Here is a 57,671-nt window from a genome sequence, read left to right on the forward strand (position 1 = left end):
GCTGCTGCTAAATACCGATCGGACGGCCCCTTTTGCACAAGTACACATGTTTATTCCGTTTGTCGGACCGGACGGTCGTGAAACAGCTACCATTCAGATTCAGTCTCGTCGTGGCAAACGAGGGGAGCTGGATTCATCCAACTGTCGTCTTTGGTTTGATTTGGACATGAAGGGGCTTGGACCGACGTTGGTGGACGTACAAGTCGTGGACCGAATTGTGAGTCTCAAGCTCCATAATGATCAGGAGTGGGCCGCTTCGCTGTTAACCAGCGGACGTGAATCCCTAAATATGGCTTTGGAGTCATTAGGATACCAGCTTCTATCGCTTCGTACCGAGTCTATGCCGATTAGGACTGAACCGGACAGCACCGTTTCTTCCGAGGTACAAAGCTATGTACCTCAGCCGTATAAAGGAGTCGATCTTAAAATATGAAAGAGCCGTTGGAAGCTCCCTCTCCTTCCAGGAAGAAGGCAGTCGCCCTCAAATATACGCCCGGTGAGAACGAAGCCCCGATTGTCGTTGCCAAGGGGAGCGGCCGCGTTGCGGAAAGCATTTTAGAAAAAGCCAAAGAGCATGGTGTTCCTGTACAGGAGGATGCCGCGCTGGTTGAGGTATTGTCCAAGCTGGATTTGGACGAGCAAATTCCTGCGGAGCTCTATCATTTGGTAGCAGAGGTGCTTACCTATATTTATCAAATGGATAGGCTTGCTCCGATGGATGACAGGTGATGGGGAATGAAATGAGGACCGGAGGCAAGGATCGACGGAAAGCTAAAGGGACGATGGGCGAACAGGCAGCGGCTTTATTTTTGGAGGAGCTGGGTTATCAAATCATAGCGCGTAATTGGCGTTGCCGCAGCGGTGAACTGGATTTGATTGCCAAGCAGGAGGACACACTTGTGTTTATTGAAGTACGTAGTCGAAGCAGCTCCAAGTATGGAACGCCAGCAGAATCGGTCACCGCGCGTAAAATAACCCAGGTTCGCCAAACAGCCTCCGTATATTTGCATATGAACGGGATTGGAGATGCTCCAATCCGTTTTGATATGCTTGCTGTACGATTAACCGACGAAGCGGCTGTTGTTACGGACCATTTCATCAATGCGTTTTAAAATGCGTTTTAAAAAGAGCGAGAACTTTTTTGAAGGGAAGCAAGCGAACTGAGTTTCTATATGTACAGGTTGACAGGAAGGAAAGCTAAAGGTATATTTTATTGATAATGGTTATCATTTTCATCATATAATGGGCATTTGGAAGCTGTACCTATGAAGGAGGATATACGTGACAAAGCAAACCTTTAGTGAACATGTCATAGATGTAATTCAGGAACGTCGCACCATTAAAAAATTCAAAGCTGATTCCATTCCGGTAGACACCATCAAAGAATTGCTGGACGTCGCTGTATGGGCCCCTAATCATAAAATGCGTGAACCGTGGCGTTTTTTGTTGTTTGCTGGTGAAGGACGGAAAAAGCTTGCAGAAGCCATCGCAGCCGATGTGGGCAAGGATAACAAGTTTGAGAGCGGTATTTTGCACAACCCCATTCAGCTTTTAGTTGTACTGGAAGAAGATCCGCGTCAGGCGGTTTGGGATGAAGATTTTGCAGCAGTCAGCGCTCTTGTGCAAAACTTTATGCTTGCTGCATGGAGTAAGGGAATCGGAACGTTTTGGGTGACAAAACCATTTTTGTACTCGCCTAAATTCCGTGAACCCCTGGGAATTCAACCGGGTGAAAAGGTAATTGGGATGATATATGCAGGCTATCCTGAGGTCATTCCTGAACCAAGGCCACGTACATCGGCAGCTGATAAGCTGACCTTGTTTGACAAATAATCTGTGGTCAGATAATCTTAATTAAGGCTTATGAAAATTTGGAAGCACCTTTTTTCATATATGCAATGATTCCCGTTGGGAGACATTTCAGTATGAGGAGAGGTGCTTTTTTGTTATGTATGGAAAATTACACGGAGCTTGTCTGTATGGAATAGATGGTGTCCTGATTGAGGTGGAGACGGATTTGTCCAATGGCCTGCCTCAGACTGCCATTATCGGATTGCCCGATTCGGCGATTCGGGAGGCCGTGGAGCGTGTGCGAGCAGCAATCAAGAACTGTGGCTTCAAATATCCGTCCCAGCGTGTAACGATAAATTTAGCCCCTGCTGATTTGCGTAAGGAGGGCTCATCTTTTGACCTTGCTATCGCTTTAGGGCTGCTGACAACCAGTGGACAGGTTGTTCTACCAGATGGGGAAAGGACGCTGTTTATTGGCGAACTGGCGCTGGATGGCAGCATTCGGCCTGTAAATGGAGTGCTGTCCATGGTGGATCTGGCAAAGCGAGAAGGGTTTCATTCGGTGCTGCTTCCTGAGGAAAATGCGAGGGAGGCCCGTCTGATCACGGATATACGTATTTACGCTATTCGTCATCTGACAGATCTCATTCCGGTTAAAGATCATGCACAATACACTGGTGGAGAGCAACCGACCGATCTAGGTTCTAATCCTGTACCTCTTCCAGCTTACGATCAGTCCATGAACGAAGTCGCAAATCAGATGATAGATTCTGTCTCCAATACAGCTATAAATCACACTTCAAAGCCTAGTCAAGAAAAGCATACAGCTAGACAACAGGTCATAATCCATTCCTATGACCATTTAACTCAGGCAGAGCATGTACCGCTGCGTGAGGAAAAAGAGATCATCAGCAGCATGGAGGATTATAGCGATGTGCTTGGTCAGCTGCACGCCAAACGTGCGTTGGTTATCGCTGCGGCTGGAATGCATAATATCCTTCTTATGGGACCACCAGGGGCCGGAAAAACGATGCTTATCCGCAGGCTGCCTTCCATCCTGCCGCCTTTGGCTGAAAAGGAGGCACTAGAAGTGACTAAAATATACAGTGCCGCCGGGAAGTGGAAGGAGACATCTCCCCATCTGATGAACATTCGACCATTTCGTTCTCCTCATCATACGATTTCTGCTGCTGGGTTGGTAGGAGGGGGAGGTATACCCAAGCCGGGAGAAATCAGCCTTGCCCACTGGGGAATTTTATTTCTGGATGAGCTGCCTGAGTTTAGCCGCCATGTGCTTGAGGTGCTGCGTCAGCCGCTGGAGGACCGCAATGTTACAATCAGCCGTTCACGTGCTGTTTTTAAATATCCGGCGCACTTTTTGCTTGCTGCTTCCTTAAATCCATGTCACTGTGGCTTTTTCGGCAGCGATATGGAACATCAGCGCTGTACCTGTTCACCTGCGGCTGTAGCCCGCTACCGTTCGCGTATTTCCGGTCCGCTGCTGGATCGGATTGATCTCCAACTTGAAGTATCGCAGCCGAAGGATTGGCGAGAGGAAAAAGAATCACTGTCGTCGGCTGAAATGCGAAGGCAGGTGCTGGCTGCACAAGCGATACAAATCCATAGATACGGCAAGCTTCCCTTTTCATGGAATAGTGAATTGTCTGGGCAGATGCTGCGTAAATATGCGGTATTGGAACAAAACGCGGCTAAGCTGCTCAATCAGACGATGGATGCACTTGGTTTAAGCATGCGCGCATATGATCGAATTCTCAAGCTGTCTCGCACGATTGCGGACTTAAATGAGTCAGAAAAAATCAAGGCTTCGCATGTTGCTGAAGCTATTCAATATCGTAATATGGACAGGACTAGCGCCAGTCTTCTCGATGGCTGATATGAAAAAAGGGCAAAAAAAAGCTCCAGACGCAAAGTTCTGGAGAAGAAAAAAAGATTATGACAATGTGATTATACTATGAGTATATCACTTTCGTATATACGATTATGCATCATCTACCATGTTACTTGTTGGAAGGTACAGTAGTTTTACAGGACGTTCAGCTTCACTTCAATATTTCCGCGGGTAGCGCGGGAGTATGGACATTGCTCATGTGCACCTTCCACCAGTTTTACTGCTGTCTCATGATCTACACCTTTTACCAGTACGTCCAGATTTACTCCAATTCCGAAGCCGCCGTCTTCCACTTTACCTAATTGGACTGTGGCTGTTACTTCAGTACCTTCGTGCTTAACGCGTTGCATACGGGCGACCATATTTAAAGCACTGTCAAAGCAGGCGGAATATCCTGCAGCGAACAATTGCTCAGGATTCGTTCCTGCACCGCCTGCGCCACCCATTTCTTTTGGCATATCAATATTTAAACGAAGCTCAGGGGAGGAAGACTCGATATAACCGTTACGTCCACCAACCGTTTTTACTGATGTTTCATACATTTTTTGTTGAATGGTCATCATAATTCAATCACTGCCTCTCGCTCGATTTATATTTTACACAATTTAATTTAACAAAATAATTATTGTTTGTAAAGTATTTTGTGCAATTAGCATGTATTTTGCTATATAATGTGCTAAAATAGTGACGAAAGTAGGTGATCTGACAACATGGACCATAGTCATAACGAAGGTGCAGCATTAAAACTTGATAACCAGTTATGTTTTGCCATATATGCGTGTTCGAGAGAGATTACGAAGCTGTACCAGCCTTATCTTGATAAGCTTGGTGTGACGTATTCACAGTACCTGGTGCTAATCGTGCTCTGGGAGCGTGAAGAATGTACGGTGAAGGAATTGGGTGAAGCGTTGTACCTGGATTCCGGTACACTGACTCCGCTATTAAAGAGATTGCAAAATGCCGGATTGATTGATCGCAAGCGTTCGACTCAGGATGAGCGCAAAGTGCTGATTTCTCTGACGACAGAGGGAAGTGCATTGCGAGAAAAAGCTCTATCTGTACCAGGATGTATTCAGGAAAAAACGAGTATGACCCAAGATCAATTTGGTTCGCTTCTGCTGCAGTTCAATGATCTGCTGGACCGTGTCCATCAAGCGAATGTGAAGATTGAAAAATCATAATAGGCACTTTCAGTTACGCTACAATCTGATTGCCCAAGTCGTTCTTAGCTGAAAAAAAGAATGCCTGATGACATAAAGTGCCTCTCGTGGTGGGTTGTAACTCCATTCTGAGAGGTGCTTTTTTGCGTACCATTGTATAAAAATGTATCAAAAGTAAATACCCATTAATATCCAAACATTCGATTTTGGGAATGATAATGATATCAAAATACTGTAATTCATGAGGTTAAATTATAAGGAAAGCGTTTTAAAAACATGTTACAATGATGTAGGTTTAGTATAGATTTCCTTGTGAACCGCCCTTGTTGCAGTCATGTTGATAGGAGGATTCCAGAATGAATATCCATGAATATCAGGGTAAAGAAGTATTAAAGCAGTACGGAGTGGCTGTACCGAACGGTAAGGTTGCCTATACGGTGGAGGAAGCCGTTGCTGCGGCAGAATCGCTTGGAAGCGCTGTTACGGTGGTAAAAGCACAAATTCATGCTGGTGGACGCGGTAAAGCGGGTGGCGTGAAGGTAGCCAAAGGCTTGGAAGAGGTGCGAACTTATGCCTCTGAAATCTTGGGAAAGGTGCTGGTGACGCATCAGACCGGACCTGAAGGTAAAGAAGTCAAACGCCTTTTGATAGAGGAAGGCTGCGACATTCGGAAAGAATATTACGTCGGCGTTGTTGTAGATCGTGCAACCGGACGTATCGTGATCATGGCCTCGGAAGAAGGCGGTACGGAAATCGAAGAGGTAGCTGCGGCTACTCCAGAGAAGATTTTTAAAGCGGTCGTTGATCCAGCGATTGGGCTTCAGGTGTATCAGGCTCGCAAGCTGGCTTATGACATTAACATTCCTAATGAGCAGGTAAACAAAGCGGTCAAATTTATGCTGGCGTTGTACGAGGCTTTTGTGGACAAGGACTGTTCGATTGCAGAAATTAATCCCCTAGTCGTTACAGGTGATGGAAATGTACTGGCACTGGATGCCAAACTGAATTTTGATTCTAATGCGTTGTTCCGCCACAAAGATATTTTGGAATTGCGCGATTTGGATGAAGAGGACGAGAAGGAAATTGAGGCATCCAAATACGATCTAAGCTATATTGCCCTCGACGGAAATATTGGCTGTATGGTCAATGGTGCAGGCTTGGCGATGGCAACAATGGATATTATCAAATATTACGGTGGCGATCCGGCCAACTTCCTGGACGTAGGGGGCGGTGCGACGACGGAAAAGGTGACCGAAGCGTTTAAAATCATTTTGGCCGATCCGAAGGTAAAAGGTATTTTTGTGAACATTTTCGGCGGAATTATGCAGTGTGACATCATTGCGAACGGCGTTGTGGAAGCTGCCAAGCAGTTGGGGCTGACTCGTCCGCTTGTTGTCCGTCTCGAGGGGACGAATGTCGAGTTGGGCAAGCAGATTTTAGCGGAATCCGGGTTAAATATCGTGGCTGCAGATTCCATGGCGGATGGCGCCCAAAAAATCGTTGAACTTGTTCAATAGCCTGTTTGCATTCCGATATGCCGAATAAACGATAGGGGATGTGAAGATCGTGAGTATTTTGGTCGATAAGCATACAAAGGTGATTACACAGGGGATTACGGGAAAAACGGCGTTGTTTCACGCCAAGGGTGCGCTTGATTATGGCACACAGATGGTAGGAGGCACCTCTCCGGGCAAAGGCGGCACAGAGGTGGAAATTACGCTGGAGAACGGACAACAGGTTAAGCTGCCGGTGTTTAACACGGTGAGTGAAGCAAAGGAAGCTACGGGTGCAACTGCAAGCGTGATTTACGTGCCGCCGGCTTTTGCAGCGGATTCCATTTTGGAAGCCGTGGATGCGGAGTTAGACCTCGTAATTTGTATTACTGAGGGTATTCCGGTGCTGGATATGATCAAGGTCAAACGTTTTATGGAAGGTAAAAAGACGGTTCTGATCGGTCCGAACTGTCCGGGTGTTATTACGCCGGGTGAGTGTAAAATCGGTATCATGCCTGGTTACATTCATCTGCCAGGTCATGTAGGTGTTGTGTCACGTAGTGGTACGTTGACCTATGAGGCGGTGCATCAGCTGACAACCCGGGGCATAGGACAATCTTCTGCGGTCGGTATTGGCGGTGATCCTGTTAAAGGCTCGGAATTCATTGATATTTTGCGGCGCTTCAATGAGGACCCCAAAACTCACGCTGTTATTATGATCGGGGAAATCGGTGGTACAGCCGAGGAGGAAGCTGCCGAGTGGATTCGGGATCATATGACCAAGCCGGTGGTTGGTTTTATCGGCGGTGTGACTGCACCTGCAGGCAAACGAATGGGGCACGCAGGCGCCATTATTTCCGGTGGAAAAGGGACAGCCAAGGAGAAAATTGCTACGCTTGAAGCCTGCGGGATCAAGGTAGCACCGACTCCTTCCGAAATGGGCTCGACGCTGGTGAGTGTGCTGGAGGAACGCGGTATTCTGAATTTGTGTACGACACATTAAGTCGTGTTTCTTCATTAATATACAGGCTGTAAATTAAATCGAAATTTGCTGCCTTCTAGTGTATAATGAAAGAAAGGTAAGCAACCTTTTTATCTTCTGTAACAGGGGATGAAAAGGTTGCTTTTTTTGCGTTGAGACAGGCTTGTCAGGGAAACGCTTGCAAAATAATGCAATGTGCCACAAAATAAGGGAGGGTTTACTCTTCCCGTGAATGGGGGAACCGCAGTTTGGAAGAAAGATGGCTTTTGTTAGGTTTACATGAATTAGAGGGAATCGGAAGGAAGACCATTCAGCGTATTTGGTCGAGTGATTATCGACTCCACGAGCTGCTGCATTTTAGTGAGCAGAAATGGATGGAGATTGGATTAAGTTCTGCTCAGGCTCGCCTAGCGGCACAGTGTTACAACGAAGAATGGGTTCATGAACGATATCAGCGAGCTCAATCCGGTGATATTGGAACGATAACTTATGTAGACGAGGATTATCCCCTATTAATGAAGGAAACAGTTGATCCTCCTTGGGTAATCTATACAAAAGGGGATAAATCACTTTTGCATACATGCGCTGTAGCTATGGTAGGAACTCGCGTTCCCACTGCGTATGGACGCAGAGCAGCGGAGATACTAACAGAGGGATTATGTCGTGCTGGGATTACGGTGGTTAGTGGATTGGCAAGAGGAATCGACAGTATTTGCCATGAAGCAGCGCTGCGCCAGGGAGGAAACACAATTGGTGTGCTCGGAACCGCGATTGATCAAATTTATCCACCTCAAAATGCGTCTTTATTTGCAGAGTTGGCAAGCAGAGGCTTGATCGTATCGGAGTATCCACCAGGCACGAGATCTCATCCGGGAATGTTTCCGCAGCGTAACCGAATTATTGCCGGCTTGACGAAGGGAACGCTTGTCGTCGAAGCAGATGCAAGAAGTGGCTCTCTCATTACAGCTGATGCTGCAATGGAGGCAAATCGAGATGTGTTTGCTGTTCCCGGACCAATTACGTCACCGAAGAGTAGAGGTACGCTCAGTCTGATTAAGCAAGGAGCCAAAACGGTCACTGAAGCTTCGGATATTATTGAAGAGTATGCAACTGATTTGCGTACAAGGGATGTTTCTTCATACAATAGAGAGCAGGGTCGCGATGTAAGGGAGGTCTTGAAAGCGCCAGAAAGTGAAACTTCCGAGGAGAATCGTATTGTGCTGTTACTGGAGCAGGGGACCATGACTCTGGATGAACTGCTTGAAGCCACTGCATGGGATTTTGGACTTTTACACGCAGTTCTGTTATCGTTAATCATAAAAAAAAGGATCGCCCAGCTGGCGGGCACAAAATACAAGCTTATTTAGCAGTTGTTTTTGCAAAGTCCTTAGGCAAAGTCTTTAGTTAGTAATTGTACAAATTCAATTTTAAACATCAGGTGAAGGGAAGTAGGACATTCATTCGCACTGCGGATTCCTATTCCCTCCCCACTTCCTGAAATGTGTTGACTTTATAGCTCGCAGTAGCGCAGCAAGGGATTTGAATTCGGAAAAGCGATAGCGTTCGCCTTTGTAATGGAATTCTAACCTTATCGAAGGTTTTATAAAATCTAAGAATTCCATTACAACAGCGATTGTAGAATCAAATCCATTGTGGAGCGTCTCGCGCTATAGCTCACCACATTTCAGGAAGACTATCATATTCATGTATGCAATCGAGAGGAGGAAGAGCCTATGGCGGATTCACTCGTCATCGTGGAATCGCCTTCCAAGGCGAAGACGATCGGCAAATACTTAGGCAGCAAATATATCGTCAAGGCTTCCATGGGTCATATCAGGGATTTACCGAAGAGTCAGATCGGCGTAGAGGTCGAAAATGATTTTAATCCCAAATACATTACCATTCGAGGTAAAGGCTCAATTCTAAAAGAATTAAAGGATGCCCGGAAAAAAGTAAAAAAAGTATATCTGGCGGCTGACCCGGATCGCGAAGGCGAGGCTATTGCTTGGCATCTGGCACATGCGCTGGAACTGGATGATACAGCAGATTGCCGTGTTGTATTTAATGAAATTACGAAGCAGGCTGTTAAGGATGCTTTTAAAACACCACGCAAAATCAATATGGATCTGGTCAATGCCCAACAGGCCAGACGCATACTTGATCGGCTTGTTGGCTACAAAATCAGTCCGCTTCTGTGGAAAAAGGTAAAAAAAGGTCTGTCCGCAGGTCGCGTGCAGTCCGTTGCGGTGAAAATTATTTTGGATCGGGAGACCGAGATCAGTGAGTTTGTACCGGAAGAATACTGGACGATTACAGCCAAGCTAGCTATTAAGGATAGCACCTTTGAAGCGAAATTCCACAAGCTGCGCGGCGAAAAGAAAGAGCTTTCTAGCGAAGCAGACGTGCAGGAAGTATTAAAGGCGATTGGCAAATCGTCTTACAAGGTACAAGATGTGAAGGAGAAAGAGCGTCTTCGCAATCCTTCTCCACCATTTACAACAAGTTCATTACAGCAAGAGGCAGCTCGGAAGCTCAACTTCCGTGCATCCAAAACGATGTCTGTAGCTCAGCAGTTATATGAGGGCGTGGATTTAGGTAAGGAAGGGACCGTGGGTCTGATTACGTATATGCGTACGGATTCCACACGGATCGCCGCTTCGGCTCAAGAGGAAGCAAAGGAAATCATCATTCAAAAATATGGCGAAGATTTTGTACCTGAAAGTCCTCGTCAGTATTCAAAAAAATCGGCCAACGCTCAGGATGCGCATGAAGCGATTCGTCCAACTTCTGCCTTGCGTGATCCAGAAACCGTTAAGCCGTTTATGAGCCGAGATCAGTTCCGGTTGTACAAACTGGTATGGGAACGTTTTATGGCGAGCCAGATGGCTTCCGCTATTATGGATACCCTGTCCGTTGATATTGAAGCAGGTGAGACGATTTTCCGCGCAGCCGGTTCTAAAGTTCGTTTTCCAGGCTTTATGAAAGTATATGTGGAGGGGAATGACGACGGTAAAACCGAAGAAGATAAGCTGCTGCCGCCACTTCAACCGGGCGATAAGCTGAAAAAAGAATCGGTTGAACCAAAGCAGCATTTTACACAACCGCCTCCTCGTTATACGGAAGCAAGACTGGTCAAAACGCTGGAAGAATTGGGTATAGGGCGCCCGAGTACGTATGCTCCTACGCTGGAGACCATTCAGAAGCGTGGTTATGTCGCCATTGAGGAAAAGAAGTTCTTCCCTACAGAGCTGGGAGAATTGGTCATTGAACAAATGGAGGAGTTCTTTCCTGAGATTCTGAATGTGGAGTTTACTGCCAATATGGAAGATGATCTTGACCATGTAGAAGATGGAGAAGGAAATTGGGTTCAAGTCTTGAGTGACTTTTACGAGTCATTTGAGAAGCGTCTGGAAGTGGCAGAGGAAGAAATGAAGGAAATTGAGATCAAGGATGAAGTGTCTGATGTCATCTGTGATAAATGTGGCAGCCCAATGGTGTATAAGCTAGGTCGCTTTGGTAAATTTCTGGCCTGCTCTGCCTTCCCGGATTGCCGCAACACTAAGCCAATTGTCAAGGATATTGGGATCACTTGTCCTACATGCGGTGAGGGCCATGTCGTCGAACGACGGAGTAAAAAAGGACGTGTCTTCTACGGTTGTGATCGCTATCCGGAATGCGATTTTGTATCTTGGGATAAACCGTCCATTAAGCCTTGTCCAAGCTGTAGCGGTCTAATGGTCGAAAAACGAACGAAGCAGGGAACGAAGCTCAATTGTACCGTCTGTGATCACAGCGAAATGCTGGAAGAGAGCGATGAGGGTGTAGAGACTTCTTAAGAACAACAATAGCAGGGGGATTTATACGTGAGTGAAATGCAAAAGGTAACGGTCATCGGAGCAGGTTTGGCGGGCAGCGAAGCTGCCTGGCAAATTGCAAGCCGTGGAGTACCTGTCAAGTTATATGAAATGAGGCCGGTAGTAAAAACACCGGCACATCATACAGATAAATTTGCTGAACTGGTGTGCAGTAATTCCTTGCGAGCAAACGGTCTAACAAATGCAGTGGGCGTGCTGAAGGAAGAAATGAGAATGCTGAATTCCTTGATTTTGAGCGCAGCGGACCGTCATGCTGTTCCAGCTGGCGGTGCGTTGGCAGTGGATCGTGACGGATTTTCCGGCCATATTACAGATACACTTCATCAGCATCCGCTGATTGAGGTCGTGAATGAAGAGCTTCAGGAAATTCCACAGGATGGCATTGTGGTCATTGCAACAGGGCCCTTAACTTCTCCGGCTTTGTCAGAACAGATTAAATCGCTGATGGGAGAGGAGTATTTTTACTTTTACGATGCTGCAGCCCCGATTGTTGAAAAGGACTCCATTGATATGAGTAAGGTTTACCTGGCCTCCCGTTATGATAAGGGAGAAGCGGCTTACTTGAATTGTCCGATGAATGAAGCGGAATTTGACGCTTTTTATGAGGCCTTGATTACGGCTGAGGTGGCACAAGTTAAGGAATTTGAAAAAGAAATCTATTTCGAGGGCTGTATGCCTATCGAAGTGATGATGCAGCGTGGGAAACAGACTGCATTGTTCGGACCCATGAAGCCAGTTGGGCTAGTAAATCCACATACAGGCGAACTGCCGTATGCAGTTGTTCAGCTTCGCCAGGATAATGCTGCAGGCACGCTGTATAATCTGGTTGGCTTCCAGACTCACCTCAAATGGGGGGAGCAAAAGCGTGTATTTTCTATGATACCGGGTCTCGAAAAGGCAGAGTTTGTACGTTATGGTGTGATGCATCGTAATACCTTTATTAATTCTCCTCAGCAGCTTCAACCAACCTATCAATTCAAGGGGAGAAGCAATTTGTTCTTTGCCGGGCAAATGACCGGCGTAGAGGGGTATGTGGAATCAGCAGCTTCAGGCTTGCTTGCGGGAATGAATGCGGCGCGTGCGGCGCAGGGACAGGAATTGTTTGTATTCCCAGCGGAAACGACACTAGGCAGTATGGCGCGGTATATTACGACCGCGGATTTCAAGCATTTTCAGCCGATGAATGCAAACTTCGGTCTGCTGCCAAAGCTGGAGAAGCGGATCCGCAATAAGAAGGAAAAGAACGAAGCGCTCGCGAATCGCGCACTGGAAAGCTTGCGTCGTTACATCGATGAAACAGGAGTTATGACAGCTGAAGTACAGGCATAAGGATGAAGGAAAAGGAGGAGCGCGTTATGGATATGTCCTTTCATGCTACCACCATCTGCGCTGTACGCCACAATGGCAAAGGAGCTATTGCGGGTGATGGACAGGTAACGTTCGGCAACAGTGTTGTTATGAAGCAAACTGCTAAAAAAGTACGTAGATTGTATCGTGGGCAAGTCGTTGCGGGATTTGCGGGTTCGGTGGCCGATGCCATCACATTATTTGAAAAGTTTGAAAGCAAGCTGGAGGAACATCACGGCAATCTGCAACGGGCTGCCGTAGAACTGGCTAAGGACTGGCGACAGGATCGTATTCTGCGCAAGCTGGAGGCGCTAATGATTGTGATGGATACCTCCGGCATGCTACTCATTTCCGGAGGCGGGGAAATTATCGAGCCAGACGATGATGTACTTGCGATCGGCTCAGGCGGTAATTTTGCATTGGCGGCTGCTCGAGCGTTCAAACGTCATGGAACTGATATGGATGCAAAGGATATGGCGCGGGAAGCTTTAGAGGTCGCTTCGGAAATATGCGTGTATACAAACAATCAGATTATCGTGGAAGAACTGTAAATCGGCTCTGAGTATTCAAGGGTGGAGGAATGCAAAATGAAGAATCAATCGTTGACGCCCAGACAAATTGTATCCGAGCTGGATAAGTATATTGTCGGACAAAAGCAGGCTAAAAAATCTGTTGCTGTTGCCTTGCGCAACCGTTATCGTCGCAGTAAGCTGCCGGATGATGTCCGGGATGAGATTGTGCCTAAAAATATTTTGATGATCGGGCCGACAGGTGTGGGTAAAACGGAAATTGCGCGTAGACTTGCACGGCTTGTGGGGGCTCCTTTTGTCAAGATTGAAGCGACCAAATTCACAGAAGTGGGCTACGTTGGTCGTGATGTGGAGTCCATGGTACGTGATCTGATGGAAACCTCCATACGCATCGTGAAAGCGGAGCGAACAGAGAATGTGAAGGACAAAGCGGAGGACATGGCCAATGAACGGATTGTCAACATTCTTGTACCTGCGGAGAAGTCGGGCAAATCGCAGCGTAATCCCTTTGAAATGCTGTTCGGTAACAACCCGGGTGCTGCGGTAGAAGAAGAACAACCACAACAGGACGCTTCCTTGGCGGAGAAAAGACGCAAGGTCAAATTTGATTTGCTGTCAGGTAAGCTTGAGGATGAGATCATAGAGATTGATGTGGAGGATACCGCGCCCAATATGCTCGATATGTTTGCCGGGCAAGGAAATGAACAAATGGGTATGAATATGCAGGAGATGTTCGGAAGTTTTCTGCCCAAGCGGACTAAAAAGCGCAAGTTATCCGTGAAGGAGGCCCGTAAGGTTCTGATTCAGGATGAGGCCGCTAAGCTGATCGACATGGATGATGTAATTCAGGAGTCTGTGAAACGTGCTGAACAGTCCGGTATTATTTTCATCGATGAAATAGATAAGATTGCCAGCCAGGGCAAGGGGAATGGTCCTGACGTTTCCAGAGAGGGCGTCCAGCGTGACATTTTGCCTATTGTCGAGGGCTCTACCATTATGACTAAATACGGTCCGGTAAGAACGGATTACATTCTGTTTATTGCTGCAGGGGCCTTTCATGTCGCCAAGCCGTCTGACCTTATCCCTGAACTTCAAGGCCGTTTTCCCATCCGTGTAGAGCTGAGCAGTTTGACCCTGGATGAGTTTGTATCGATATTGACGGAGCCTAAAAATGCGCTGACCAAGCAATATACGGATCTGCTCCGCACTGAAGAGATCGAAGTTGAATTTTCAGCGGATGCGATCCGTGAGATTGCCAGCATTGCCGAGTCCGTAAATCGAAACACGGAAAATATCGGCGCGCGCCGTTTGCATACTATTTTAGAAAAGCTGCTGGAGGATTTATCCTTCGAAGCTCCTGAGCTTACATTGGATCGTATGATCATTACGCCTGAATATGTTCGTGAGAAGCTGGGTGATATTGCCCAAAACAGGGACCTTAGTCAGTATATTTTATGAATAGGGTTTCTAAAAATAGGGTGTGTGGTCCAGAATAACACTATCTTGCACCGTTAAATAGACCTAGTTAAAAGTTAAGTTGATGATTTTTCTGTCTATTCCAAAAGTAGGACGTGTAATCTTTTACAGGTGTAAAGTGCTAAAAAAAAGCTCGTTTTCTCGAAAAAAACCTGAAAAATTTAACATTTTATGCATCTAAAGCCCTCTTTTTTAAAAAAGATAGGGCTTTTTTCTTATTGTAATTAGGTCCCAACTCTACGAAACTTAGAATATATGACAGAAAGCAATTATTTTCTACTTAAGACCTAAGAGAAATGTATAATTATGAAATTAAATTGTCGAAAAAAAGTGAAAAATCTTGTTTTATTGAATCTTACTTTGGAGTAGACGCTGGAAGGGAGGAGCTAAATGAATCTGCTGGGTGATATTAGCTTTCAAAAGCTTCAGGCAGGTGTTCAGGCGGCCAATACGAGACAACGTGTGATAGCCAACAACATTTCCAATGTGGATACCCCGTATTTTAAGCGTTCGGAGGTTTCATTTGAAGAATTGCTTCAGCAGCAAATGGACGGTGATGTAACACCACTGCGTGGAAAAGTTACCAATGCAAGACATTTTCAAATAGGACCTGTGAACTCTATTCCGGACGCTATGGTCACCAAAGATGGGTACTCAGTCATGAACAATAATATGAACAACGTCGATGTCGACAGAGAAATGAGTCTTATGGCTGAAAATCAACTAAGATATAATGCCTACATCCAAGAAATTAATGAACGTATCAAAATGATGAGAACAGCGGTAGAAGGGAGATAGGATTAGGTGAAGATTAACAACGGCTTTGATATTAGCGCATCTGCACTTACGGCCCAACGGTTGCGGATGGATGTTATATCAAGTAACATCGCGAACGCAGAGACAACTCGGGCCAAAGTGGAGAATGGACAAGCAATTCCATATCGGAGAAAAACGGTTGTTTTGGAGCCGAACCAATCTGGCTTTGCCGATGTTTTGAAGGCCCAAATGGAAGGAAATGGCACAGGTGCCGCTGGCGTCAAGGTTGCGCAAATTCAGGAAGATCAGTCACCTTTGAAGCCTGTGTACAATCCAGGCCACCCGGACGCTGATAAAGATGGCTATGTATATATGCCTAATGTAGACATTATGAAAGAAATGGTTGACATGATTTCTGCAACACGCTCGTACGAAGCCAATGTAACAGCTCTGAATGCATCAAAAGCGATGGTTTCCAAAGCGCTTGAAATCGGTCGCTAAGTTCCAGGACTACTAACTATTGAATAGGGAGAGTAAAGCATGATTCAAAACGCCATGTTTAATGTACAGACACCGGTAATACAGCAGATTCAATCGCCTAACAATGAGTTGACGAAAGCGACACCTTCCGAATCCTTAAAGGATTTTGGTTCTTTCCTGAAGGATGCTCTCAATGAAGTAGGGCAGCAGGAAGCCGCTACACACCAGATGTCCGACCAATTCATGGCAGGCAAAGTTGATGTGGATCAAGTCATGATCACTTCTCAGCAAGCACTGCTTTCCCTGCAGCTTACGACACAGGTCCGAAACAAAGCGATCGAAGCCTATCAGGAGATCATGCGCACACAGATGTAAAGAGGGTCTAGCAAAGTTTCGGATGGGGTGACGGAGTGAACGAGAGAATCGCCCAATATCGGGATAAAATTGCCGGGTATTGGAATAATTTCAGCAAAAAACAGAAGATACTACTTGTTTCGACATTAGCATTCATTATTATTGCAATTGTAGTGCTAACGATGCAGTTTACTAAAACCGAGTATGAAGTGGCTTTCCGGGACTTGAATGCAAACGATGCTGCCGGAGTCATTAAATATCTCGATTCAGCGGGTATACCGTATCAGCTCAACGCTGGTGGGACGCAAATCTCAGTCCCTACTGCAAGTGCGGATAAGGCAAAGGTAGACGTTGGGTCTCAAGGCCTGATTCAAAAGGGCTCAATCGGCATGAGTGCTTTTGACCAGTCTTCCTCGGCAATTGGTATGACGGAGAACGAGTTCAATGTAAAGTATAATAACGCATTGAATGGCGAAGTACAGCAGCTGTTGGAACGGATGGATGGTGTCCAAAGCTCTAAAGTTGTCATTAATATGCCGAAGGAAAACATTTTTGCCGGACTTGAAGAGAAGGACAAAGCTTCTGCTTCAGTGCAAATGGAATTTGAACCTGGCTTCACGCCAAATCAACAAGCCATTGATGGCTACTTTAATCTGGTGAAAACGGCTGTGCCGAATTTGCCAGTGGAGAACATTACAATCACCAATAAGGAATATGAGTTGATTCCAACAGCCAAGGGCGGCCAAGGAGGACTCACTAGTGGTGTGCAGGAAAACATGGCTCTACAGAAGAAGTTTGAGAGCGATGTAAGGAATAATGTTCAACAATTTTTGTCGAAAATTGTTGGGGATGACAAGGTGAATGTACTGGTCATGTCCCAGCTGAATTTTGACAAAGTAACATCTAAGGAACAAATGGTCACACCTGTTGACCAGGCGAAAATGAAGGGCATTGAAATCAGTGCTCAACAAATTCAGGAAAGCTATACGGGCAGCAGTGGACAAACCGGAGGAGTTGCAGGAACAGGAACGCAGGATATTCCAGGTTACCCTGGAGGAGCCAATTCCGGCAACACCAGCTCAGATAAGAGCTCGAGTACAATTAACTACGAAGTTAACCGAATTGCGAGAGATATTATCCAAAGTCCGTACGTTGTAAAAGATTTAACCATTAATGTGGCGGTTGAACCACCAACAGGACAACAAACGTTGGATACTGCAACTCAGACAGCAATTCAAAATATCTTGGTTAATATTGTAAGAGCTTCGTTGGCGAATTCCGGTACTACCTTTACAGACGCTGATTTGGCCAAAAAGGTTTCAGTTTTCTCTCAAACTGTCCCGGCGCCAGCGAACACCAACACATTCTTCTCGGCTTCCAATCCGTGGGTTTGGGGCATCGGAGCTGCAGTCCTGGCATTGTTGGCGGGTGCAATCTTCCTGATCGTGCGTCGTCGTCGTAAACAGGAAGAAGATCTAGAGGAAGATTTGGAACTCATGCCAACGCCGACGGAGTTCCCGTCTATTACCATGGAAAGTGTGACAAATGAAAGCCAAGTGCGTAAACAGCTTGAAAGTTTGGCGAAAAAGAAACCCGACGAATTCGTCAATCTGCTTCGTACATGGCTGGCTGACGAATAGAGGTGAGTTCATTGGCAAAGGCAAGCAGTCAAGGTTTAACGGGAAGACAGAAAGCGGCTATTCTTCTGATCACAATGGGGCCAGAAGTATCTGCTCAAATATTCAAACATTTGCGTGATGATGAGATCGAGCAACTTACATTGGAAATTGCCAATGTACGGAAGGTCGATGCCATTGAAAAAGACTCCATTATGGCCGAGTTTCATCAAATTTGTCTGGCTCAGGAGTACATTTCCCAAGGCGGTATCAATTACGCGAAAGAAATATTGGAAAAAGCGCTCGGATCACAAAAAGCGGTCGAAGTCATTAACCGCCTGACGGCAACGCTACAGGTGAGACCATTCGATTTTGCCCGCAAGGCTGATCCAAACCAGATTTTGAATTTTATACAAAATGAGAATCCACAGACGATTGCTCTCGTGCTTTCGTACTTGCAATTCGAGCAGGCGGCGGTTATTCTGTCGTCCCTGCCACAGGAGAAGCAGGCAGATGTGGCCCGGCGTGTTGCTGTCATGGATAGCACATCTCCGGAAGTTATTTCACAAGTGGAACGTGTGCTGGAACAAAAGCTGTCAGCAACCGTAACACAGGATTACACGAATGCAGGCGGTATCGAGTCCATTGTTCAAATTCTGAATGGCGTAGACCGCGGAACCGAGCGTACCATTCTCGACTCGCTTGAAATTCAGGACCCTGAACTGGCTGAGGAAATCAAGAAGAGAATGTTCGTATTCGAGGATATTGTCAATATCGACAATCGTTCCATTCAACGCATTATCCGCGATATCGACAACTCGGATTTGCAGTTGGCGCTTAAAGTATCCAGTGAAGAAGTACGCGATGTGATTTTCCGAAATATGTCGAAACGTATGGCAGAGACCTTCAAAGAGGAAATGGAGTACATGGGACCGGTGCGGCTGCGTGATGTGGAAGAAGCACAAACACGTATCGTATCCACGATCCGCAGATTGGAAGAGGCCGGTGAGATTATAATCGCACGCGGCGGAGGAGATGACATCATTGTCTAACTTGATCAAATCTTTCCAATATGTGCCTGTAGAGGCTTTGAAAACGATTGATGTGGCACATGCATATGCGCCAGAAACGACGGACGAGGAAGTCACAACTGAATATATGGAGCCGGAGCCCCAAAGAGATTATGAGGCTGAGCGGCTCCGGGATGAAATGCTGAATGATGCCAAGGATTTTGCCGAACGGCAGGTTCGTGAGGCGGCTGAAGAAGCGGAACGGATGCTTCAGGAAGCACAGCAGCAGATTGAAGACTGGTGGCAGGAACGACGTGAGAATGACGATCAATTAACCCAGTCGTTAAAAGCCGATGGCTTCCAGCAAGGCTATGAAGAAGGTCAGAAGCTGGCTGAGGCAGAGCTCCAGACAAAATCGGAGCAAATGATGGAAGAAGCACAGGAAATTCTGCGTCAGGCTTATGAGATTAAAGAGCAGCTGATTCAGGAAGCTGAGCCGTTTTTGGTCGAATTGAGTAGCGCTATTGCTGAGAAAGTCATTGAAAAGCAGCTTAGTCTTGAGCCGGAATATACGATCGAGCTCATTCGCAAAAATTTGGCTCGCAAGCGGGAAAAAGGAACTATCACGTTGTGTGTGTCGCCTCAGCATTTCGCATTTGTGCAAGGCGCGCGCGAAGAACTGTCATTAACTGTTGATTCACAGGCAGAACTGCAAATTATTCCTGATGGTACCGTGAAAGATCGCGGTTGTGTGATCCGTTCTTCCTTTGGAAGCGTGGATGCACGAGTTGATACGCAATTAGCGGAGATCAAAAAAGAACTGCTGCGTCTGGCACATGAGAATGAGGAGCGAAGACATGAAGGGGCTTAATGCACAGCGCTACATGGATCATTTGCGACAGCTGGACCCGGTTCGGGTAAACGGCAAGGTAACACAGGTTATCGGATTGATGGTGGAATCGGAAGGTCCGGATGCCAGCATTGGGGACGTTTGTTACATTTATCCGGGCAAAACGGCCAAACCGCTGCAGGCGGAGGTTGTGGGCTTCAGAGACAACAAGGTACTTCTGATGCCGCTGGGAGAATTACAATCCATAGGTCCCGGTTGTGATGTCGTAGGAACCGGGAAACCACTCAATGTGCAGGTAGGATCAGAGTTGTTAGGCAAAGTGCTGGACGGTCTGGGTCAGCCGCTGGATGGTTCGTTGATTCCCTCGAGAATGGCGAGATATTCGACCTTCAATATTCCTTCCAATCCGCTGAATCGTCCGCGTGTGCAGGAACCGATCAGTATCGGAGTGCGGGCTATCGATGGATTGCTAACCATTGGAAAAGGACAACGGGTTGGTATTTTTGCCGGATCTGGTGTAGGCAAGAGTACCCTGATGGGAATGATTGCACGTAATACGGAGGCCGATGTCAACGTAATTGCGCTGATCGGAGAACGTGGACGCGAGGTACTGGACTTTATCGAACGGGACTTGGGCCCGGAGGGGCTCGAACGTTCTGTGGTTATTGTGGCTACTTCCGACCAGCCTGCATTGATTCGCATTAAGGGTGCACTCATTGCGACGACGATCGCAGAGTATTTTCGGGATCGCGGGTTGAACGTCATGCTGATGATGGACTCCGTTACCCGGTATGCTATGGCTCAGCGTGAAGTAGGACTGGCCATAGGGGAGCCGCCAGCAATGAGAGGTTACACCCCTTCCGTGTTTGCCAGCTTACCGAAGCTGTTGGAGCGTGCAGGAACGGGGCCTACCGGCTCCATAACTGCCTTTTATACAGTGCTGGTCGATGGTGACGACATGAACGAGCCCATCGCGGATGCGGTGCGCGGAATTTTGGATGGACATATTGTATTGAACCGGGGGATTGCTCACAAAGGGCATTTTCCTGCAATTGATGTGTTAGCGAGCATAAGTCGGGTCATGAAGGACATTTCACCGCGTGATCAGATCGAAGCTGCCGAGAACATTAAGCGTTTGATGGCCATTTACAAAAATTCGGAGGACCTGATTAACATTGGGGCCTATCAGCAGGGTTCAAATGCAGAAATTGACGAATCCATAGAGCGCATACGGGATATATGGGATTTTACAAGACAAAGAACAGATGAAAAGACTGAGCTGGATGAGGTACGGGAACGTTTGATTTCTGAATTTACGAGGAGATGAAGGTTGAACGATGAGATTTCAGTATTCCTTTCAGAAAGTTGTAGACTTGAAAACGAACGAAAAGTCACAGGCCGAATGGTTGCTTTCCAGTGCTGTTGGACAATTGCAGGCTGAAGAGCAGACATTGTTACAGCTTGTAGGCGAAAGGAATCGGGTCATATCAGCCATTCAAAAGGCTGCCGAGGATTGCGCGCCACTCTCTACTATTCAGGAATTACAAGCTTATGTTAATCATCTGGACCAATGTATTACACGCAAGCATAAAGACGTTCAATATGCGCAGCAAAATGTGCAAAGCAAACAAACCGTTTTGACCGATAAAATGCTGGATGAACAGGTTTGGCTGAAAGCGAGAGAGAAGGCCAACGTGAAATTCCAACAGGAAATGCTCCTGCGCGAGCAGAACGAGCTGGATGAAATGGCTTCCGTGCGATTTGCCATGAAAGCCCGGTAAGCGGAAAGTCACAGGATAAGCATATCAGCTGCCTGAGGAGGAAGACGATGGCACAGAAGTTAGCAGATAATGAACTGGATATGGATTTAGAAAAAGAATCAGGCGGGGGATTTGAACGGTTTATGTTTTTCCTGATTCCGATTGTTTTCACAATCGTTCTGGTCGGGGTCCTGCTTACACTGTTCAATATGGATTTCAGAAGCGAAATGATTTCATTGGGGAACAAAATTCCAATTGTGAAAAATTGGCTTCCTGAATCAAAAGATAAGGCTGCTCAGACGAAAGAGGCAGATCAGAAGGCCCAGTCTGAAAGTTCTGAAGCAACCATACAGCAGTTAAAGACAGATTTGGCCAAACAGACGGAGGAGCTTAAAAAGGCTTCCGCTGCCAAAACGGCCCAGGATAAAAAGGTTACAGAACTGCAGAATCAAGTCAATTCGCTGCAAACGCAACAGACACAGGTCGGTCAGCAGGGACAGACAGGTACGCAAGCCGCAGGTGCTACTGCTAGCGGAACAGCGAATGAAGATCCATATGTAAAGCAGGCGAAGGATCTCGCTTCCATGTATGAAGGAATGACAGCAAGCAAGGCGGCACCGATTATGGAAAACCTGACTACGGAAGAAACTGTACAACTGTTAAGTTACATGGATCCTGCAAACAGTGCGAAAATCCTGCAAAAGATGGATGCCAAAAAGGCTGCCGATATTACCATGGCTCTGAAAAATATTACACCATCCACGGATTTGTCAGTAGCTGCGTTGCAGTCCCGTCTGAAAAAGGATCAAAGCAGTACAGCGGGAACGACGAGTAAAAGCTTGCAAAACACTCAAATCAGCAGCACATTTGCTTCCATGGACAAGAAAAGCGGTGCTGAACTTATTTTACAAACTTATAAAATCAGTCCGGACAAGGCGTTAAACATATTAAATACAGTAGATGATTCAACACGTGCTTCTTTACTGCAAAATATGTCTGCCAAGGATGCAGGACAGACCGCAAAAATTTTGAACAAGCTGATGGGCAGCAAGTAATGTACATGAAAGGAGGTGAAAAATAAATGACCCTTATTTCTCAAAGTGTATCTCTTGGTTCCAGTCAGACAGCGGGTAGCACGACGTCAGCATCAACAACGAATACAGCAGCAGCTGGAGCAGCAAACGGTGCGTTTAATCAAACACTTACGCAAATGATGACAGGCGGGCAAACGGGCTCAGCCGGGGCAGATGCTAACGGTTCTCCATTAGTTATGGTACTTCCACTTATTGCAGCTGGAGAATCTGTGGAAGCTCCATCCGAGCCGCTTGTCGAAACATTGGCTCCTTTGCTGCAAAATCTTGAGCAGCTGGATGATCAGGTAGCTTCTGATCCTGCTCTGCTTGCAGCTCTGCAATCATGGATTCAGCAAGTTCAACAGTTTTTGCAAGGCGGCGGAGCTAACCAACAGACAGATGGTGGAGAAACGACAGAGGCAACAGGCTTAACAGCTTTGGCAGCTAATCCGGCTACTCTTCGATTTGCATTGCAGGACGCTTTGTCACAACTTGCTAATGTAGCAGAGCAGGCTTCAGGAGAACAAAAATCCCAGGTGACACAGCTGCTACAATCGCTTCAAAGCGTGACAGCTGGTACGGGAACTATTTCCGATGAGCAGTGGAATGGTGTGATGAAAGCTGTGGAACTCGCTGATGCTGGAGATTCACAAGCTGCTCAGCCTTCTGCAAATCGTGCTAATGGTACTCAGACATTGACTGTAGCTTCTACAGACAAACAGGTTGTTGCTCCTGAGCAGCAAGCGAGTCAAGGTGGAACGAGTCAACAAGGCTCAGAAGGACAACGTTCATCCACTAATCTGCATGTTCAATCTGCAGTTAAAGCGACTGCAACGGATGAAGCTAGTACATTCGTAGATGCAACTGAGCAAGCGGACCCGGCAGCTACTGACAATCAGACTCCAGTGATCACGACTGCAGGACAGCTTTCGGTACAGACGCAAGGAACAGCACCTTCGGCTCCGGCCCAACCTGTCGTGCATGTACGACAATTTGCCAAGGAAATGACTGAATTTGTAGTGCAGAAGCTTGATATTGTAAAGCATTCCGGTTTAACGGAAGCTACGATCATGCTTCGTCCGGAACATCTGGGCCAGCTGGAAGTTAAGCTGACGATGCAGAATGGTCATCTGGTCGCCCAGTTCATGACAGAGCATAGCGGAGCGAAAGATTTGCTGGAGCAGCAAATGTCGCAGCTGCGTACCAGCCTGCAAAGCCAGGGCATTCAGGTTGATAAGGTGGAAGTAACACATAATGAATCACTTTCCTCCCATATGTATCAGGATGGCCGCGGCTCCGGTGCTAATCAACAACAGCAATCCAACCAGCGTTCCAAAGCTCAAAGTAGAGAAGAGAACGAGGATGCTTTGAAGGTAGCCGAAATGGCAGAAGAGCTGCGCAACTGGACAGCAGAACAACGCGCAGATGATGTGAATCGGACAGGTTCCTTTACAGCACAAGCGTAATGATGGAGGTGAGAACACTATGACGACTACAGACAACAATGTATCCACCAGTAACGTCTGGCCGAATTACAATGTGAATAATGTCAAAACAGCAAGTGCCAAGGATACCAAAACGATGGGTAAGGATCAATTTTTGAAAATTTTGATCACCCAGCTGCAAAATCAGGATCCGATGCAGCCTTTGGAGGATAAAGAATTTATCGCTCAAATGGCCCAGTTTTCTTCGGTGGAGCAACTGATGAACATTTCTACGCAGTTGACTGCATTGGGACAGTCTTTGGGCACAGCCTCCGGATTGATAGGGAAGGAAGTTAGCTGGATTGAGGCAGGTAAAAAAGATCCCCTGACGGGTGAAACAGCCGCAGGTACGACGAAAAGCGGAATCGTAGATTCTATCGTTATTCGCGACGGTGTGCAGTATGCCAAAATGGGATCGTCCGAGGTAGCATTAAAAGATGTTACATCGGTAGGCCAGCCTAACTCAACAGCTCCTGCAACAGCAACGTCAGATACTACACCTTCTTCCTCTACTGGAAGCGGTGAGAACTCATGAATGACAGAATGACGGTTGGACGCCTTTTTCCCGCCAATGTTCCTCCGGCAGCGATTCCGCAAAACCGGACTAATCCAGTGCCGAAGAATGCCAAACCATTCGATCAGGTGCTGCAGGAACAGGTTGTCAAGCTGAGCAATCATGCGGCCAAGCGGCTGGAGCAGCGAGGAATAGAGTTGAGAAGCGATCAGATGGAAAAGATTAACTCCGCTGTCGATAAGGCGGCTGCCAAAGGTGCCAAGGAATCATTGATTTTGATGCAGGATATGGCTTTGATTGTAAGTGTGCCTAATCGGACAGTAGTTACAGCAATGGACAAGCAGTCCATGGAGGATAACGTATTTACGCAAATAGACAGTGCCGTAATTATTTCATAAAAATGGTATACGAAGTGGCTGGCCCGAACAGGAAAGCCATGAAAAAGCCGCGGATCGACTGATGCGGTTAACGAAGCAACCAAACAGAGGAGGATTTACACTCAATGTTGAGATCAATGTATTCAGGTGTATCGGGCATGAAGGGCTTTCAAACAAAGCTGGACGTTATCGGTAACAACATTGCCAACGTAAACACAACAGGTTTCAAATCCAGCCGGGTCATGTTCAAGGATATTTTGAGCCAAACAAGTTCGGGGGCAAGCGCACCGGACGGTACGACAACTGCAGGTCTAAATGCCAAGCAGGTTGGTCTAGGGGTATCCGTCAGCTCGATTGACACACTGCATCTTCCAGGTAGCGCAATGACCACCAATAATCCGACAGATTTGCGTATTAACGGCGACGGATTTTTCTTGGTGAAAATGAATGACGCACAAGAGGTCCCTTATCTGACCCGTGCGGGTGATTTTCACGTAGACGCGAACCGAAATCTGGTTACCTCTGATGGATTTTTCGTAGTAGATACAGGCGGAACTCCAATCACACTTGCAGACAACGTTACTGCGTTCTCTGTCTCGCAGGACGGTACGATTGTACAGCAATTGGATGATGGTACGACTGATAACGGTACTCAAATTGGTGTGGCTAGAGTTACTAACCCGGAAGGCTTGGAGAAAATCGGCGGGAGCTTGTACCGTACTACAGTAAACTCCAACATTGATGCAATTGAGCCGGGTGCAGCAAATGCTAATGGTCTGGGAGCTATCATTGCGGGCCAACTGGAAATGTCCAACGTTGATCTGACTGGTGAGTTTACCGAAATGATCGTGGCTCAGCGTGGGTTCCAAGCGAACTCGCGTATCATTACGACCTCGGATGAAGTGCTTCAGGAAGTTGTAAACTTGAAACGATAATCTCATTTAAACGCGGAGGAGTAGAGTCTCCTCCGCACCTATCAGGAGGTTGGTGTTACGATGATCCCGTTGACGCGGCTGAACGGCTCGCCTATGTGGCTTAATGCGCTGCTCATTGAGACTGTGGAGGAAACACCGGATACATACGTCACTTTGGTGACGGGGAAACGGTTGATTGTATTGGAAAAAGCGGCAGATGTCGTCTCCTTGATCAAGGATTACAGCCGTGAAATCGGCATCCATGCCGCCACGATAAAAGTGCAACAAATGGAGGAAGACGAATGAAGAAGATGCTGCCATGGCTCATTACAATTTTACTCGCGATTACTTTGATTGCAGGCGCGGCCTTTGTACTTATACCAGCGCTTAGCGGGAAGAAGTCGGAAGTCACTCCGAATGTGCAAGCCACCCAAACAGAACAGCTTCCAAGATTGTCAGCAGATGAACTGGTGGAAGTGAGTTCTGAAATTACCGGTATCAAAACGAATTTAGCGGACGCCGATTACATTGTACAGATGAATCTTTCTTTCCAATTGAACGATGCCAAAGCAAAAGAAGCTTTTGAAAAAATCAAAGACATTAGTATTAAGCCTATTGTTATTCAATTACTTGCAGACACCAAGCCTGATGAGCTCAGAACGGCTAAAGGCCGTAGCCAATTCAGTGACAAGCTGACGGATCTCATCAACAAGTCGCTCCCTGAAGGTCACCTGGGGAACGCCAAAATTACAGACTTTTTACTGGCAGCCATATGATTCCAGGTGAACTTGTCAGGAACACGTAAGGGGGTGAATAACATTGGTGGATGTACTGTCACAAGGGGAAATTGATGCCCTTTTAGCAGCTCTTTCGTCCGGTGAAATGGATGCGGAAGAACTTAAAAAGGAAGATACCCAAAAGAAAGTTCGCGCTTATGATTTCAAAAGGGCGCTTCGTTTTTCCAAGGATCATATTCGGAGTCTGACGCGGATACACGAAAATTTTGCTCGGTATCTGACCACTTATTTTTCAGCTCAGCTTCGTACATTTGTCCAAATTAATGTCGTTCAGGTGGAGCAGCTTCCTTATGATGAATTCATTCGCTCCATTCCGAAAATGACCATTCTGAACATTTTTGAAGCTGAACCGTTGGAAGGCCGAATGGTGCTTGAGGTTCACCCGAATGTAGCTTATGCCATGCTGGACAGGCTTCTCGGAGGAACAGGCTCAGCGCCGCCCAAGGTTAGCGCGTTGACGGAAATCGAGACGACAATCATGGAGCGGATTTTCAGTCGTACCTTTGACAGCCTGCAAGAGGCTTGGAAAACGGTATTGGACATTGAACCGCGTCTGGAGGCGATGGAAACCAATCCGCAGTTTATGCAGATTGTTTCGCCGAATGAAACGATTGCTCTGATTTCGCTCAGTACCAAAATTGGTGATACCACGGGGATGATTAACCTCTGTATCCCGCACGTGGTATTAGAGCCCATTATGGCTAGACTGTCCACGCACCAGTGGTTTACATCCCAAAAGAAATCAAGGGCGCCTGAAGAGATTGACGCCTTGAGATTACGGGTCACCAAGGCAGAGCTTCCTATTGTTGCCGAGCTAGGTGAGTCCCGGATAAATGTGGCTGAGTTTCTAGGCCTTTCGGTTGGGGATGTCATTTCATTGAACAAACCTGTCAAGGAAGGACTGTCCATCCGGATAGGCGAGAAATTGAAGTTTATGGGAAGTCCCGGCATGGTGAGAGATCGTGTTGCCGTACAAATTGATGAAGTTGTCAACGAAGGAGTTGAAGAAATTGACGAGTAAAGACTATTTGTCCCAGGAGGAAATTGATGCCTTGCTGAAACAGTCTGAAGCGGGGACGGATTCTACTCCCGCAGGCAAGACCGTTGACGATTTTCTGACTTCTCTGGAGCAGGATGCTCTCGGGGAAATCGGTAATATAACGTTCGGCAGCGCAGCGACGGCTCTTTCCACACTGCTGGGTCAGAAGGTGGACATTACGACACCAAAGGTTTCAATTATTACCCGTTCTGAATTTGAAACGGCATTTCCAAAGCCGCACGTAGCAGTACATGTGAATTACGTCGATGGATTTGAAGGTATTAACTCGCTCGTAATCAAAAAGCGCGATGCGCAGGTTATTGCGGACTTAATGCTTGGTGGTGAAGGAAATCCGGCAGATGAAGAATTAAATGAAATTCATATCAGCGCCGTGCAGGAAGCGATGAACCAGATGATGGGCTCGTCGGCAACCTCAATGTCTACCATGTTTAACCGTTTTGTGAATATCTCTCCGCCGGGGATTGATATTTTAGACCCGATGCACGGAGATGGAGTATCCAGCTTGCCAGATGAAGAGACGCTTGTCACAGTATCCTTCCGTTTATTGATCGGTGAACTCATTGACTCTACATTGATGCAGCTGTTACCTGTAAACTTCGCCAAAAGGATGGTAAGCATCCTGATGAATGGCGGAGAGGACGAAGAGCAGCCGCAAACCTCAGCACAGCAGACAGCTGCAACAGCAGCTCCGGAAGTGCCGCAACAAGCCAAGGCTCCGCAGCAGCCGCCTGTAGCCGCTCAGGCGCCACAGAATGCAGGCTACGGACAGCAGCCGCCAGCATATCCTCAAGACCCGGGATATGGACAGCCAGCGGCTTCAGGCTATGGATCACCGGGTTATGGAATGTCGGCTGGTGTACCGCCGCAAGCTCCTTATGGGACACCTCATCACTACGGTGCAGTACCGGGACGTAATGTAAATGTGCAGCCTGTACAATTTTCTAACCTGCAGTCTGGTGCATTTGCGCAAGTCGATGAAAACAATTTAAATTTATTGATGGACATTCCCCTTAGAGTCACCGTAGAATTAGGAAGGACCCAAAAGCAAATTAAAGATATTCTGGAGCTCTCACAAGGTTCAATTATTGAACTGGACAAACTTGCCGGGGAGCCGGTCGACATCCTAGTTAACAACAAACTGATTGCTAAGGGCGAGGTTGTCGTGATCGACGAGAACTTTGGCGTGCGTGTAACAGATATTGTAAGCCAATGGGACCGTATTCAAAAATTACAATAATAGCATAATTTAGGGAGGATTTATTTCAGATGGCAAACCGTATTTTGATCGTGGACGATGCTGCATTTATGAGAATGATGATTCGGGACATCCTGTCCAAAAATGGATTTGAAGTAGTAGGAGAGGCCCAGGACGGATCACAGGCGATTGAAAAATTCAAGGAGCTTCGTCCGGACCTGATTACGATGGATATTACGATGCCCGAAATGGACGGCATTGCCGCTCTGAAGGAAATCAAACAAATTGACGCCAACGCAAAGGTTATTATGTGTTCTGCGATGGGACAGCAAGCCATGGTTATTGATGCCATTCAAGCTGGTGCAAAAGATTTTATCGTTAAGCCTTTCCAATCGGATCGGGTTATCGAAGCCATTAACAAAACACTGGGTATCTAAGGCGCACCCGGTATGGATACAAAACAGGGTGCCTCTGACGCATTGAGTACATCCAGCAATATAGGCAACATCGCCTGGGTCCTTTTCGTGCTAATCTTGATCATCGTACTGATCGTGTACTTGATACGGTTTTTGAGTAAAAGAAATCAGAGCTGGTTCAGCAACCGCTCCGTTCGCATACTGGGAGGCGTGGGGCTGGGCCCCAATAAATCCCTTCAGCTTGTTGAAGTTGGTAGCAGTGTGTACCTCATTGGTGTAGGAGAAGATATCCGGCTTGTTGACAAAGTATCCGATCCTGAAGAAGTGGAGCAAATTTTGGCCGCACTGGAGCAGGAAGCTTCTCTGCAGCGCGGCCCAATTGCCCCGCTGTTCGCTAAAATCGTGGACAAGCTTCGTCGGAACAACGCGGTACAGCAGCAGCCTGAAGAAGAAACGTCGTTTCACGAGATGTTTGAAGCCAAGCTTCGGCAGATGCCAAATCGCAAGGATAAACTTGAAAAGCTGCGCAATGAGGAGAATACTACAGATCGGTCGGGAGATTCATGAGAAAAAAGATTATACTAGCATGTTTGCTGCTTGTCTTGTTCAGCTTCATTTCGGTGACGGCGGCCTCTGCAGAACCGATTCCGAACATTGATATTCAAGTCGGCAATTCGGACAAAGGACAGCCCGGTGCCACCTCGCTGTCTATTATTTTACTTATAACGGTCATTAGTGTAGCGCCGGCGTTGCTCATGCTTATGACAAGTTTTACGCGAATTGTGATTGTGCTCGGCTTTGTGCGAACCTCGCTGGGGACACAGCAGATGCCGCCCAATCAGGTGCTTGTCGGACTGGCTTTGTTTCTCACTTTATTCATTATGGCCCCGACGTTCTCGGCTATGAACGAAACTGCGCTTCAGCCATATCTGAAGGGGGATATAACACAGTCCCAGGCGCTGGACAAGGCATCGGTACCGATCAAGACGTTTATGTTCTCTCATACGCGTGAGAAGGATCTACTGCTCTTTATGAAGTACACCAAGATGGAAAAACCAAAAAATTATCAGGAAATTCCATTAACAGTGATGGTCCCGGCTTATGCAATCAGTGAGTTGAAAACGGCATTTCAGATGGGTTTTATGATTTTCATACCATTTTTAGTCATAGACATTGTGGTGTCGAGTACACTCATGGCTATGGGGATGATGATGCTGCCGCCTGTAATGATTTCACTTCCTTTTAAGATACTGCTTTTTGTGCTTGTAGATGGCTGGTATTTGGTCGTCAAATCATTGCTTCTGAGTTTTAATACATGAATATTTCCTGCAAGGACAGCAATCAAGGAGGACGGCAATGACTTCGGAGTTTATTATTTCCCTGGCTGGACAAGCGGTGTACATTGTACTCAAGGTGAGCGCTCCGATGCTGATTTTGGGGCTAGTCGTGGGTTTGATTATCAGCATTTTTCAGGCGACAACCCAAATTCAGGAGCAGACACTGGCCTTTGTTCCGAAGATTGTCGCCGTATTGCTGGCGTTGCTTTTGTTCGGACCTTGGATATTGACCACTTTAGTGGACTTTACGTATAACATTCTGGACAATTTGTACAAATATATAGGTTAGGCTGAAAGCTATGAACATGGTGTTACAGAGTTTTCCTGTTTTTCTGCTGATTTTTTGTCGGATTGCCTCGTTTTTTGTAGTAGCACCTATCTTTTCAACCCGAGGAGTACCTAATATCTATAAGGTTGGAATTTCAGGATTTCTGGCTTTGGTCGTGTATCTTACCTACGGTACACATCAACAGGTACCAACCGATGTTGTATATGTGCTGTTAGTAGGTCGCGAAGTGCTGATTGGGTTGCTGTTGGGGTTTACTGCATATCTGTTCATGACAGCGATCCAGACCGCCGGTTCATTTATTGATTTACAGGTAGGCTTCGGGATGGCCAGCGTGTTTGATCCCATGACAGGGGCTTCAACGCCTTTAACAGGGAATTTCAAGTTTGCCATAGCTGTGTTGTTCTTTTTAAGTATCAATGGGCACCATCACCTGCTGAATGCAATCTTATATAGCTATGATTGGGTACCGCTGACAAATGATTTTTTTGTAAAACTGTATGGCGGCAGTGTAACTGAATTCCTGGTACGCACCTTTGCGGAATCATTTTTGCTGGCCTTCCAAATTGCTGCTCCCATTGTAGTGGCTACTTTTCTGACGGATGTGGGCCTTGGCTTTTTAGCAAAAACAGCGCCTCAGTTTAACATTTTTGTCATTGGTGTACCGCTTAAAATTATTGTGGGATTGTTCATGTTGCTGCTTCTCATGCCAAGTTTTGCTTTTATATTCGAAAAATTGTTTTCTGTGATGTTCGAATCCATGCGCAACTTATTGGATATTATGGGCACCCGCCCTTAATGTCTGGTCTGGAGGAACGTAGTTTGTCATTTAAATATGCTATGAACCTGCAGTTGTTCTCAGGGGAAAAAACGGAAAAAGCTACACCCAAAAAGAAACAGGATGCAAGACAAAAAGGGCAGGTTGCCAAAAGCATGGAGTTGCCCGCCTCCGGTGTCCTGCTGGCTACGTTTTTTTGCCTTATGATGTTCGGCGGGTATTTTAAGGATCATGCGGTTCGCTTGTTTCGGGATATATTTATGAATCGCCTCAATATGGAGGTAACACCAAACACAACGCTGCTGATGATGGGTGAGTATGGCGTGCAAATCATCATTATGCTGGCTCCTATTTTTATTGGGGCTATTGTCATCGGGATAGCGGCGAATTACATGCAGATCGGTTTTTTATTAACCGGAGAGGGCATCACGCCCAAGTTTAGCAAGATTGATCCGATTAAAGGATTCAAAAATATTTTTTCTATGAGGTCATTGGTCGAATTCCTGAAATCAGTTTTAAAGATGACCGTGATTGGTTATCTGGTGTACAGCGTACTTTGGAAAACAAAGGCTGACCTACCCAAGCTAGCAGAAATGTCCGGTGATCAAATGTTAAGCTTCACGGCTTCATTAACGATGGAACTGGGGCTTAAAATTGGCGTGGTGCTGTTCATTTTAGCGGTATTGGATTATATGTACCAACGCTATGAACATGAGAAAAACCTGAGAATGTCCAAACAGGACATCAAGGATGAGTACAAGAAAATGGAGGGTGACCCGCTGATCAAAGGGAAAATCCGCGAACGGCAGCGCCGTATGGCCATGCAGCGTATGATGCAGGAAGTTCCTAATGCAGATGTCATCATCACCAACCCTACGCACTTTGCTGTGGCTTTGAAATATGACGGTTCGGAGATGGAAGCCCCTCAGATTATTGCGAAAGGGCAAGATTACGTAGCACTCCGAATTAAGGAAATTGCCAAGCAAAACGGCGTTATAACGATGGAAAACAAGCCGCTGGCGCGGGCGCTGTTTCAAAGAGCCGAAATCGGGGATGCGATACCAGCTGACCTGTTTCAGGCTGTTGCCGAAGTGCTGGCGTATGTATATAAATTAAAAGGTAAAGTGAAATAAAGGGATCGGAGGCCTAGAGACCCATGAAAATGAAAGAAATAACTGTCCTTGCAGGCGTCATCGGCATCGTTCTAATGATGATTCTCCCGATCCCTTCATGGCTGCTTGATATTTTACTCGTCATCAATATATCTATTGCTTTGATGATTCTACTTGTTTCTATGAACACGAAGGAAGCTTTACAATTCTCTATTTTTCCTTCATTGCTGCTTATCACCACATTGTTCCGTTTGGCGCTTAACATTTCCACGACCAAACTCATTTTAGGGGAGGGACATGCAGGGGAAGTCGTGGCTACATTTGGTAGCTGGATTGCAGGCGGACAAATTGCGGTCGGTTTTGTGGTCTTCCTGATTCTCGTGGTCGTACAGTTTATCGTTATCACCAAGGGCTCTGAACGGGTTGCTGAGGTAGGCGCACGCTTTACATTGGATGCGATGCCGGGTAAACAAATGAGCATTGATGCTGACCTCAATGCGGGTCTGATCAACGAGCAGCAAGCCCGTGAGCGGCGCAGCAAAATCGAACGTGAAGCGGATTTTTACGGAGCGATGGATGGTGCGAGTAAATTCGTTAAAGGTGATGCCATCGCCAGTATTATCATTTTGATTATTAACCTGGTTGGCGGTTTTATCATTGGTATGGCCGTTCAAGGAAAGGGATTTGCAGAGGCACTGTCGACTTATTCTGTTCTCACCATCGGTGATGGACTGGTTAGCCAGATTCCCGCACTGCTCATATCCACAGCGTCAGGTTTGATTGTTACGCGAGCTACATCGGATGGAAACCTGGCAGAGGACTTGACAGGACAGCTTTTCTCTTATCCAAAATTGATCTACATTGTGGCTGTCACGATTGCATTATTGGGCTTTTTCACACCAATCCATATCATTACAACTCTTCCGCTGGCCGTTCTGCTATTTTTCGCGGCCCGCAGGATGCAGGGCAATATGGAACGCAAGCAGATAGCCGAAGAACAGCTGGAAGAGGAACAACAAATTGAAGAGGTACGTAGTCCGGAAAGTGTCATTAATTTGCTTCAGGTTGATCCGATTGAGTTTGAGTTCGGGTACGGGCTGATTCCACTGGCCGATACACAGCAGGGTGGGGATTTGCTGGATCGGATTATCATGATTCGCCGTCAATGCGCCTTGGAGCTGGGTTTGGTTGTACCGGTCATTCGTATACGGGATAACATTCAGCTCAAGCCTAACGAATATGTAATTAAAATTAAAGGAAATACGGTAGGTGGCGGAGAACTGCTGTTGAATCATTATCTGGCTATGAGCCCGGGATACGACGACGATTCCATTACAGGGATCGAAACGACAGAACCGGCCTTCGGATTGCCTGCGCTCTGGATTGATGAGAACACCAAGGATGTTGCGGAACTATCAGGCTATACCGTAGTTGATCCACCTTCAGTCGTAGCTACTCACTTGACGGAAACGATCAAGAAACATGCTCATGAGCTGCTTGGCAGACAGGAAACACGTTCGTTGGTCGACAATCTCAAAGAAAATTATCCAGTGCTGGTGGACGACCTTATTCCTTCCGTGCTGGCAATTGGAGATGTACAAAAAGTATTGGCCAAGCTGTTGAAGGAAAAAATTTCAATACGAGATATGGTTACTATTTTCGAGACACTGGCTGATTACGGTACTTACACAAAAGATCCCGATGTGCTGACTGAATATGTACGTCAGGCGTTGTCCCGTCAGATTACCCAGCAGTTTGCTCAGCAAGGCGAGACGTTGCGTGTCATTACCGTAGGACCGGGACTGGAGAAGAAAATTGCTGAAAGTGTGCAACAGTCGGAGCAAGGAAGCTATTTGGCCCTTGATCCAGTGTCAACGCAAACCGTGTACCAGAAGATGATGGAGCAAATCAATCGTCTCATTCAATCCGGACAGCAGCCGATCGTATTAACGTCACCGACGATTCGTATGTATTTGCGGCAAGTGATGGAACGGACAATGCAGGATGTCCCGGTGCTGTCGTATAGTGAACTGGAGCCGAACGTTGAAATTCAAAGTGTCGGGGTGGTGAACTTATGAGAGTGAAACGATATGTGGTGGATACCATGCCGGAAGCCATGCTGCAAATCAGGGGCGACTTAGGAACGGATGCCGTCATTTTAAGCACGAAGGAAATCAAGGCCGGCGGTTTTATGGGGATGTTCAGTAAAAAGAAAATCGAAGTGGTCGCTGCGGTAGAGGAGAAGCAACCTCAAAAGCCTCAGCGGATTGGAACACCACGACAACAGTCTTTTCCTATAGCGAAGGAACCTGAGCAGCTGGAGGTGCCATCGGCGCCTGTAGTTCCCAGACAAGCCGCTCCAGAAGCTTACCGGCGTGTAACGCAGATGACGGGCGGTTCCAGAGAGGGAATGGCTGATTTAACAGCCGGCTCGGAACAAACGGCATCAGCCTCGGAGCATTCATCAGCCGGGTCTGATCATAGTCCGGAAACAATAGCTCAACTCCTGACGAATGAAGCCTTATTTTCGAACATGGAAACGTCCAGTGAACTATTGAAGCAACCAATGGAATCAAGGGTTCCAGACAAGAGCGGCGCAGCGGAAAATAAGGCTCTGCTCAATGAATTACGGGAAATGAAAGCTATGATGACTCGCTTTTCCCGCAACTCCTCGCTGGAAAGTACTTGGCCGGAGCCATTGCAAGAGATTTGTGAACGATTGTTGGAACAGGAAGTGGAGCGTGATCTGCTAGAGTATTGGCTCGAACGAGTATATGAGCGACGTAGTGAGCACCCTTTTGCTCCAGAGTCTTTTGATTGGGAACAAGCCCTTCGTGAAGAAGTAGCCGAATTTATTCGGACAAGACTGGACAAAGGCATCTCAAAAGATACCAAAATTGTGTATGTGGCAGGCCCAACGGGGGTAGGGAAAACGACGACCATTGCCAAGCTGGCAGCAGAGCAGTTGTTTAAGCATCAACGCAAGGTTGGATTTATTACTTCTGATACGTATCGTATTTCGGCCGTTGAGCAACTGCGTACATATGCTACGATTTTGAATGTACCGCTTGAGGTTGTGCAATCTCCCGGGGATGTTCACAGAGCCATTCAGCGTCTGGAGCATTGTGACCTGATCCTCATGGATACTGCGGGACGAAACTATCGGAATGAGCTGCTGGTTTCCGAATTGCAAAGCCTGCTTTCACCTATTAAGGAAAGTGAGACATATCTGGTGCTCAGCATGACGTCCAAAAGCAAGGATATGCTCAATATCACCGGCCATTTCAGTAAGTTCGGCCTTGGCAAGGTTGTATTTACGAAGATGGATGAGACAGGAAGCTGCGGAGGAATGTTTAATCTATTGCATCATTTTCCGATGCAGCTGGCTTATATCACTAACGGACAAAATGTTCCTGATGATCTTCTTCATCCAGATACAGAAATGGTGACAAGCATGCTGCTCGGAGCCAAAGCATTATCAGGAGATAGCGGAGATTTGATATGAGCGACCAAGCCCAATCACTTAGACAGATGGCTTCAGCCTTGGATAAATTCCGATTGCCCCCACGTGATCGCCAGGCGAAAATTGTAACGGTCACCAGTGGTAAAGGCGGGGTAGGCAAATCCAATTTCACGCTCAACTTTGCTTTGGCCCTGCAATCCCTTGGTCGAAGGGTACTTGTATTTGACGCTGATATTGGTATGGCCAACATTGATGTGTTGATGGGGGCCAACTCACAATACAATCTTCTTCACCTGCTAAAACGTGAAAAATCAATGGATGAAATTATTCAAACGGGTGTAGGTGGTCTGCCTTATATTGCCGGAGGATCGGGCTTGAGCGAGCTGTTTTCGCTATCAGATGATGATCTGAATTATTTTGCCGATGAAGTGGAGAAAATGGCAGCAAATATGGATTATATTTTGTTTGACACCGGTGCGGGTTTGTCCAAGGAAAACCTTAAATTCATCACTTCAGCTGACGAATGTATAGTTGTAACCACACCGGAACCGACGTCCTTAACAGATGCTTATGCGCTAATCAAGGTCGTGAGCGGCTTGCAAAAGGATACGGTATTCAAAATTATAGTCAATCGTGCCGATAACGATAATGAGGCCCGTCAAGTTGCCGATAAGATTGCACTTGTTGCAAGACGTTTTTTGGAGATCGATATCCCGTTGCTTGGACATATCAGTGATGATACACATGTCATACAGGCAGTCAAAAGGCAAGTACCTTTCTGGGTTGCCTTTCCGGGATGTGCGGCCTCCAGAGATGTATTGAATCTGGCTCACCGTTTTGCAGCAATGCCGCAGGCTCCGCAATCTAGCACATTGAGCGGAATTAAAGGTTTTATGCAAAAATGGCTGCGACGTTCTGTACATTGATTTTGATGAGAGGAAACAGAGGTGTTTAACATGTGTGCTTACCGGGTGCTGGTTGTAGATGATTCGGCCTTTATGCGCAAAATTATTTCAGATTTAATTGTAAGGGATGAGTCGTTCACCATCGTAGGTACAGCTGCCAACGGCAAAGAGGCTGTAGAGAAAGTGAAGGAGTTACAGCCGGATCTGGTTACTCTGGATGTCGAAATGCCTGAAATGAATGGGCTTGAAGCATTGCCACTGATTATGGCAGCCCATCCGTTGCCTGTCATTATGTTGTCTGGCATTAATGAGCAAGGCATGAAGGAGACCATCATGGCTCTGGAGGCAGGAGCTTTCGATTTTATAAGAAAGCCATCCATATCTCATGCGCAAGACATTGGACAGGTAAGCAAGGCGCTGCTGGAGCAGATGCATACCGCTATGCAAGCAGTGCGCAGCCGTATGGAACGGAAGGAAGCGAATGAGCGCAAAGCAGCACTGGAGCAAGAAAATAAAACGCCACTGGAAAACCCTCCAGAGGGACAGGCTGTGACAGAGAAACGAGTGGAAGCACCAACAGAGAAGACCCGTATTACTCCTCCAGTTTCTCCACCTGCTACATCGGCGCAGCCGAAGCGAGATGCCGGCAAACCCGTCCAGGCTGCTGCCAAGCCAGAAACAAAACGGAAGCAGTCAGAAACATCTGTGACTGGTGAGCGCAAAGGTCAATCCTCGGCTCAGCCGAGCAAGCCAGCGAAAGCACCTGCTGCGCAGCCGAAGCAGGAACCGTCCAATGGTACGGAACGAAAGAATAGGAAACTGGATATTTCCGGTACGGCTGCTGCCAAATCGCTGCAGCGTACGGACAAGGCAGGACTGGTTAAGCCGGAGCAGCGGAAGACCGTAACTTCATCGGCTTCTTCCACTCCTTCAACGCCTACGCCTTCGGTAACGGCACCTGCAATTCCGACTCCACCTAAGGGGCTGTCTTTTAAAAAAGGTGTGCATACATCCAACTTTCGCAAGCTGGTAGCGGTCGGATGCTCTACAGGTGGCCCGCGGGCGCTGAAGACGTTGCTGGAGCGCATTCCTGGGGATTTTCCTGCCCCCATCGTCATCGTTCAACATATGCCTCCTAACTTTACTCGCTCGCTGGCACAACGTCTGAACACGTTGAGCCCTCTCCGAGTAGTGGAGGCAGAGCAGGGAATGACGCTGGAGACCGGTACCGCCTACATCGCTCCAGGAGGATATCAGTTAAGAATTGTGCCAGGAGCGGGCGGTAAATACACCGTTTCACTGAAGACGGAAGAAGCTCGTAATGGTCACCGTCCTTCTGTAGATACGATGTTCGAATCCTTGCTCCCGTTAACCTCACTGGAACGGCATCTAGTGTTGTTGACTGGCATGGGAAGCGATGGAGCTAAAATGATGAAAAAGCTTTATGATGCTGGGGTACAGTCCACATTTGCTGAAAATGAAGAAACTTGTGTCGTGTACGGAATGCCCCGCTCAGCAGTAGAGTTAAAATGTGTGCGTCACCTTCTGCCTATGCAGGAGATCGCCCCCAAGCTTGTACAAGTTGTGAAATAATCGGAGTGTAACTCATGGAGGAGGTGTCTCACAATGGACATGAACCAATATTTAAACATGTTTATTGATGAGTCGAATGATCATCTGCAATCTCTTAACGAAAATATGCTTCAACTGGAAAGCAACCCTACAGATCTAGGCATCGTTCAGGTGATTTTCCGTTCTGCCCATACCCTCAAAGGAATGGCCGCTACGATGGGGTTTGAAGATCTGGCATCGCTCACTCACCAAATGGAAAACGTTCTTGATCTGGTACGCAACAACAAGCTGGCGATGCATGAATTTATATTCGATACCTTGTTCAAGGGATTGGATGCTCTGGAGTCCATGGTGCAGAACATTACAGAGGGCGGCGATGGAAAAGCGGATGTTTCCTCCATTGTAGCTTCACTGCAATCCATTGTGAGCGGTGATTTCCAAAAGTCCGGTACGGGTGCTGTTTCTGTGGATTCTCCAGCCCAAAAAGTGGAACGTAGCGATAGTGCTGGGCTTGTTCTGGATCAATTTCAGTATTCTGTACTGGAGCAATCTATTTCCGAGGGGCATCGTGTTCACTATATTCAAGTGACAATCAGCTCAGATAGCCAGCTGAAGGCGGCACGTGCTTTTATGGTATTCAACACGCTGGAAAACTCCGGTGAAATCGTGAAAGCTTATCCGTCCGTACAGGATATTGAGCAGGAGAAATTTGAACAAAGCTTCTCGTTATATTACATAACGCAGAAAGAAGTCGGGGAGCTGGAAAAGGAAATCGCGAGTATTTCCGAAATCGAAACTGTCTCCGTAGTACAGCTGGATCAGGAATCTCTTAAACAAATGAGCGAAGTTACTGCCGGAGTGGCAGAGGCTGCTGCGGTGCAGGAGGCTGTTGCCGTACAACAATCCGCTCCATCCCAGCCGCAGTCTCCAGCTGCGGCCTCTGTTGCTAAGCCAGCTGCAGCTAAAGCACCAGCAGCCAAGGCAGCTGCACCTACACATAACCGTACTATTCGTGTAGATATTGAACGTCTGGACGTACTGATGAATTTATTCAGCGAGCTGCTCATTGATCGGGTACGGTTGGAGCAGCTGGCAAGTGAAGCTTCCAATCCGGCACTGACAGAAACGGTAGAGCACATGAGCCGTGTGAGCAGCGATTTGCAAAACGTTGTGCTTAAATTGCGGATGGTTCCGGTCGATACTGTTTTCAACCGTTTTCCACGCATGGTGCGCGATCTGGCCAAATCACTTGATAAAAAACTGGATCTGGTTATTACTGGTGCAGAAACTGAAATGGACCGCACTGTTATCGACGAAATTGGCGATCCTCTGGTGCATTTGCTCCGTAACTCCGTGGATCATGGAATTGAGTCAGTAGCCGACCGTATTGCCGCTGGTAAACCAGAGACAGGAACGGTGCAATTGCGTGCCTTCCATAGCGGAAACAACGTATTTATCGAGATTGAGGATGACGGGAACGGCATTAATCGTGAGAAGGTACTGAACAGCGCTATTTCCAAAGGGATTTTGACAGAAGAGCAGGCAGCCGTCATGACCGACGAGGAAGCCTATCAGGTACTGTTTGCTCCAGGCTTTAGTACAGCGGCGGTTATTTCCGACGTCTCAGGACGCGGTGTTGGTCTGGATGTTGTTAAATCCAAAATTACGGCTTTGGGTGGCAATGTTACCGTTCACTCTACCTTGGGGAAAGGAACCAACTTCTCTGTACAATTGCCACTGACCCTGTCCATTATTGCAGCGATGATGATACAGATTGGCTCTGAAAAATATGCAATTCCTTTGTCATCCATTGTGGAGACCGCGATCGTCAAACGGACACAAATTCGTTCGGTACATGGCAATAAAATGATCGCTTTCCGCGATTCCCATATCCCGCTTATCTCCTTGAGTCAGCTGTTTGAGGTACCGGACTTCAATGAAGATGAGGAAGAAGAGACTGAGGTCGTGGTAATCCGCAAGGGAGACCGTCTGGCAGCACTTTCTGTGCAGGACTTTTTGGGGCAAAGTGAAATTGTCCTTAAAAATTTGGGCAAGTACCTTCCAAACATTCAAGGAATTTCAGGCGCCACGATTTTGGGTGACGGTCAGGTTGCTTTGATCATTGACCCGAATGTTTTCATTAAATAATGTCTTCATTAAAAATGAAAGAAATGTGAGATTGCTGACATCAATAAGGAGGGTTTTTAGACATGGGAGAAGAAATTAAAGTTATCGTATTTAAGCTTGGTGAAGAGGAATACGGTGTCGAAGTAGAAAAAGTCCAATCTATTGAACGCATGGTGCCGATTACACGGGTTCCGAGAACATACGATTTTGTTAAAGGCGTATTCAACATGAGAGGCGTAGTCATCCCAGTTATTGATCTTCGTGGCCGCTTTGGATTGCCTGAAGCTGAGTATACGGATCAAACCCGTATCATTATCGTTGCAGTAGGTGAGATGCAAGTCGGCTTTATCGTTGATTCGGCGAATGACGTTATTGACCTGAATACCGACAACATCGAGACACCACCGGAAGTGATTGGCGGAGTCAAGGCTAAATACCTGCGTGGAGTTGCTAAAATCGGTGAAGAGCGCCTGTTGATCATGCTGAACTTGTCCGAAGTCCTGAATCGAAGTGAAATGAACCAACTGGAAGGTTTAGAGGACTAATATATGGAGAATCTTAGGAACCTCGAAGACTTCAAGTTGGATGTTTTGAAAGAGGTTGGCAACATTGGTTCGGGGAACGCTGCTACAGCGCTCTCCCGGCTTCTCAATAAACCGATTGATATGGGTGTGCCCAAAGTACAGATGCTGCCCTTTGAGGAAATTGCCGATAAAGTCGGTGGAGATGAGCAACTTGTTGTTGCCGTGTTTTTTAGGGTCGAAGGGGAAGCGCCAGGTAATCTATTTTTTATATTGCAGCCTCAGGCGGCCAAAAGTCTGCTGTCCCGTCTGGCGAACATTCCTTCAGATGACGAAGACAGCTTTAACGAAATGGAGCATTCAGCCCTCTCCGAGATTGGAAATATTTTAGCGGGCTCATACCTGTCCTCGCTGGCGGATTTCACACGTTTGTCTATGTATCCGACAGTCCCTGCGCTGGCATTGGATATGGCGGGAGCAATTCTCAGCTACGGGCTGCTCCAATTTGGGCAAATGGGGGATGCGGCTTTATTGATTGACACATCGTTTCTGGAAGGTCAGAATCAGATTGAGGGTCAATTTTTCCTTATTCCTGATCCAGAATCGTTCGGGAAAATTTTTAGGTCGTTAGGAGTCCCGATGAACGATGATTGAGGAGAAAAGCATCATTAAAGTCGGCATGGCAGACTTAAATGTAACCAGCAATCCGAATTCGATTCGCACGACAGGACTTGGCTCCTGCGTCGGATTGACCCTCTACGACCCTCATTTGAAACTGGCAGGCATGGCACACGTGATGCTACCGTCCTCGGATATTGCACGTGAAGGGCAATTGAACATTGCCAAATACGCGGATACAGCACTGCCGGAGCTGTTTGAGCGGATGCTGAAATTGGGAGCCGAACGCCGCAGACTGATTGCCAAAATGGCAGGCGGAGCGCAGATGTTCGCCTTTGCCGGTAGTGGAGATACCATGCGGATTGGTCCGCGCAACGTAGAATCATGTAAGGAAATGCTCGTAGATCTTGGTATTCCTTTGATTGCGGAGGATACTGGCGGTAATTATGGACGAACGATTGAGTTGGACTGTGAAACCGGCGTTTTGAACATTCGAAGCGTACAAAAAGGTGTAAAGGAATTATAATTATGTTATTTGGCAGCTTACGCATTAATCTTTGGTCTGGAGTAGTCGGATTTTGTCTGACTTTTGTGTTGTCCGTTGGCAGCAATCTGCTGACCACGAGCTTAATTCGTGGCTTGATCGCCTTCGTTTTTTGGTTCCTACTTGCATTTGTGCTGCGCTGGACACTTGGTGTTGTAGCGCGGCCAGATCTGGGGAATGCCCAAAGCCGGGCAAGCTCTCAGGTAGATGGCGTAGGTGAGAATCTGGACCTGACGACACCAGACGAAAATGAAAATCTGAATGAATTGCTGAAGCCGAAGCCAGAGCAGACGGACGGGGGAGATCATGGTTTCGCACCTTTAAACCCGCCTAAGCTGGTTTCCAACAAGAACCCTGAAGAATTGGCCAAGGCCGTTCGTCACCTGACAGACAAATAAGGAGGGTGAAGCCGATGAACGAGCGAAAAGCCGCTCATTTAAACCATTCCGAGCTGTGGGAGCAATGGAAAGAACACGGTGACAAGGAAGCAAAAAAGCAGTTAATTGAAAAGTATCTTCATATTGTGGAGTATGTGTCGGGTCGGCTTGCAGTAGGCTTACCTAAAAATGTATCCAAAGACGACTTGGCGAGTAACGGGGTCATGGGCTTGATTGATGCTTTGGAGAAATTTGACTATGGACGTGGTTTACAGTTTGAGACTTATGCTTCTTGGCGTGTTCGTGGAGCGATTTTGGATGGTCTTCGTCAAGGGGATTGGGTTCCTCGTTCAGTTAGGGAAAAAGCGAAAAAAATTGAAGATGCCTACCAGCATTTGGAGCAGAGATATTTGCGTACAGTTAGCGATGAAGAGATGAGCCATTATTTGGACGTCTCCGAGAAAGAGTTTCAAAATATGATTCAGGAAGTTGCTGTTATGTCGATCGTCTCACTGGAGGACCCGATCCGCGAAGAAGAGTCGGAAACACGGCTTTCCCTTTTGGTGGACGAGAAGGCGAAAAATCCAGATCATAAAGTCAATGAATTTACACTTCGTGATGCCCTTGCACAAGGCATTGACAAATTGACTGAAAAAGAGCGTATCGTTGTTTCTTTATTGTATTACGAGGATTTGTCGCTCAGTGAAATTGCTGAGGTCATGTCGCTCTCTCCTTCGAGAATTTCACAGTTGCATTCCAAGGCAATATTACGCCTGAGAGCGACATTGGACAAACAACGGGATTTGTTAATGCGTAAAGATTAACGTACGGGAGGTTACAGTAACAGTTAAACGGAAGGAGCACCCTTGTGGAGAAGCAATATGCTTTGGACCAGTTTTTAAAAGTGGTTGTCTCACCTGACAAACAAACCGCCTATTTGGAGTTTGCCAAACGTGAAGAAGGCTTTAACTGTTCTGTCGAGGAACTAGAGCGTTTTCTGAGCAGCCAGAAAATATCTTATGGTTTAATTACTGATGCGATTCATACATTTGTGGCACGTCCAGAAGATCATTTCTTCACCAAATTATTGATTGCTCAGGGAAAGCAGCCGATCCATGGCAAAGACGGAAAAATTAATCTGGCCGAAATCGTGACCGGAGATTATTCACATAAGCCGCTCGAAACCGCTGACGGCCGGGTGGACTATAAAGAATTAACTCGTTTGCGAAATGTAAAGCGTGGACAGCTGATTGCCGAACGAGTTGAGCCTATGCCGGGTGTACCGGGTATTGCTGTAACTGGGGAGGAGATTCCTTTTCTTCCAGGTAGAGAGGCCCGCTTTAAGATTGGAAAAAATGTAGTGGTTCATCCGGAAGGCATTGCGATGTATGCGGCTATTGATGGATTGGTGACTACAACTGAAAAGGGCAAGCTTAATGTATTCCCTGTATATGAAGTAAACGGAGACGTGGATTATAGTGTTGGTAACATTGATTTTGTTGGAACCGTCGTCATTCGTGGAAATGTATTGACAGGTTTTCGTATTCGGGCTGCTGGCGACATCCGTGTTATCGGTGGTGTGGAAGGTGCTGAACTGGAAGCGGAAGGTTCGGTGGAAATCAGTGGCGGCATTATTGGATACCATAAGGGCTATGTGAAAGCAGCACAAAATGTGAAATGCTCCTTTATACAGGATGGTAACGTCATTGCGGGAGGCGATATTCTCGTATCCCAAAGCATTATGCATTCCCAGATTAAAGCGAGCAAAAATGTGATCTGCGAGGGGACAAAAGGACTCATCGTGGGTGGCAATGTACAAGCAGGTGAAAAGGTAGTGGCGCGTACTATCGGTAACACGATGTCCACAGCTACCATTATCGAAGTGGGCGTGCTTCCAGAACTGCGTAATGAGCTGACAGAGCTGCGCGCACGTTTGAAGCAACAGACAGACAGTCAGGATAAAACCAATAAGGCTCTCACTATATTGGATCAGCTAGCTGCCACTGGACAGCTTGCACCGGAAAGAATGGCCATGCGAATCAAGCTGACATCTACTAAAAAATCTAATGAGCATGAGCTTTTGGAAACCAAGTCCAGGATGCTGGAAATTGAACGAACATTGGAAGATACGAGCCGTGCACGGGTAGAAGTAAAAAATATAATTTACGGCGGCTCTAAAATAGTTATCGGCAGATATACGAAATTTATTAAAGATTCAGTGGAAAGAATGGCGTTTTATTATCATGAGGGAGACATCAGCATGTCCTCTTATGTATAATTTGGTATACGGATTCTAACTTGACATTGTATTCCTCGGAAGACATACACGGATGCTCAATCGGAAAGGGCGTGGTCCAATGAGCTTGAAAGCTGTTGAATTGCAAATTGCCGTACCTCGTACCAGTGAAGCAGGTAGATACCAAAGTGATTTCCAGCAGCGGCCGATGAATGACCAGGCACTGCTAGGACAAAAGAACGCGCTGGAGACGGAGAACTTGCGTCAGCGAAGCAGTGCGGTAGATGAGTCTGCAGAAGCATTTGTCGATGAACGGCAAACAGGAGCTCAGGGCAGGGAATCTTCGCAGCAGGGCCGTTCCCAATCTGGTGAGAACGAGCTGCCTAAAGAGCATCCAGCAGAGCATCCGTATAAGGGACACCATATTGATTTTTCGCTCTGATTACAACAGGTGGAGGAGCATAATTAAAGGAGACGATGGGCAGTGGACCAACCATGGATTTATATTGTTCTGCTGGGCGTTGCAGCTGTTGTCTACGCCCGGCTGCTGCCTAAGCGTCAGCCGGATCGGGGAGCAGAAGAGGCCGTCGTCCAAAAGGTCGAGGCCACACTGGAGCAATACATGGCCGATATTGAAAGCGATAATGACGAGCTGATTGAACTCGTATCTGGTATGAAGCAGGAACACGCAGTTAAGCAGGCGGCATTACAGGAGCAGGTGGCTGAGCTGCGAAACCGTATCGTCGAGCTTGAGCGACAGGCTGTGCTTGCTGCGGCCTCTGCACAAGTGGAGACTACATCTGGGGGAATACGCTATACAGGTATTTCTCAACAGGCAGCGGCTGCTTATGACCAGTTTCACAGACCGCAGTCTGCAATGCCCTTACAAGAAGGGCATCCTGTTTCGGACGATCTCAACGTAGCTGGGGATGAGCAGCCAGCATTGCAAGAGCCTGAAACCAAACAGTTGACAGAATCCATCCGTGATCGTTATCAAGAGCTGTTCACGCTCTATGAGCAGGGGAAGTCGGTGGATTATATAGCCAAGCAATCAGGTATCCAGCGGGGCGAGGTACAGCTCATATTGCAACTGGCAGAACGGGAGGATCTAAATTGATCAAAAATCGTTCATTTATGCTAGGTATGGGTACCGGACTTGTAACAGGCGCATTGCTGCTGCAACTGGCGATTGTCGGTCAAGGACAATCCCAGCCATCCTCAATAGACCCGAAAAACATGACCCGTGAGCAATTGGAGAAGGCAGCAGCTGGATTAAATCTTCAGATCAGTGACCCTTCTGATCCGAAGATGACAGAAGAGGAATGGCGGAATAAGGTGATTAAGGAAGGCAGCAAAACACCGACTGCACCTCAAAAGGCAAAACCAGCCCAAACGCCATCAACACCAAAGGCACCCGCGAACAGCACACCTTCGACTGCTTCCAAGCCTGCGGCCAGCACGTCTATACCGAAAAAACCGGATAAACCGCAAGTGAAAGAATCTGGTACTGAGACTACTCCAGCTATCCCTAAGCAGCCTGCTGCTCCGCAAGTGCAATATAGCATTGCATCGGGAAGTAATTTGAGAAGTGTGGCATCCGGCTTGGAGAAGGCGGGCGTTGTTTCAGATGCCAATGCGTTTGAGGCAGCGGCTAATGCTCAAAAAATCAATACTAAAATTCGTACCGGCACCTATCAGTTTGTCAAAGGTGAGGATTTCGGTTCTATCATTACTAAAATTACAAAGAAGCCGTCCAACTGACCAGTACGGGAAGTGGACGGCTCTTATCTTTTCTTAAAAGCTCGACAGACGAAAGCACCCAGTTACTTTGGGCACGGATTCAATGATTGTCGAAAAGTTGGTTGCAACGATACAAGTGTTATGGTATATTAATTGACGGTGTTAAAAACGCACGTCGGTTAATTTCGTGAAGGGTGCTTTCAACAGAAAGTCTTTATGAAAAATGATGTCGGCGGAGGACACACAAAAAACCAAACTTAGGAGGTGTGTGAAGATGGCAGTAATCTCCATGAAACAGCTTTTGGAAGCTGGGGTTCACTTTGGTCACCAAACACGTCGCTGGAACCCGAAAATGGATCGTTATATCTTCACTGAAAGAAACGGTATTTACATCATTGACTTGCAAAAGACAGTGAAAAAGGTTGAGGAAGCTTACAACTTCGTAAAAAGCATTGCAGCTGAGAATGGTACAATCCTGTTCGTAGGCACAAAGAAACAAGCGCAAGATTCCGTTAAGGAAGAAGCAGAACGCGCTGGTCAATTCTACATTAACCAACGTTGGTTGGGTGGAACACTGACTAACTTCCAAACTATTCAAAAACGTATTGATCGTTTGAAACAGTTGGAATCTTGGGAAGAGGACGGCACATTCGCAGTTCTTCCTAAAAAAGAAGTTATCATTCTTCGCAAAGAAAAAGATCGTCTTGAAAAATTCTTGGGCGGTATCAAAAACATGAAGGGCCTTCCAAGCGCTCTGTTCATCATTGATCCACGCAAAGAACGTATCGCGGTTGCTGAAGCTCGTAAATTGGGTATCCCAATCGTTGGTATCGTTGATACTAACTGCGATCCAGACGAAATCGACTATGTTATCCCAGGTAATGACGATGCGATTCGCGCTGTTAAATTGCTGACTGGTAAAATGGCTGATGCAGTTATGGAAGCAAACCAAGGCGAAGAAACTACAGCATAATATTTCCGATAGGAAATACCTATACGAATTAAATGAAAAGGGTGGTTGGCAGGTGGATAACCTCTCACTACCCTTTTTTTAAGGAATAAAGCTCGTGTATACCACTTAAAATCAAATTTGGAGGGAAATAATATGGCAGTTAATGCTAGCGCAGTAAAAGAGCTTCGTGAAAAAACAGGCGCAGGAATGCTGGATTGTAAAAAAGCGCTTGAAGAAGCAAATGGTGATTTGACAAAAGCGGTTGAAGTTCTGCGTGAAAAAGGACTTGCAGCTGCAGCCAACAAAGCAGGTCGTATTGCTACTGAAGGCGTTGTTGAATCCTACATTCATGCTGGCGGCCGTATCGGCGTACTGGTAGAAGTAAACTGCGAAACAGACTTCGTAGCGAAAACAGACCAGTTCAAAGATTTTGTACGTGACATTGCAATGCATATCGCTGCATCGAACCCTCGTTATGTTCGTCGCGAAGAAGTGCCACAGGAAGAGATTGAAAAAGAAAAAGAAATCCTGAAAGCACAAGCTTTGAACGAAGGCAAACCAGAAAAAATCGTTGAAAAAATGGTTGAAGGCCGCATCGGTAAATATTACGAAGAATTCTGCTTGCTGGAGCAATCTTTCATCAAAGATCCAGACAAAACAATCTCCACACTGATCAACGAGAAAATCAGTACGATTGGTGAAAACATCTCCGTACGTCGCTTTGTTCGTTTTGAGCTGGGTGAAGGTCTGGAGAAAAAAGAAGACAACTTCTACGAAGAAGTTATGTCTCAAGTGAAACAATAATTACCAACGAGCGGTAATTGAATATGGAAAAGCGGAAATGGAACACATCGGTGTTCCTTTTCTTGCAACAGGACACTTATCCTGTTACATAAAATATAAATGATATTGGAGGGTGATCATTTGGAAAAACCTGTGTTTAAGCGTGTAGTCCTGAAGGTTAGTGGAGAGTCGCTGTCAGGATCGAACGGTTATGGTATTGATGCAGATACGATTGCTTCGATTGCTCAGCAAGTCAAAGACGTTGTGGAACTGGGTGTGGAAGTTGCCATCGTATGTGGAGGCGGCAATATCTGGCGTGGTATCGCTGGAAGCGCCAATGGGATTGACCGAGCGACGGCGGATTACATGGGTATGCTGGCAACGGTGATGAACTCACTGGCTTTGCAGGATGCTTTGGAGCAAATTGAAGTACCTACACGTGTGCAGACATCCATCGCGATGCAACAAATTGCAGAACCTTATATCCGTCGTAGAGCTATCCGCCATCTGGAAAAAGGCCGGGTCGTTATCTTTGCGGCAGGTACAGGGAATCCGTTCTTCTCGACTGACACTACTGCTGCTTTGCGAGCTGCTGAGATTGAAGCCGAAGTGATTCTGATGGCTAAAAATAAAGTGGATGGTGTATATTCAGCCGATCCGTTTAAAGACAGCACTGCTGAGAAATATGAGCAGCTCACGTATTTGGATGTGCTCAATAAAAACCTCGGTGTCATGGATTCTACAGCTTCCTCGCTGTGCATGGATAACAATATTCCGTTAATTGTCTTTGCTATTACAGAGCAAGGTAACATTAAACGTGTCGTGCTGGGTGAGAAAATTGGTACGATCGTCAAAGGGAGTGTAAATTAATGCCACAATCCGTGAAAAAAAGCGCTGAAGAGCGCATGCAAAAAGCAATTCAGGCCTTGCAACGTGATCTTTCATCTTTGCGTGCAGGGCGGGCAACACCAGCTTTACTGGACCGTGTGCAGGTTGAGTATTACGGCGCAATGACTCCGGTCAACCAACTGGCAAACGTAAACACACCTGACAGTCGAACCTTGATGATTCAGCCTTGGGATAAATCCTCCTTGGCCGACATCGAGCGCGCTATCCAAAAATCGGATCTCGGTTTGACACCTTCGAATGATGGAAACACCATCCGTCTGAGCATTCCTGCTTTGACAGAGGAACGCAGAACTGAACTGGTGAAGATGACGAAAAAGAACGGTGAAGAAGCGAAGATCGCTATTCGTAACATCCGCCGTGATGCAAATGATGATATCAAAAAAATGGAGAAAAGTGATATTTCCGAGGACGAATCTCGTAAACATCAGGAAGATATCCAGAAAACAACCGATAAATTTATCGCTGAAGTGGATAGAGTTCTAGCTGCAAAAGAAAAAGAAATTATGGAAGTCTAAAAGAATGGCAGCCCCTCCCTTACGGTGGGGTTTGTCTCTTTTCAAGCCTGAGGCACATTTTCAGAGAATGCTGGAGGAACTGGAATGATCAAACGGGTTCGGTCTTGGTGGAACAGGGAACAAAATCAGCAAACACCGGCCATTTCAAAAGACAATATTCCGCAGCATGTTGCTGTCATCATGGATGGAAACGGCAGATGGGCCAAACGGATTGGAATGCCGCGGATTGTAGGGCATCAAAATGGAATGAAGGCAGTGAAACGCACGGCAATTGCGGCGGACGAACTGGGCATTAAGTATTTGACTATGTTTGCTTTTTCGACTGAAAATTGGACGCGTCCAAAGGACGAGGTTGATTTTCTAATGCGATTGCCACAGGAATTTCTGGCTATTGAGCTGGATGAGCTGATTGAAAAAAATGTACAGGTACGTATGATGGGAAACAAGGAGCTTTTACCTTCTCATACCGTTGAAGCGTTGACTGAAGCGATTCGGCGAACCGAACATAATACCGGACTTGTTCTTAATTTTGCATTAAATTATGGAAGTCGGCTGGAAATCACAGAATGCATGCAAACGTTGGGGCGTCAAATTGAGAGCGGGAAGCTCAAATCAGAAGATATAACACCTGATATGATCGGAAACACGTTGCTTTCCAGTGATATGCCAGACCCTGATTTATTGATTCGGACAAGTGGTGAGCTTAGACTCAGTAATTTTATGCTCTGGCAGCTTGCTTACAGTGAGTTATGGTTTACGGATATTTATTGGCCTGAATTTAAGAAAGAACACTTATACGAAGCAGTGGTCGAATATCAGCAAAGATCACGACGGTATGGCGGACTGAAGTAAATGGAGGATGAAAGCCGTTGAGACAGAGATTAATTACCGGTATTCTGGCAGGCGTATTCTTTTTGGCGATGGTCCTGTGGGGCGGCTTGGCCTACCATTTGCTTATTTTGGTGATGGCCCTGATCGGATTTTATGAGTTCGCACGAATGACACAGGTATCTCCTTTTGGGGGTACGGCAATGCTCGGGTACGTAAGCATATTAGCTTTTGTATTCCCTTATCAACCTTTGGGCTTGCATTCACCACTACCCTTTGCCAGCATGCTTTGGCTGATAATGATAGCTTTTATGGTCATTACAGTGGGCACGAAAAACAAGATCCCTATTCAAACGGTAGCTATGCTATTCCTTGGTACCGTTTATATAGGTTTTGGATTTTCGTATATTGCGGAATCACGTCATATGGAACATGGGCTGTTATGGACTTTTTTATTGCTTGCTTGTATTTGGGCAAGTGATGCTGGGGCCTATTTTGTAGGTAAAATGGTAGGAAAAACAAAGCTATGGCCTGCGATTAGTCCAAACAAAACGGTCGAAGGGTCCATCGGTGGGATTATTTTAGCGTTGGTTATAGCTCTGCTATTCGCCGGTTTGTCAGGAGGACTGCTGCCGTGGTCCAAAGCCTTCGGTATTGGCTTGGCCTGTGCGGTTGTGGGGCAACTGGGCGATTTGGTGCAATCTGCATACAAACGAGTGTACGGCATTAAAGATTCCGGTAATCTGCTGCCAGGGCACGGTGGTATTTTAGACCGCTGCGACAGCTGGATTGTCGTTTTTCCATTTGTACATATGCTGATGCTGCTTCCATGAAAACTTACCTGGTGATTACAGTTTATGCTCAGGATTAATCTCTATGCTGCTCACACCGCTTCATAAGAAGGATGAAACCAATAGCATAGCTGCCCTGAATAACAAACAATGAGCTCCTGGATAAAAGTGATTTTCAGGATAGGAAGGTGCATCATGAAAAGAATTACGGTACTCGGTTCAACCGGATCTATTGGAACACAAACGCTGGATGTGGTATCTATGCACCCGGATCAGTTTGCTGTTGAGGCTTTAGCAGGTGGTTCTAACATAAAGCTGCTTGCTGAACAGGCGCATCTTTATCAACCTAAAAAAGTGTCTGTCGGCACCAGGCAGCTGGCGGAAGAAATTCGGCCTTTACTTCCACCCGGCATGGAACTGCATTGGGGAAATGAAGGACTCGTTGAGCTGGCTGCAAACACAGAGGCAGATATGGTTGTGACGGCTGTAATGGGCAGTGTCGGATTGCACTCCACGCTGGCCGCGATTGAGGCTGGGAAGCAGATCGGTTTGGCCAATAAGGAAACACTGGTTACTGCCGGTCATCTAGTCACAGAGCGGGCTCGGGCGAAAGGCGTGCCGCTGCTGCCGATTGACAGTGAGCACTCAGCTATTTTCCAATGCTTGAACGGTGAGCGCATGAAAGATGTGGCGCATATCACCCTCACGGCATCGGGAGGTTCTTTCAGGGATCTGACAAGAGAACAGCTTCGTGAAGTTACGGTGGAAGATGCACTTAAACATCCCAATTGGTCGATGGGCGCCAAAATTACGATTGATTCAGCAACGATGGTAAACAAAGGGCTGGAGGTCATAGAAGCCCACTGGCTGTTTGGGCTTGATTATGAGCAAATTCACGTATTGCTTCATCCGGAAAGCATCATTCATTCCTATGTGGAGTTTCAGGATACGAGCATCGTTGCCCAACTGGGGAATCCGGACATGAGAGTGCCCATTCAATATGCTTTGACTTACCCTGAGCGAATGAAGTCCCCAGCGAAGCCGCTGTCGCTGGCTGAGGTCGGCAAGCTCCATTTTAAGGAAATGGACTTTCATCGTTTTCCTTGTTTAAGGCTTGCCTTCGAATGTGGTAAAATGGGTGGAACAGCACCAACCGCATTTAATGCAGCTAATGAGATTGCTGTTGCCCGTTTTCTGCGCGGAGAGATTCCTTTTCTGCAAATTGAAGCTATTATTGAGCGTGTGCTGGAGCGACATGTCAATGTGGCTAACCCTGATCTGTCTACGATTGAAGCCTGTGATACTGAGACTCGAAGCATAGCTGCTGGGCTATAGGGCTGACTTGGGGTTGGAGAAGCGAAATGTGATTCTCTTGTGCAGGATTGGAGAATAATGATAATCTAGGAAGACAAACTCGATCTCATTGAAAGGGGAACGGAAACGATTGGAAACGATTCAAATAGTGTTGATGACGGTGCTCATGTTTTTCGTCATAGTGACGGTGCATGAATGGGGGCATTATTATTTTGCCAAACGCGCCGGGATTCTGGTACGGGAGTTTGCGATCGGTTTCGGTCCGAAACTGTTTTCTTATAAAAGAAACGAGACGCGATTTACGCTACGTTTGTTGCCTTTCGGTGGTTTCGCCCGCATGGCGGGAGAAGATCCGGAGGTTAATGAAATTGAAGCCGGACAAACGATTGCTGTACGCGTAACGGACGGTGTCGTTAAAACCATTTATCTGGATCAATTGGATAACCGTAAAAATGTGGTCCGTGGCGAAGTTTTGGATATTGATCTGGAAGAGGCGCTGACTGTAAAATTGGATGTGGATGGTGAAGATCAGCAATACACTGTACATCCGCAAGCGATGATGGTAACCAAAGGACAATCCATTCAAATTGCTCCGAAGGATCGACAGTATGGCAGCAAAACGGTGGGACAGCGCGCGCTGGCTATTTTTGCTGGACCACTGATGAATTTTATTCTTGCCTTTATTCTGTTTGGTCTGCATATCCAGATGGTCGGGATACAAGTGGAGAACCCAACTTATGTTCAAATTAGTGAAATTACAGCGGGGATGCCTGCTGCCGAGGCTGATTTGCATAAGGGAGATATCATTGAATCGGTGAATGGTACTGCAATTGGTGCGAATGTTGAAAATTTGATCAAGCTGATTGCCGATTCTCAAGACAAGCCGATGAAGTGGAAGGTTCGCCGCGATAATCAAACATTTGATCTCACCATCACACCTCGGGCAATGGAGGGGCAAAAGGGCGGCAAAGTTGGTATCGTGCCTGAGCTTCCAAAGCGCCAAGCAGGGGTTGGAGAGACCTTTAAATTTGCCGGACAATCCATGGTAAGAACGACCGATATTATTTTCCAGGGATTTAGCCAGCTCATTCAACGCTTTTCTATTAATGATCTGGGCGGTCCTGTACGTACTTTTGAAGTGACGGGACAAATTGCCAAGCAGGGCATTGAGCAGTTAACGTATTGGACGGCTATTATGAGTCTCTATCTGGGGATATTTAATTTGTTGCCTATCCCGGCGCTGGATGGTAGCAGACTTGTGTTCCTCGGTGTAGAGGCGGTAAGAGGACGTCCCATTGATCCGGGCAGAGAGGGAATGGTCCATTTTGTAGGTTTTGCTATGCTATTCCTGCTTATGATCGCGGTCACGTACAACGATATTTTACGCTTAATTAACGGTTAATTAGAGGCGGACTTTATAAAAACGGTCTGTATGGGAGGACATGCATTTCTATGTCGAACGATAAACAGTTTGTCGAGGAAATTACGCCACAGAGCGAAGATTTTTCCCGATGGTACATTGATGTAATTAAAAAAGCAGAGCTGATGGATTATTCCCCGGTTCGTGGGTGTATTGTATTCCGCCCGGACGGTTTTGAAATTTGGGAGCATATCAAGGAAGCGATGGACGTGCGTTTTAGAGAAACGGGTCACCGCAATGCTTATTTTCCAATGTTTATCCCCGAAAGCTTTTTCCAAAAGGAGAAAGAGCATGTGGAAGGATTTAATCCTGAGCTTCCTTGGGTAACCGAGGCTGGCGGGGAAAAGCTGGAAGAGCGCCTTGCAATCCGACCGACTTCAGAAACCATGATTGGACATATGTACTCCAAATGGATTCAGTCCTATCGAGATCTGCCTGTGCTTATTAACCAATGGGCTAACGTGGTGCGTTGGGAAAAACGGACGCTACCTTTCTTGCGCACAAGTGAATTTTTGTGGCAGGAAGGTCACACGGCTCATGAAACAGAGGAAGAAGCACGCGAAGAAACGATGAAAATGCTGGAAGTGTACCGTGAGGTTATCGAAGAAGTTCTGGCTATTCCAGTTATTACTGGACAAAAGACACCATCTGAAAAATTTGCAGGTGCGAAGGAAACATTTTCGCTGGAAGCGATGATGAAGGATGGGCGTGCGGTACAAGCCGGGACCTCCCACTATATGGGGACCAATTTTGCGGTTGCATTTGATATTAAATATTTGAGCCGTGAAAATAATCTGGAGTTCGCACATACAACTTCATGGGGAACAAGTACACGCTTGATTGGTGCACTGATTATGGTCCATGGAGATGATCGCGGTTTGGCTTTGCCTCCTAAAGTTGCACCTACACAAGTCGTTATGGTTCCAATCGGACCGCCTAAGAAGCGTGATGCAGTGATCGCGCGCGCAGATGAACTGTTCGCTCAGTTGAAGCAATCAGGTGTACGTGTGAAAATGGATGACCGCAGCGATGTGAGTCCAGGCTGGAAGTTTAACGAATATGAAATGCGCGGTGTACCAGTACGTTTGGAAATCGGACCTCGTGATATGGAAAACGGTGTCTGTGTACTCGTATCCCGTATTAGCGGCGAGAAAAAAATTGTACAGCAGGACAATCTTGTAGAGGAAGTCCAGGCAATGCTTGCACAGGTACAACAGGAAATGTATGTTCGTGCGAAGAATTTTATGGAAGAAAACTTCTATTCCGTCGATACGCTGGATGAAATGAAGGCGCTCATGGAAGAAAAACGCGGCTTTACTTTGGCAGGCTGGTGCGGATCTGAGGAATGTGAAGACAAGGTCAAAGAAGTGACAGGCGCTACAAGCCGCAACATACCGTTTAAAACAACCGAGCAAAAGACCACATGTCTGTGCTGTGGCAAACCAGCCAAGCATACTGTAGTGTTCGCACGGGCGTACTAATAAAGAAGTAAAGCAAACCCATTATACTCACTTCATTTTCTCTGCTAACAGTATAACTGTACGTGGCAATGCCCCGTAGGATTTATATTGTCGCGTTGGAGGGGTGAGGGGGGCTACGAAAAGCTTTTGCGGTCGGAGATGTTTTTGACGCAGAAGCTTTTCATGTTTTCGGAATGAAAGTTGAAGATGAGGAGACCGCTGTACACTATAAAGACAGCTGAGATAGAATTATTAGGAAATGGGGGGGAGAGCCATGGGCGGAGCTGAAGAAAAGAGAAAGCGGCTGGAACTGCTGATGAAACAGGTTGTGATGCCTGCGGGAGTGGTTGAACCTTATTTCTTGGACGGTTGGATTGATCAGGTGGAAATTAGCCGTACCAATAAGGACTGGAATATCATTCTTGTCAAGGAGACACTGGTTCCCGCTCAGGTATATCGTACGTTCTGCATTCAGGTACAGGAAAAGATGAATCATATCGCTAAAATTACGTTTCGGTTTCATTATGGTGAGCAGGTTCAACCTGGTGATATCATCGGTGAATACTGGAAGCTTTTTCTGGAGTGGGTACATCGTGAAATTCCCTCTGTAAACGGTTGGATGAATCGGGCTGTGCATGAGTGGGAAGATGGACTGTTCATACTGACGATGAGCGATAGCATGTCGCTGGAGCTGGCGCGTAAAAAACAGATTGACCAAGCTATTATCAAATTTTACGACAAATATTTTGGACTCTCCATGCGCGTTAAAATTCAGGTCGGTGAAAGTAATCAGGAGGCTTTGCAACAGTTTCAAGAGAAGAAGATGCAGGAAGAACGCGAAGTTATTCAGAAAATGATGGAAAGTATGGAAGCTGAAATGCCGCCTGTAGAAGAGGAAGAGGGAGATGTCCGGCTTCAATTTGGTTATGAAATCAAAGAACCGCCTGTTCCGATGCAGGATATTCAGGACGAAGAGAAGAAAGTTACTTTGCAGGGGACGATCTTCGGTCTGGATAGTAAAGAGCTGCGCAATGGCAGTACGTTGTTTACGTTCTATTTGACAGACTTTAGTGATTCCTTGCAGATGAAAATGTTTGCTAAAACAAAAGAGGATCTGAAGGTGCTCAGTCTGTTGGCTAACGGAAAATGGGTCAAAGTCCGTGGGCGGGTAGAATACGATCGTTTTATGCAAATTCCCGAGCTGGTTATGATTCCTTCTGATCTGATTGAAGTACAGGCTCCGCCTACACGTAAGGATAACGCAGAGGAAAAGCGGGTTGAGTTCCATCTGCATACAAAGATGAGCGCAATGGATGCTGTAGCCTCGATTGATCAATATGTCAAAACAGCCGCCAAGTGGGGGCACAAAGCGATTGCGGTTACCGATCATGGTGGAGTGCAATGCTATCCTGATGCCGCCAAGGCAGCCAAGAAAAACGGAATTAAAATGATCTACGGCATTGAGGCCAATGTGGTTAATGATGCAGTTGAGGTTGTGATGCAGGCGCAGTCGTTAAGTTTGAAAACAGCGACCTATGTCGTTTTTGATATTGAAACCACCGGTTTGTCCGTCACGCAAAATAAAATCATTGAGATAGCGGCTGTCAAAATGTATGAAGGCAAGGAAATTGACCGTTATGCGACCTTTGTGAATCCGCATGAGCGTATTCCCTACAATATCCAGCAGCTGACCAACATTAACGATGAAATGGTCAAGGATGCACCGGATGTGGAACCGGTTATGAAAGAGTTCGTCGATTTTGTTGGCGATGCCGTGCTGGTTGCCCATAATGCGCGATTTGATGTTGGCTTCATCCAGGCAATGCTTCGAAAGATGGGGTTGCCTGAAATGACCAATCCGGTG

The 57,671-nt window shown here is 46.7% G+C and carries 60 protein-coding genes and 1 pseudogene (1 of these 61 running past the window's edge); 60 read left to right on the forward strand and 1 reads right to left on the reverse strand.

The window, feature by feature from the left end; all coding sequences use genetic code 11:
* From WG8_RS09835 to WG8_RS09855, 5 genes and pseudogenes are all read left to right on the forward strand, one after another.
* Positions 1 to 433, forward strand: a pseudogene (locus WG8_RS09835) (flagellar hook-length control protein FliK); the annotation flags it as partial.
* Positions 430 to 729 carry an EscU/YscU/HrcU family type III secretion system export apparatus switch protein gene (locus WG8_RS09840; protein ID WP_007430005.1) on the forward strand — a complete coding sequence of 100 codons (300 nt, stop codon included), beginning with the start codon at positions 430 to 432 and terminating at the stop codon, positions 727 to 729. The pseudogene WG8_RS09835 and the gene WG8_RS09840, both read left to right, overlap by 4 nt.
* The gene (locus WG8_RS09845) at positions 729 to 1,112 is read left to right on the forward strand and encodes a YraN family protein (RefSeq protein WP_007430006.1); all 384 of its coding nucleotides are present in this window, start codon (positions 729 to 731) and stop codon (positions 1,110 to 1,112) included. The genes WG8_RS09840 and WG8_RS09845 overlap by 1 nt, the downstream gene beginning before the upstream one ends.
* 169 nt (positions 1,113 to 1,281) lie before the next feature.
* Complete coding sequence (locus WG8_RS09850) at positions 1,282 to 1,833, forward strand: nitroreductase family protein (protein ID WP_007430007.1); 552 nt, start codon at positions 1,282 to 1,284, stop codon at positions 1,831 to 1,833.
* Positions 1,834 to 1,948: 115 nt separating this feature from the next.
* A complete protein-coding gene (locus tag WG8_RS09855) occupies positions 1,949 to 3,685 on the forward strand; it encodes a YifB family Mg chelatase-like AAA ATPase (RefSeq protein ID WP_007430008.1) in 1,737 nt (578 codons plus the stop codon).
* Between the two features lie 149 nt (positions 3,686 to 3,834).
* Here the strand turns inward: WG8_RS09855 and WG8_RS09860 are convergent, their stop codons facing one another.
* Complete coding sequence (locus tag WG8_RS09860; RefSeq protein ID WP_007430009.1) at positions 3,835 to 4,263, reverse strand: organic hydroperoxide resistance protein; 429 nt, start codon at positions 4,261 to 4,263, stop codon at positions 3,835 to 3,837.
* 147 nt (positions 4,264 to 4,410) lie between these two features.
* Between WG8_RS09860 and WG8_RS09865 the strand changes: the two genes are divergently transcribed.
* From WG8_RS09865 to WG8_RS10135, 55 genes are all read left to right on the forward strand, one after another.
* Positions 4,411 to 4,881, forward strand: coding sequence for a MarR family winged helix-turn-helix transcriptional regulator (locus WG8_RS09865; RefSeq protein WP_007430010.1), 471 nt, complete (start codon positions 4,411 to 4,413; stop codon positions 4,879 to 4,881).
* Positions 4,882 to 5,216: 335 nt separating this feature from the next.
* Positions 5,217 to 6,377 (forward strand): ADP-forming succinate--CoA ligase subunit beta, encoded by a 1,161-nt coding sequence (gene sucC / locus WG8_RS09870; protein WP_007430011.1) that lies wholly within the window; start codon positions 5,217 to 5,219, stop codon positions 6,375 to 6,377.
* Positions 6,378 to 6,426: 49 nt separating this feature from the next.
* Complete coding sequence (gene sucD / locus WG8_RS09875) at positions 6,427 to 7,356, forward strand: succinate--CoA ligase subunit alpha (protein ID WP_007430012.1); 930 nt, start codon at positions 6,427 to 6,429, stop codon at positions 7,354 to 7,356.
* Positions 7,357 to 7,583: 227 nt separating this feature from the next.
* Positions 7,584 to 8,702: a DNA-processing protein DprA gene (dprA, locus tag WG8_RS09880; protein ID WP_007430013.1), complete on the forward strand. Its 1,119-nt coding sequence runs from the start codon at positions 7,584 to 7,586 to the stop codon at positions 8,700 to 8,702.
* A 366-nt stretch (positions 8,703 to 9,068) separates the two neighbouring features.
* A complete protein-coding gene (gene topA / locus WG8_RS09885; protein ID WP_007430014.1) occupies positions 9,069 to 11,171 on the forward strand; it encodes a type I DNA topoisomerase in 2,103 nt (700 codons plus the stop codon).
* Positions 11,172 to 11,198: 27 nt separating this feature from the next.
* A complete protein-coding gene (gene trmFO, locus WG8_RS09890; RefSeq protein WP_007430015.1) occupies positions 11,199 to 12,539 on the forward strand; it encodes an FADH(2)-oxidizing methylenetetrahydrofolate--tRNA-(uracil(54)-C(5))-methyltransferase TrmFO in 1,341 nt (446 codons plus the stop codon).
* A gap of 26 nt (positions 12,540 to 12,565) precedes the next feature.
* Complete coding sequence (gene hslV / locus WG8_RS09895) at positions 12,566 to 13,108, forward strand: ATP-dependent protease subunit HslV (protein WP_007430016.1); 543 nt, start codon at positions 12,566 to 12,568, stop codon at positions 13,106 to 13,108.
* A 36-nt stretch (positions 13,109 to 13,144) separates the two neighbouring features.
* Positions 13,145 to 14,545: an ATP-dependent protease ATPase subunit HslU gene (hslU, locus tag WG8_RS09900; RefSeq protein WP_007430017.1), complete on the forward strand. Its 1,401-nt coding sequence runs from the start codon at positions 13,145 to 13,147 to the stop codon at positions 14,543 to 14,545.
* A 408-nt stretch (positions 14,546 to 14,953) separates the two neighbouring features.
* Positions 14,954 to 15,361 (forward strand): flagellar basal body rod protein FlgB, encoded by a 408-nt coding sequence (flgB, locus tag WG8_RS09905; RefSeq protein WP_007430018.1) that lies wholly within the window; start codon positions 14,954 to 14,956, stop codon positions 15,359 to 15,361.
* Positions 15,362 to 15,367: 6 nt separating this feature from the next.
* Positions 15,368 to 15,820: a flagellar basal body rod protein FlgC gene (flgC, locus tag WG8_RS09910; protein WP_007430019.1), complete on the forward strand. Its 453-nt coding sequence runs from the start codon at positions 15,368 to 15,370 to the stop codon at positions 15,818 to 15,820.
* A gap of 39 nt (positions 15,821 to 15,859) precedes the next feature.
* Positions 15,860 to 16,174 (forward strand): flagellar hook-basal body complex protein FliE, encoded by a 315-nt coding sequence (fliE, locus tag WG8_RS09915; RefSeq protein ID WP_007430020.1) that lies wholly within the window; start codon positions 15,860 to 15,862, stop codon positions 16,172 to 16,174.
* A 35-nt stretch (positions 16,175 to 16,209) separates the two neighbouring features.
* A complete protein-coding gene (fliF, locus tag WG8_RS09920) occupies positions 16,210 to 17,793 on the forward strand; it encodes a flagellar basal-body MS-ring/collar protein FliF (RefSeq protein ID WP_007430021.1) in 1,584 nt (527 codons plus the stop codon).
* An 11-nt stretch (positions 17,794 to 17,804) separates the two neighbouring features.
* The gene (gene fliG / locus WG8_RS09925) at positions 17,805 to 18,821 is read left to right on the forward strand and encodes a flagellar motor switch protein FliG (RefSeq protein WP_007430022.1); all 1,017 of its coding nucleotides are present in this window, start codon (positions 17,805 to 17,807) and stop codon (positions 18,819 to 18,821) included.
* Positions 18,814 to 19,650: a FliH/SctL family protein gene (locus tag WG8_RS09930; protein WP_007430023.1), complete on the forward strand. Its 837-nt coding sequence runs from the start codon at positions 18,814 to 18,816 to the stop codon at positions 19,648 to 19,650. Before fliG ends, WG8_RS09930 begins: the two co-directional genes overlap by 8 nt.
* Positions 19,637 to 20,956, forward strand: a complete 1,320-nt coding sequence (gene fliI, locus WG8_RS09935) for a flagellar protein export ATPase FliI (RefSeq protein ID WP_007430024.1) — start codon at positions 19,637 to 19,639, stop codon at positions 20,954 to 20,956. The genes WG8_RS09930 and fliI overlap by 14 nt, the downstream gene beginning before the upstream one ends.
* A 10-nt stretch (positions 20,957 to 20,966) precedes the next feature.
* A complete protein-coding gene (gene fliJ, locus WG8_RS09940; protein WP_007430025.1) occupies positions 20,967 to 21,410 on the forward strand; it encodes a flagellar export protein FliJ in 444 nt (147 codons plus the stop codon).
* A 47-nt stretch (positions 21,411 to 21,457) separates the two neighbouring features.
* Complete coding sequence (locus WG8_RS09945) at positions 21,458 to 22,444, forward strand: MotE family protein (RefSeq protein ID WP_007430026.1); 987 nt, start codon at positions 21,458 to 21,460, stop codon at positions 22,442 to 22,444.
* A 26-nt stretch (positions 22,445 to 22,470) separates the two neighbouring features.
* Positions 22,471 to 23,928: a flagellar hook-length control protein FliK gene (locus WG8_RS09950; protein ID WP_007430027.1), complete on the forward strand. Its 1,458-nt coding sequence runs from the start codon at positions 22,471 to 22,473 to the stop codon at positions 23,926 to 23,928.
* A gap of 19 nt (positions 23,929 to 23,947) precedes the next feature.
* Positions 23,948 to 24,481 (forward strand): flagellar hook capping FlgD N-terminal domain-containing protein, encoded by a 534-nt coding sequence (locus WG8_RS09955; protein ID WP_007430028.1) that lies wholly within the window; start codon positions 23,948 to 23,950, stop codon positions 24,479 to 24,481.
* On the forward strand, positions 24,478 to 24,858 hold the full coding sequence (locus WG8_RS09960; protein WP_007430029.1) for a TIGR02530 family flagellar biosynthesis protein: 381 nt from the start codon (positions 24,478 to 24,480) through the stop codon (positions 24,856 to 24,858). Before WG8_RS09955 ends, WG8_RS09960 begins: the two co-directional genes overlap by 4 nt.
* 104 nt (positions 24,859 to 24,962) lie before the next feature.
* Positions 24,963 to 25,772: a flagellar basal body rod protein FlgG gene (flgG, locus tag WG8_RS09965; protein WP_007430030.1), complete on the forward strand. Its 810-nt coding sequence runs from the start codon at positions 24,963 to 24,965 to the stop codon at positions 25,770 to 25,772.
* A gap of 60 nt (positions 25,773 to 25,832) precedes the next feature.
* Positions 25,833 to 26,057 (forward strand): flagellar FlbD family protein, encoded by a 225-nt coding sequence (locus WG8_RS09970; protein ID WP_007430031.1) that lies wholly within the window; start codon positions 25,833 to 25,835, stop codon positions 26,055 to 26,057.
* Positions 26,054 to 26,527: a flagellar basal body-associated FliL family protein gene (locus WG8_RS09975; protein ID WP_007430032.1), complete on the forward strand. Its 474-nt coding sequence runs from the start codon at positions 26,054 to 26,056 to the stop codon at positions 26,525 to 26,527. Before WG8_RS09970 ends, WG8_RS09975 begins: the two co-directional genes overlap by 4 nt.
* Positions 26,528 to 26,570: 43 nt before the next feature.
* Positions 26,571 to 27,569, forward strand: coding sequence for a flagellar motor switch protein FliM (gene fliM, locus WG8_RS09980; protein WP_007430033.1), 999 nt, complete (start codon positions 26,571 to 26,573; stop codon positions 27,567 to 27,569).
* The gene (fliY, locus tag WG8_RS09985) at positions 27,559 to 28,845 is read left to right on the forward strand and encodes a flagellar motor switch phosphatase FliY (protein WP_007430034.1); all 1,287 of its coding nucleotides are present in this window, start codon (positions 27,559 to 27,561) and stop codon (positions 28,843 to 28,845) included. Before fliM ends, fliY begins: the two co-directional genes overlap by 11 nt.
* 29 nt (positions 28,846 to 28,874) lie before the next feature.
* Positions 28,875 to 29,240, forward strand: coding sequence for a response regulator (locus WG8_RS09990; protein WP_007430035.1), 366 nt, complete (start codon positions 28,875 to 28,877; stop codon positions 29,238 to 29,240).
* A 12-nt stretch (positions 29,241 to 29,252) separates the two neighbouring features.
* Entirely contained in the window at positions 29,253 to 29,786 is a 534-nt protein-coding gene (locus WG8_RS09995) for a flagellar biosynthetic protein FliO (RefSeq protein ID WP_007430036.1), read from the forward strand.
* A complete protein-coding gene (fliP, locus tag WG8_RS10000; RefSeq protein ID WP_007430037.1) occupies positions 29,783 to 30,538 on the forward strand; it encodes a flagellar type III secretion system pore protein FliP in 756 nt (251 codons plus the stop codon). Before WG8_RS09995 ends, fliP begins: the two co-directional genes overlap by 4 nt.
* A 37-nt stretch (positions 30,539 to 30,575) precedes the next feature.
* A complete protein-coding gene (gene fliQ / locus WG8_RS10005) occupies positions 30,576 to 30,845 on the forward strand; it encodes a flagellar biosynthesis protein FliQ (protein WP_007430038.1) in 270 nt (89 codons plus the stop codon).
* 10 nt (positions 30,846 to 30,855) lie between these two features.
* Complete coding sequence (gene fliR / locus WG8_RS10010; protein WP_043890949.1) at positions 30,856 to 31,641, forward strand: flagellar biosynthetic protein FliR; 786 nt, start codon at positions 30,856 to 30,858, stop codon at positions 31,639 to 31,641.
* Positions 31,641 to 32,753, forward strand: coding sequence for a flagellar biosynthesis protein FlhB (gene flhB / locus WG8_RS10015; protein WP_007430040.1), 1,113 nt, complete (start codon positions 31,641 to 31,643; stop codon positions 32,751 to 32,753). The genes fliR and flhB overlap by 1 nt, the downstream gene beginning before the upstream one ends.
* A 23-nt stretch (positions 32,754 to 32,776) precedes the next feature.
* The gene (gene flhA, locus WG8_RS10020) at positions 32,777 to 34,810 is read left to right on the forward strand and encodes a flagellar biosynthesis protein FlhA (RefSeq protein ID WP_007430041.1); all 2,034 of its coding nucleotides are present in this window, start codon (positions 32,777 to 32,779) and stop codon (positions 34,808 to 34,810) included.
* Positions 34,807 to 36,237, forward strand: coding sequence for a flagellar biosynthesis protein FlhF (flhF, locus tag WG8_RS10025; RefSeq protein WP_007430042.1), 1,431 nt, complete (start codon positions 34,807 to 34,809; stop codon positions 36,235 to 36,237). The genes flhA and flhF overlap by 4 nt, the downstream gene beginning before the upstream one ends.
* The gene (locus WG8_RS10030) at positions 36,234 to 37,121 is read left to right on the forward strand and encodes a MinD/ParA family protein (protein WP_007430043.1); all 888 of its coding nucleotides are present in this window, start codon (positions 36,234 to 36,236) and stop codon (positions 37,119 to 37,121) included. Before flhF ends, WG8_RS10030 begins: the two co-directional genes overlap by 4 nt.
* Positions 37,122 to 37,151: 30 nt before the next feature.
* Positions 37,152 to 38,693: a chemotaxis-specific protein-glutamate methyltransferase CheB gene (gene cheB, locus WG8_RS10035; RefSeq protein ID WP_007430044.1), complete on the forward strand. Its 1,542-nt coding sequence runs from the start codon at positions 37,152 to 37,154 to the stop codon at positions 38,691 to 38,693.
* A 33-nt stretch (positions 38,694 to 38,726) separates the two neighbouring features.
* Positions 38,727 to 40,820: a chemotaxis protein CheA gene (locus tag WG8_RS10040; RefSeq protein WP_007430045.1), complete on the forward strand. Its 2,094-nt coding sequence runs from the start codon at positions 38,727 to 38,729 to the stop codon at positions 40,818 to 40,820.
* Between the two features lie 62 nt (positions 40,821 to 40,882).
* The gene (locus tag WG8_RS10045; protein WP_007430046.1) at positions 40,883 to 41,344 is read left to right on the forward strand and encodes a chemotaxis protein CheW; all 462 of its coding nucleotides are present in this window, start codon (positions 40,883 to 40,885) and stop codon (positions 41,342 to 41,344) included.
* Between the two features lie 3 nt (positions 41,345 to 41,347).
* Positions 41,348 to 41,974 carry a chemotaxis protein CheC gene (locus WG8_RS10050; RefSeq protein WP_007430047.1) on the forward strand — a complete coding sequence of 209 codons (627 nt, stop codon included), beginning with the start codon at positions 41,348 to 41,350 and terminating at the stop codon, positions 41,972 to 41,974.
* Positions 41,967 to 42,464 (forward strand): chemotaxis protein CheD, encoded by a 498-nt coding sequence (locus WG8_RS10055; RefSeq protein WP_007430048.1) that lies wholly within the window; start codon positions 41,967 to 41,969, stop codon positions 42,462 to 42,464. The genes WG8_RS10050 and WG8_RS10055 overlap by 8 nt, the downstream gene beginning before the upstream one ends.
* Positions 42,465 to 42,466: 2 nt before the next feature.
* Entirely contained in the window at positions 42,467 to 42,880 is a 414-nt protein-coding gene (locus tag WG8_RS10060; RefSeq protein ID WP_007430049.1) for a hypothetical protein, read from the forward strand.
* 14 nt (positions 42,881 to 42,894) lie between these two features.
* Entirely contained in the window at positions 42,895 to 43,683 is a 789-nt protein-coding gene (locus tag WG8_RS10065) for a FliA/WhiG family RNA polymerase sigma factor (protein ID WP_007430050.1), read from the forward strand.
* Positions 43,684 to 43,727: 44 nt separating this feature from the next.
* Complete coding sequence (locus WG8_RS10070; protein ID WP_007430051.1) at positions 43,728 to 45,137, forward strand: DUF342 domain-containing protein; 1,410 nt, start codon at positions 43,728 to 43,730, stop codon at positions 45,135 to 45,137.
* 79 nt (positions 45,138 to 45,216) lie between these two features.
* The gene (locus tag WG8_RS10075; RefSeq protein ID WP_043890953.1) at positions 45,217 to 45,537 is read left to right on the forward strand and encodes a hypothetical protein; all 321 of its coding nucleotides are present in this window, start codon (positions 45,217 to 45,219) and stop codon (positions 45,535 to 45,537) included.
* Between the two features lie 42 nt (positions 45,538 to 45,579).
* Positions 45,580 to 46,212: a hypothetical protein gene (locus WG8_RS10080; protein ID WP_007430053.1), complete on the forward strand. Its 633-nt coding sequence runs from the start codon at positions 45,580 to 45,582 to the stop codon at positions 46,210 to 46,212.
* Entirely contained in the window at positions 46,209 to 46,856 is a 648-nt protein-coding gene (locus WG8_RS10085; protein WP_007430054.1) for an endolytic transglycosylase MltG, read from the forward strand. Before WG8_RS10080 ends, WG8_RS10085 begins: the two co-directional genes overlap by 4 nt.
* A 253-nt stretch (positions 46,857 to 47,109) precedes the next feature.
* On the forward strand, positions 47,110 to 47,808 hold the full coding sequence (gene rpsB / locus WG8_RS10090) for a 30S ribosomal protein S2 (RefSeq protein ID WP_007430055.1): 699 nt from the start codon (positions 47,110 to 47,112) through the stop codon (positions 47,806 to 47,808).
* A gap of 132 nt (positions 47,809 to 47,940) precedes the next feature.
* Positions 47,941 to 48,591 (forward strand): translation elongation factor Ts, encoded by a 651-nt coding sequence (gene tsf, locus WG8_RS10095; RefSeq protein ID WP_007430056.1) that lies wholly within the window; start codon positions 47,941 to 47,943, stop codon positions 48,589 to 48,591.
* A 120-nt stretch (positions 48,592 to 48,711) separates the two neighbouring features.
* Positions 48,712 to 49,440: a UMP kinase gene (gene pyrH / locus WG8_RS10100; RefSeq protein ID WP_007430057.1), complete on the forward strand. Its 729-nt coding sequence runs from the start codon at positions 48,712 to 48,714 to the stop codon at positions 49,438 to 49,440.
* Positions 49,440 to 49,994 (forward strand): ribosome recycling factor, encoded by a 555-nt coding sequence (gene frr, locus WG8_RS10105; protein WP_007430058.1) that lies wholly within the window; start codon positions 49,440 to 49,442, stop codon positions 49,992 to 49,994. Before pyrH ends, frr begins: the two co-directional genes overlap by 1 nt.
* An 84-nt stretch (positions 49,995 to 50,078) precedes the next feature.
* Entirely contained in the window at positions 50,079 to 50,846 is a 768-nt protein-coding gene (locus WG8_RS10110; RefSeq protein WP_007430059.1) for an isoprenyl transferase, read from the forward strand.
* A 17-nt stretch (positions 50,847 to 50,863) separates the two neighbouring features.
* Positions 50,864 to 51,655, forward strand: coding sequence for a phosphatidate cytidylyltransferase (locus WG8_RS10115; protein WP_007430060.1), 792 nt, complete (start codon positions 50,864 to 50,866; stop codon positions 51,653 to 51,655).
* Positions 51,656 to 51,808: 153 nt separating this feature from the next.
* A complete protein-coding gene (locus WG8_RS10120) occupies positions 51,809 to 52,948 on the forward strand; it encodes a 1-deoxy-D-xylulose-5-phosphate reductoisomerase (RefSeq protein WP_007430061.1) in 1,140 nt (379 codons plus the stop codon).
* A gap of 109 nt (positions 52,949 to 53,057) precedes the next feature.
* The gene (gene rseP / locus WG8_RS10125) at positions 53,058 to 54,329 is read left to right on the forward strand and encodes an RIP metalloprotease RseP (RefSeq protein ID WP_007430062.1); all 1,272 of its coding nucleotides are present in this window, start codon (positions 53,058 to 53,060) and stop codon (positions 54,327 to 54,329) included.
* A 50-nt stretch (positions 54,330 to 54,379) separates the two neighbouring features.
* Positions 54,380 to 55,828 carry a proline--tRNA ligase gene (gene proS / locus WG8_RS10130; RefSeq protein WP_007430063.1) on the forward strand — a complete coding sequence of 483 codons (1,449 nt, stop codon included), beginning with the start codon at positions 54,380 to 54,382 and terminating at the stop codon, positions 55,826 to 55,828.
* A 253-nt stretch (positions 55,829 to 56,081) separates the two neighbouring features.
* On the forward strand, positions 56,082 to 57,671 hold the 5' end (the start) of the coding sequence (locus WG8_RS10135; protein ID WP_007430064.1) for a PolC-type DNA polymerase III. 2,727 nt of this gene lie beyond the right edge of the window; the window shows 1,590 of its 4,317 coding nt (coding positions 1-1,590); it begins with the start codon at positions 56,082 to 56,084; its stop codon lies beyond the right edge, outside the window.

The sequence above is a fragment of the Paenibacillus sp. Aloe-11 genome, from assembly GCF_000245715.1.
Lineage (GTDB): Bacteria > Bacillota > Bacilli > Paenibacillales > Paenibacillaceae > Paenibacillus > Paenibacillus kribbensis.

What these genes read in the sequence shown, in the direction of transcription:
- WG8_RS10030 (WP_007430043.1), top strand. Translation starts at nt 36,234, where the DNA reads ATGAGCGACCAAGCCCAATCACTTAGACAGATGGCTTCAGCCTTGGAT.
- WG8_RS10050 (WP_007430047.1), top strand. Translation starts at nt 41,348, where the DNA reads ATGGAGAATCTTAGGAACCTCGAAGACTTCAAGTTGGATGTTTTGAAA.
- WG8_RS09840 (WP_007430005.1), top strand. Translation starts at nt 430, where the DNA reads ATGAAAGAGCCGTTGGAAGCTCCCTCTCCTTCCAGGAAGAAGGCAGTC.
- topA (WP_007430014.1), top strand. Translation starts at nt 9,069, where the DNA reads ATGGCGGATTCACTCGTCATCGTGGAATCGCCTTCCAAGGCGAAGACG.
- WG8_RS09860 (WP_007430009.1), bottom strand. Translation starts at nt 4,263, where the DNA reads ATGATGACCATTCAACAAAAAATGTATGAAACATCAGTAAAAACGGTT.
- hslU (WP_007430017.1), top strand. Translation starts at nt 13,145, where the DNA reads ATGAAGAATCAATCGTTGACGCCCAGACAAATTGTATCCGAGCTGGAT.
- WG8_RS10075 (WP_043890953.1), top strand. Translation starts at nt 45,217, where the DNA reads ATGAGCTTGAAAGCTGTTGAATTGCAAATTGCCGTACCTCGTACCAGT.
- WG8_RS10060 (WP_007430049.1), top strand. Translation starts at nt 42,467, where the DNA reads ATGTTATTTGGCAGCTTACGCATTAATCTTTGGTCTGGAGTAGTCGGA.
- flhA (WP_007430041.1), top strand. Translation starts at nt 32,777, where the DNA reads ATGAAAATGAAAGAAATAACTGTCCTTGCAGGCGTCATCGGCATCGTT.
- tsf (WP_007430056.1), top strand. Translation starts at nt 47,941, where the DNA reads ATGGCAGTTAATGCTAGCGCAGTAAAAGAGCTTCGTGAAAAAACAGGC.
- rpsB (WP_007430055.1), top strand. Translation starts at nt 47,110, where the DNA reads ATGGCAGTAATCTCCATGAAACAGCTTTTGGAAGCTGGGGTTCACTTT.
- WG8_RS09975 (WP_007430032.1), top strand. Translation starts at nt 26,054, where the DNA reads ATGAAGAAGATGCTGCCATGGCTCATTACAATTTTACTCGCGATTACT.
- WG8_RS09995 (WP_007430036.1), top strand. Translation starts at nt 29,253, where the DNA reads ATGGATACAAAACAGGGTGCCTCTGACGCATTGAGTACATCCAGCAAT.
- fliQ (WP_007430038.1), top strand. Translation starts at nt 30,576, where the DNA reads ATGACTTCGGAGTTTATTATTTCCCTGGCTGGACAAGCGGTGTACATT.
- fliE (WP_007430020.1), top strand. Translation starts at nt 15,860, where the DNA reads ATGATTCAAAACGCCATGTTTAATGTACAGACACCGGTAATACAGCAG.
- WG8_RS10120 (WP_007430061.1), top strand. Translation starts at nt 51,809, where the DNA reads ATGAAAAGAATTACGGTACTCGGTTCAACCGGATCTATTGGAACACAA.
- WG8_RS09845 (WP_007430006.1), top strand. Translation starts at nt 729, where the DNA reads ATGGGGAATGAAATGAGGACCGGAGGCAAGGATCGACGGAAAGCTAAA.
- WG8_RS09970 (WP_007430031.1), top strand. Translation starts at nt 25,833, where the DNA reads ATGATCCCGTTGACGCGGCTGAACGGCTCGCCTATGTGGCTTAATGCG.
- flgB (WP_007430018.1), top strand. Translation starts at nt 14,954, where the DNA reads ATGAATCTGCTGGGTGATATTAGCTTTCAAAAGCTTCAGGCAGGTGTT.
- fliI (WP_007430024.1), top strand. Translation starts at nt 19,637, where the DNA reads ATGAAGGGGCTTAATGCACAGCGCTACATGGATCATTTGCGACAGCTG.
- proS (WP_007430063.1), top strand. Translation starts at nt 54,380, where the DNA reads ATGTCGAACGATAAACAGTTTGTCGAGGAAATTACGCCACAGAGCGAA.
- flhF (WP_007430042.1), top strand. Translation starts at nt 34,807, where the DNA reads ATGAGAGTGAAACGATATGTGGTGGATACCATGCCGGAAGCCATGCTG.
- sucC (WP_007430011.1), top strand. Translation starts at nt 5,217, where the DNA reads ATGAATATCCATGAATATCAGGGTAAAGAAGTATTAAAGCAGTACGGA.
- fliP (WP_007430037.1), top strand. Translation starts at nt 29,783, where the DNA reads ATGAGAAAAAAGATTATACTAGCATGTTTGCTGCTTGTCTTGTTCAGC.
- WG8_RS09960 (WP_007430029.1), top strand. Translation starts at nt 24,478, where the DNA reads ATGAATGACAGAATGACGGTTGGACGCCTTTTTCCCGCCAATGTTCCT.
- fliR (WP_043890949.1), top strand. Translation starts at nt 30,856, where the DNA reads ATGAACATGGTGTTACAGAGTTTTCCTGTTTTTCTGCTGATTTTTTGT.
- hslV (WP_007430016.1), top strand. Translation starts at nt 12,566, where the DNA reads ATGGATATGTCCTTTCATGCTACCACCATCTGCGCTGTACGCCACAAT.
- WG8_RS09955 (WP_007430028.1), top strand. Translation starts at nt 23,948, where the DNA reads ATGACGACTACAGACAACAATGTATCCACCAGTAACGTCTGGCCGAAT.
- WG8_RS10055 (WP_007430048.1), top strand. Translation starts at nt 41,967, where the DNA reads ATGATTGAGGAGAAAAGCATCATTAAAGTCGGCATGGCAGACTTAAAT.
- WG8_RS09990 (WP_007430035.1), top strand. Translation starts at nt 28,875, where the DNA reads ATGGCAAACCGTATTTTGATCGTGGACGATGCTGCATTTATGAGAATG.
- WG8_RS09865 (WP_007430010.1), top strand. Translation starts at nt 4,411, where the DNA reads ATGGACCATAGTCATAACGAAGGTGCAGCATTAAAACTTGATAACCAG.
- flgG (WP_007430030.1), top strand. Translation starts at nt 24,963, where the DNA reads ATGTTGAGATCAATGTATTCAGGTGTATCGGGCATGAAGGGCTTTCAA.
- fliJ (WP_007430025.1), top strand. Translation starts at nt 20,967, where the DNA reads ATGAGATTTCAGTATTCCTTTCAGAAAGTTGTAGACTTGAAAACGAAC.
- frr (WP_007430058.1), top strand. Translation starts at nt 49,440, where the DNA reads ATGCCACAATCCGTGAAAAAAAGCGCTGAAGAGCGCATGCAAAAAGCA.
- WG8_RS10110 (WP_007430059.1), top strand. Translation starts at nt 50,079, where the DNA reads ATGATCAAACGGGTTCGGTCTTGGTGGAACAGGGAACAAAATCAGCAA.
- WG8_RS09945 (WP_007430026.1), top strand. Translation starts at nt 21,458, where the DNA reads ATGGCACAGAAGTTAGCAGATAATGAACTGGATATGGATTTAGAAAAA.
- WG8_RS10065 (WP_007430050.1), top strand. Translation starts at nt 42,895, where the DNA reads ATGAACGAGCGAAAAGCCGCTCATTTAAACCATTCCGAGCTGTGGGAG.
- WG8_RS09855 (WP_007430008.1), top strand. Translation starts at nt 1,949, where the DNA reads ATGTATGGAAAATTACACGGAGCTTGTCTGTATGGAATAGATGGTGTC.
- WG8_RS09950 (WP_007430027.1), top strand. Translation starts at nt 22,471, where the DNA reads ATGACCCTTATTTCTCAAAGTGTATCTCTTGGTTCCAGTCAGACAGCG.
- WG8_RS10045 (WP_007430046.1), top strand. Translation starts at nt 40,883, where the DNA reads ATGGGAGAAGAAATTAAAGTTATCGTATTTAAGCTTGGTGAAGAGGAA.
- cheB (WP_007430044.1), top strand. Translation starts at nt 37,152, where the DNA reads ATGTGTGCTTACCGGGTGCTGGTTGTAGATGATTCGGCCTTTATGCGC.
- flhB (WP_007430040.1), top strand. Translation starts at nt 31,641, where the DNA reads ATGTCTGGTCTGGAGGAACGTAGTTTGTCATTTAAATATGCTATGAAC.
- WG8_RS10040 (WP_007430045.1), top strand. Translation starts at nt 38,727, where the DNA reads ATGGACATGAACCAATATTTAAACATGTTTATTGATGAGTCGAATGAT.